Annotated in this window: 43 protein-coding genes, 1 tRNA gene and 2 pseudogenes (1 of these 46 running past the window's edge); 24 read left to right on the top strand and 22 right to left on the bottom strand. The window is 75.3% G+C overall.

What is annotated here, in order from left to right; genetic code table 11:
- The 5 genes and pseudogenes from ACIQCH_RS17085 to ACIQCH_RS17105 all read right to left on the bottom strand — a co-directional run.
- Window positions 1-246: pseudogene (locus tag ACIQCH_RS17085) on the bottom strand (hypothetical protein); the annotation flags it as partial.
- 416 nt (window positions 247-662) lie between these two features.
- Window positions 663-968 carry a hypothetical protein gene (locus ACIQCH_RS17090; protein WP_402581551.1) on the bottom strand — a complete coding sequence of 102 codons (306 nt, stop codon included), beginning with the start codon at window positions 966-968 and terminating at the stop codon, window positions 663-665.
- Window positions 969-1205: 237 nt separating this feature from the next.
- Window positions 1206-1550, bottom strand: a pseudogene (locus tag ACIQCH_RS17095) (ArsR/SmtB family transcription factor); the annotation flags it as partial.
- Entirely contained in the window at window positions 1547-1993 is a 447-nt protein-coding gene (locus tag ACIQCH_RS17100; RefSeq protein WP_402581553.1) for an SRPBCC domain-containing protein, read from the bottom strand. The gene ACIQCH_RS17100 and the pseudogene ACIQCH_RS17095, both read right to left, overlap by 4 nt.
- Window positions 1994-2130: 137 nt before the next feature.
- A complete protein-coding gene (locus ACIQCH_RS17105; RefSeq protein WP_402581555.1) occupies window positions 2131-3279 on the bottom strand; it encodes a hypothetical protein in 1149 nt (382 codons plus the stop codon).
- A 274-nt stretch (window positions 3280-3553) separates the two neighbouring features.
- Here ACIQCH_RS17105 and ACIQCH_RS17110 point away from each other — a divergent pair, with 274 nt between their 5' ends.
- The 3 genes from ACIQCH_RS17110 to ACIQCH_RS17120 all read left to right on the top strand — a co-directional run bounded on the left by ACIQCH_RS17110 (window position 3554) and on the right by ACIQCH_RS17120 (window position 5655).
- A complete protein-coding gene (locus ACIQCH_RS17110) occupies window positions 3554-4105 on the top strand; it encodes a hypothetical protein (protein WP_402581557.1) in 552 nt (183 codons plus the stop codon).
- 4 nt (window positions 4106-4109) lie between these two features.
- Complete coding sequence (locus ACIQCH_RS17115) at window positions 4110-4661, top strand: GNAT family N-acetyltransferase (RefSeq protein WP_402581559.1); 552 nt, start codon at window positions 4110-4112, stop codon at window positions 4659-4661.
- A 127-nt stretch (window positions 4662-4788) separates the two neighbouring features.
- On the top strand, window positions 4789-5655 hold the full coding sequence (locus ACIQCH_RS17120) for an oxidoreductase (RefSeq protein WP_402581561.1): 867 nt from the start codon (window positions 4789-4791) through the stop codon (window positions 5653-5655).
- Between the two features lie 381 nt (window positions 5656-6036).
- On the opposite strand, the gene ACIQCH_RS17125 is transcribed toward ACIQCH_RS17120, so the two are convergent.
- The 3 genes from ACIQCH_RS17125 to ACIQCH_RS17135 form a co-directional block, all read right to left on the bottom strand.
- Window positions 6037-8442 (bottom strand): hypothetical protein, encoded by a 2406-nt coding sequence (locus ACIQCH_RS17125; RefSeq protein WP_402581562.1) that lies wholly within the window; start codon window positions 8440-8442, stop codon window positions 6037-6039.
- A 3-nt stretch (window positions 8443-8445) separates the two neighbouring features.
- Window positions 8446-8518 (bottom strand) — tRNA-Trp (locus ACIQCH_RS17130).
- Between the two features lie 150 nt (window positions 8519-8668).
- Window positions 8669-15238: an RHS repeat domain-containing protein gene (locus ACIQCH_RS17135; RefSeq protein ID WP_402581564.1), complete on the bottom strand. Its 6570-nt coding sequence runs from the start codon at window positions 15236-15238 to the stop codon at window positions 8669-8671.
- A 367-nt stretch (window positions 15239-15605) separates the two neighbouring features.
- On the opposite strand from ACIQCH_RS17135, the gene ACIQCH_RS17140 reads away from it, so the two are divergent.
- Complete coding sequence (locus ACIQCH_RS17140; protein ID WP_402581566.1) at window positions 15606-20384, top strand: FG-GAP-like repeat-containing protein; 4779 nt, start codon at window positions 15606-15608, stop codon at window positions 20382-20384.
- 87 nt (window positions 20385-20471) lie between these two features.
- Here ACIQCH_RS17140 and ACIQCH_RS17145 read toward each other — a convergent pair whose 3' ends face one another.
- Window positions 20472-21059 (bottom strand): helix-turn-helix domain-containing protein, encoded by a 588-nt coding sequence (locus ACIQCH_RS17145; RefSeq protein ID WP_402581567.1) that lies wholly within the window; start codon window positions 21057-21059, stop codon window positions 20472-20474.
- 79 nt (window positions 21060-21138) lie between these two features.
- Here ACIQCH_RS17145 and ACIQCH_RS17150 point away from each other — a divergent pair, with 79 nt between their 5' ends.
- Window positions 21139-22974: an FAD-dependent oxidoreductase gene (locus tag ACIQCH_RS17150; RefSeq protein WP_402581569.1), complete on the top strand. Its 1836-nt coding sequence runs from the start codon at window positions 21139-21141 to the stop codon at window positions 22972-22974.
- Window positions 22975-23080: 106 nt separating this feature from the next.
- Here the strand turns inward: ACIQCH_RS17150 and ACIQCH_RS17155 are convergent, their stop codons facing one another.
- Entirely contained in the window at window positions 23081-23539 is a 459-nt protein-coding gene (locus tag ACIQCH_RS17155; protein ID WP_402581571.1) for a lamin tail domain-containing protein, read from the bottom strand.
- 158 nt (window positions 23540-23697) lie between these two features.
- On the opposite strand from ACIQCH_RS17155, the gene ACIQCH_RS17160 reads away from it, so the two are divergent.
- Window positions 23698-24276, top strand: a complete 579-nt coding sequence (locus ACIQCH_RS17160; RefSeq protein WP_402581573.1) for a DUF6434 domain-containing protein — start codon at window positions 23698-23700, stop codon at window positions 24274-24276.
- A gap of 118 nt (window positions 24277-24394) precedes the next feature.
- Window positions 24395-26866 carry an FUSC family protein gene (locus ACIQCH_RS17165; RefSeq protein ID WP_402581575.1) on the top strand — a complete coding sequence of 824 codons (2472 nt, stop codon included), beginning with the start codon at window positions 24395-24397 and terminating at the stop codon, window positions 26864-26866.
- Window positions 26867-26923: 57 nt separating this feature from the next.
- Here the strand turns inward: ACIQCH_RS17165 and ACIQCH_RS17170 are convergent, their stop codons facing one another.
- The gene (locus tag ACIQCH_RS17170) at window positions 26924-27427 is read right to left on the bottom strand and encodes a nuclear transport factor 2 family protein (RefSeq protein WP_402581577.1); all 504 of its coding nucleotides are present in this window, start codon (window positions 27425-27427) and stop codon (window positions 26924-26926) included.
- 127 nt (window positions 27428-27554) lie between these two features.
- On the opposite strand from ACIQCH_RS17170, the gene ACIQCH_RS17175 reads away from it, so the two are divergent.
- Window positions 27555-28463, top strand: a complete 909-nt coding sequence (locus ACIQCH_RS17175) for a LysR family transcriptional regulator (RefSeq protein WP_402581579.1) — start codon at window positions 27555-27557, stop codon at window positions 28461-28463.
- An 83-nt stretch (window positions 28464-28546) separates the two neighbouring features.
- Here ACIQCH_RS17175 and ACIQCH_RS17180 read toward each other — a convergent pair whose 3' ends face one another.
- Window positions 28547-29398 carry a class I SAM-dependent methyltransferase gene (locus ACIQCH_RS17180; RefSeq protein WP_402581581.1) on the bottom strand — a complete coding sequence of 284 codons (852 nt, stop codon included), beginning with the start codon at window positions 29396-29398 and terminating at the stop codon, window positions 28547-28549.
- Window positions 29399-29517: 119 nt separating this feature from the next.
- On the opposite strand from ACIQCH_RS17180, the gene ACIQCH_RS17185 reads away from it, so the two are divergent.
- From ACIQCH_RS17185 to ACIQCH_RS17195, 3 genes are all read left to right on the top strand, one after another.
- Window positions 29518-30111, top strand: a complete 594-nt coding sequence (locus ACIQCH_RS17185; RefSeq protein ID WP_402581583.1) for a TetR/AcrR family transcriptional regulator — start codon at window positions 29518-29520, stop codon at window positions 30109-30111.
- A gap of 195 nt (window positions 30112-30306) precedes the next feature.
- Window positions 30307-31074 (top strand): DUF4232 domain-containing protein, encoded by a 768-nt coding sequence (locus ACIQCH_RS17190; RefSeq protein ID WP_402581585.1) that lies wholly within the window; start codon window positions 30307-30309, stop codon window positions 31072-31074.
- 451 nt (window positions 31075-31525) lie between these two features.
- Window positions 31526-32041, top strand: coding sequence for a GNAT family N-acetyltransferase (locus ACIQCH_RS17195; protein ID WP_402581586.1), 516 nt, complete (start codon window positions 31526-31528; stop codon window positions 32039-32041).
- 55 nt (window positions 32042-32096) lie between these two features.
- Here ACIQCH_RS17195 and gdhA read toward each other — a convergent pair whose 3' ends face one another.
- Window positions 32097-33452, bottom strand: a complete 1356-nt coding sequence (gene gdhA, locus ACIQCH_RS17200; protein WP_402581588.1) for an NADP-specific glutamate dehydrogenase — start codon at window positions 33450-33452, stop codon at window positions 32097-32099.
- Window positions 33453-33772: 320 nt separating this feature from the next.
- The gene (locus ACIQCH_RS17205; RefSeq protein WP_402581590.1) at window positions 33773-35233 is read right to left on the bottom strand and encodes an amidase; all 1461 of its coding nucleotides are present in this window, start codon (window positions 35231-35233) and stop codon (window positions 33773-33775) included.
- A 248-nt stretch (window positions 35234-35481) separates the two neighbouring features.
- On the opposite strand from ACIQCH_RS17205, the gene ACIQCH_RS17210 reads away from it, so the two are divergent.
- Entirely contained in the window at window positions 35482-36072 is a 591-nt protein-coding gene (locus ACIQCH_RS17210) for a TetR/AcrR family transcriptional regulator (protein WP_402581695.1), read from the top strand.
- 178 nt (window positions 36073-36250) lie between these two features.
- Here the strand turns inward: ACIQCH_RS17210 and ACIQCH_RS17215 are convergent, their stop codons facing one another.
- On the bottom strand, window positions 36251-37036 hold the full coding sequence (locus ACIQCH_RS17215; protein WP_402581592.1) for a TioE family transcriptional regulator: 786 nt from the start codon (window positions 37034-37036) through the stop codon (window positions 36251-36253).
- Between the two features lie 89 nt (window positions 37037-37125).
- Here ACIQCH_RS17215 and ACIQCH_RS17220 point away from each other — a divergent pair, with 89 nt between their 5' ends.
- Window positions 37126-38325 carry an erythromycin esterase family protein gene (locus ACIQCH_RS17220; RefSeq protein ID WP_402581594.1) on the top strand — a complete coding sequence of 400 codons (1200 nt, stop codon included), beginning with the start codon at window positions 37126-37128 and terminating at the stop codon, window positions 38323-38325.
- A 104-nt stretch (window positions 38326-38429) separates the two neighbouring features.
- Here the strand turns inward: ACIQCH_RS17220 and ACIQCH_RS17225 are convergent, their stop codons facing one another.
- The gene (locus ACIQCH_RS17225; protein WP_402581596.1) at window positions 38430-39785 is read right to left on the bottom strand and encodes an MFS transporter; all 1356 of its coding nucleotides are present in this window, start codon (window positions 39783-39785) and stop codon (window positions 38430-38432) included.
- A 249-nt stretch (window positions 39786-40034) separates the two neighbouring features.
- On the opposite strand from ACIQCH_RS17225, the gene ACIQCH_RS17230 reads away from it, so the two are divergent.
- Complete coding sequence (locus tag ACIQCH_RS17230) at window positions 40035-40436, top strand: DUF4440 domain-containing protein (RefSeq protein ID WP_402581597.1); 402 nt, start codon at window positions 40035-40037, stop codon at window positions 40434-40436.
- 355 nt (window positions 40437-40791) lie between these two features.
- Complete coding sequence (gene polX / locus ACIQCH_RS17235; protein ID WP_402581599.1) at window positions 40792-42513, top strand: DNA polymerase/3'-5' exonuclease PolX; 1722 nt, start codon at window positions 40792-40794, stop codon at window positions 42511-42513.
- Between the two features lie 44 nt (window positions 42514-42557).
- On the opposite strand, the gene ACIQCH_RS17240 is transcribed toward polX, so the two are convergent.
- Window positions 42558-42761 (bottom strand): ferredoxin, encoded by a 204-nt coding sequence (locus tag ACIQCH_RS17240; RefSeq protein WP_402581601.1) that lies wholly within the window; start codon window positions 42759-42761, stop codon window positions 42558-42560.
- 158 nt (window positions 42762-42919) lie between these two features.
- Here ACIQCH_RS17240 and ACIQCH_RS17245 point away from each other — a divergent pair, with 158 nt between their 5' ends.
- A complete protein-coding gene (locus tag ACIQCH_RS17245) occupies window positions 42920-43843 on the top strand; it encodes an oxidoreductase (protein ID WP_402581603.1) in 924 nt (307 codons plus the stop codon).
- Window positions 43844-44295: 452 nt separating this feature from the next.
- On the opposite strand, the gene fusA is transcribed toward ACIQCH_RS17245, so the two are convergent.
- Window positions 44296-46389 carry an elongation factor G gene (gene fusA, locus ACIQCH_RS17250; protein WP_402581605.1) on the bottom strand — a complete coding sequence of 698 codons (2094 nt, stop codon included), beginning with the start codon at window positions 46387-46389 and terminating at the stop codon, window positions 44296-44298.
- Between the two features lie 517 nt (window positions 46390-46906).
- Here fusA and ACIQCH_RS17255 point away from each other — a divergent pair.
- Window positions 46907-47464 carry an HXXEE domain-containing protein gene (locus ACIQCH_RS17255; RefSeq protein ID WP_402581606.1) on the top strand — a complete coding sequence of 186 codons (558 nt, stop codon included), beginning with the start codon at window positions 46907-46909 and terminating at the stop codon, window positions 47462-47464.
- 281 nt (window positions 47465-47745) lie between these two features.
- Window positions 47746-49668, top strand: a complete 1923-nt coding sequence (locus tag ACIQCH_RS17260) for a glycoside hydrolase family 5 protein (RefSeq protein ID WP_402581696.1) — start codon at window positions 47746-47748, stop codon at window positions 49666-49668.
- A 111-nt stretch (window positions 49669-49779) separates the two neighbouring features.
- Here ACIQCH_RS17260 and ACIQCH_RS17265 read toward each other — a convergent pair whose 3' ends face one another.
- Window positions 49780-50265: an SgcJ/EcaC family oxidoreductase gene (locus ACIQCH_RS17265; protein WP_402581608.1), complete on the bottom strand. Its 486-nt coding sequence runs from the start codon at window positions 50263-50265 to the stop codon at window positions 49780-49782.
- A gap of 91 nt (window positions 50266-50356) precedes the next feature.
- Between ACIQCH_RS17265 and ACIQCH_RS17270 the strand changes: the two genes are divergently transcribed.
- Together ACIQCH_RS17270 and ACIQCH_RS17275 are read left to right on the top strand one after the other, a co-directional pair.
- Complete coding sequence (locus tag ACIQCH_RS17270) at window positions 50357-50815, top strand: MarR family winged helix-turn-helix transcriptional regulator (protein WP_402581610.1); 459 nt, start codon at window positions 50357-50359, stop codon at window positions 50813-50815.
- A gap of 94 nt (window positions 50816-50909) precedes the next feature.
- Window positions 50910-51677 carry a hypothetical protein gene (locus tag ACIQCH_RS17275; protein WP_402581612.1) on the top strand — a complete coding sequence of 256 codons (768 nt, stop codon included), beginning with the start codon at window positions 50910-50912 and terminating at the stop codon, window positions 51675-51677.
- Window positions 51678-51757: 80 nt separating this feature from the next.
- On the opposite strand, the gene ACIQCH_RS17280 is transcribed toward ACIQCH_RS17275, so the two are convergent.
- Window positions 51758-52555 (bottom strand): SGNH/GDSL hydrolase family protein, encoded by a 798-nt coding sequence (locus tag ACIQCH_RS17280; protein WP_402581614.1) that lies wholly within the window; start codon window positions 52553-52555, stop codon window positions 51758-51760.
- Window positions 52556-52750: 195 nt separating this feature from the next.
- Between ACIQCH_RS17280 and ACIQCH_RS17285 the strand changes: the two genes are divergently transcribed.
- The 3 genes from ACIQCH_RS17285 to ACIQCH_RS17295 all read left to right on the top strand — a co-directional run bounded on the left by ACIQCH_RS17285 (window position 52751) and on the right by ACIQCH_RS17295 (window position 54990).
- Complete coding sequence (locus tag ACIQCH_RS17285) at window positions 52751-53179, top strand: hypothetical protein (RefSeq protein WP_402581616.1); 429 nt, start codon at window positions 52751-52753, stop codon at window positions 53177-53179.
- Between the two features lie 180 nt (window positions 53180-53359).
- Window positions 53360-53950, top strand: a complete 591-nt coding sequence (sigK, locus tag ACIQCH_RS17290) for an ECF RNA polymerase sigma factor SigK (protein WP_402581618.1) — start codon at window positions 53360-53362, stop codon at window positions 53948-53950.
- Complete coding sequence (locus ACIQCH_RS17295; RefSeq protein ID WP_402581620.1) at window positions 53950-54990, top strand: anti-sigma factor domain-containing protein; 1041 nt, start codon at window positions 53950-53952, stop codon at window positions 54988-54990. The genes sigK and ACIQCH_RS17295 overlap by 1 nt, the downstream gene beginning before the upstream one ends.
- A gap of 112 nt (window positions 54991-55102) precedes the next feature.
- Here ACIQCH_RS17295 and ACIQCH_RS17300 read toward each other — a convergent pair whose 3' ends face one another.
- Both ACIQCH_RS17300 and ACIQCH_RS17305 read right to left on the bottom strand, forming a co-directional pair.
- Window positions 55103-56074 carry a DUF1648 domain-containing protein gene (locus ACIQCH_RS17300; protein WP_402581622.1) on the bottom strand — a complete coding sequence of 324 codons (972 nt, stop codon included), beginning with the start codon at window positions 56072-56074 and terminating at the stop codon, window positions 55103-55105.
- A 140-nt stretch (window positions 56075-56214) separates the two neighbouring features.
- Window positions 56215-56562 carry a GntR family transcriptional regulator gene (locus tag ACIQCH_RS17305; RefSeq protein WP_402581624.1) on the bottom strand — a complete coding sequence of 116 codons (348 nt, stop codon included), beginning with the start codon at window positions 56560-56562 and terminating at the stop codon, window positions 56215-56217.
- 319 nt (window positions 56563-56881) lie between these two features.
- Between ACIQCH_RS17305 and ACIQCH_RS17310 the strand changes: the two genes are divergently transcribed.
- A protein-coding gene (locus ACIQCH_RS17310; protein WP_402581625.1) for a choice-of-anchor A family protein crosses the window boundary here: on the top strand, window positions 56882-57449 show its beginning. It continues 1592 nt past the right edge of the window; only the first 568 of its 2160 coding nucleotides appear in the window; it begins with the start codon at window positions 56882-56884; its stop codon lies off the right edge, out of view.

Genomic DNA, 57449 nt, shown 5'->3' on the forward strand with positions numbered 1-57449 from the left:
GGTCTCCGCCCCCATCCGGTACCAACCGTGCCAGTGGGCGTTCTCCCCACCCCACGAATTGCCGTACAGACCGCCGTCCGGCCGGACGGCGAACACCTCCATGTGGCCCTCGTACCGGGACAGGGCTGCTATCGGCGCTTGGAGCGGGAAGGCGTCCGTACCCAGGTGACGCCACTCGTACCAGTTGCTCCCGTCCCACCAGGCGAGGTAGTGACCTCCGTCGGAGGCGACCGCCCAGACCTCCATGTGGTCCTCATGCCGCGACAAGGCGGCAACCGGTGCCCGAGCCGGAAAGACGAGCTTGTCCATGCGTTGCGCGGTGCGATGAGCCGGAGCAGGTGCCGGCACGCGGTGTTCGCGCCGCTCCCTCCCTCCCGAGAGCGTTCGCACGTCGTCCGCCCACCCCAGCGAATGGTCGAACCGGACGGATATCCGACATCCACGACGGCCGTTCTCGGCTGCTGTCGGGCGGAATCCCGCTTCCATGCTTTCGCCGCCCGACCGTGATCGCAATTCACCTGCACGACGGGCTCGAAGTCCTGGCAGGAGCCGCGCCGTTCGCCACGGTCCACTGCGAACTGTGCGCCCGTGCGGGTCGGTGAAGCTTCAAGGACGCCTCGGCCGGCCGCCGTGGCAGCACCTGGCGTCCGGCCCGCCTCGCGTCAGGCCCCGACCTGCCCGCCACGGCGTGCCGTGAGCTCGCCCTGCACGTACGCGTCGGCCTCTACCGAGTACGGGCCGCCGTGGTCGAAGAGCAGGTCGGTGATCCGCTGCCATTCCGCGACCTCGGCCGCGGTGCCGGCGTCCGCGTCCGCGAGGTCGCCCGCTGCGTGCCTCGCCTCGTCGAGGGCCCCGGCGGCCTGGTGGTGCGTCATGCCGGTGGCCCGGCGACGGACTCGGTCGCGGGCCTCGTGCTCGGCGGGGGTCGGCTCGTGCGGCTCGCCCACCGTTGCGGGGTCCTGGGTCATGGCTGGTGTCCCTCGTGTGAGTGTTTCGTCGTCCGCACTCGGGTACCCCGAACAGCCCGATGCATCCACGCGGCAACGTGATCCCGAGGAAAGGGATCAGGGGCGTTCCGGCGAGGCGGCCCCGCGAGGGGGCACACCGGGATCGGGCGCACCGGGGTCCGGCACCTCGGAGGCAGGCTCCTCAGGGGCGCGCGATCCGGAGACGCGTGGCTCGGAGGCGGGCGCCTCGGGTTCCCGCGCCGCCTCCGCGAGGAGCTTGATGCGGTTCAGGCGGCGGTCCCAGTCGGCGGCGAGGGCCGCCATCCAGCGGGCCGTCGCGCCGAGGGCCTCGGGGCGGACGGCGTAACGGACCTCGCGGCCGGCGCGGGTCCCGACGACCAGGCCCGCCGCGTCGAGGACGGCCAGGTGCTTGACGACCGCCTGCCGGGACACCGGCAGGCCTTCGGCCAGCACGGTGGCGGTGGCCTCGCCGCGGGCGGCGAGCAGGTCGAGCACCTGCCGCCGGGTGGGGTCGGCCAGGGCGGCCAGGACGCCGTCGGGCGCCCCGGCCGCCCCGCCCGGTCCGCGGGGCGGCTCCGTCACGGGGCCGCCCGCTCGACGCGGGTCCGGAAGGCGTCGAGCACCTCCGGCCAGCCGCCGGAGTTGTCCCGGAAGGCCTTGCCGCGCAGCTCCTCGGAGCCGGGCAGGGCCGCGAAGCCGCTCTCGACGACGCGGAGCCGGGTCTTGTCGCCCTCGGCGGTGAGCGTGAACTCGACGAGGGTGGTGTTGTCCCCGCGCAGTTCCTCGCCGGGGAAGGCACTGGCCCAGCGGTACGCCAGGTACGTGGGAGGGTCGACCTTCTCGACCCGGACCGGGAAGTCGCCGTACCGGGCGTTCCTGGCCACCGTCGACTCGCCCTCCCGGGCCACCGTGCCGGCCACGGCCTCGGGCTCGCCGACCCAGAAGCCGGGCTCGGCCACGAGGGCCCAGACCCGCTCCAGGGGTGCCGCGATCAGCGTCTCGCGTTCGATCCGATCCTCGCTCATGGGAAGGCTCCCTCACTCGCGCCGTGCGTCTGCGTCACTCGCTTCGTGCAATTCCAGAGTTGCACGTACGCCCCCGGAAGCGCAACCGGTGAGTTGCGCATCCGGGGGCGTGGCGCGGGGCGCTCGGTACGGGGCCCTCACATGGTCCAGCGGAGTACGGCGCCCAGGCCGCCGGCGGGACCCGCGACCCCCTCGGGGACCACGAGCACCTCGCAGCCGGCCGCCGCGGCCGAACGCAGGAGGGCGTCGTCCGCCCGCGCCCGTTCGGGCTTGGCGACACCCATGGCCTTGGCCTGGCCGCGTTGCACGGCGACCTCGTCGGCCCCCGGGCCGATCCACACCTCGCGTCCGGCGTCGGCGCCGCCCGGGGTGAGCAGCAGGGTGGCCGCCTGGTGGGTGCGCACGGCGTCCAGCACGGCCGGCATGCCCTCGGCCGCCTCCCCGGGGCCGGTGTCGACGGTGGACTCCCGGTGCTCACCGGGACGGCCGCGACCGGTGCGGAACCGGTCCAGAGCACTGTCGAGGCGGTCCCGGGCGAACTTCTCGCGGGCCTGTCGGATCTGCCGGTCCAGGACCTCCTCCGACGTGCCGCGGGCCCGGCTGCCACCGTCGATCTCCACCGTCACCGCCCGTACCCGCTCGGGAAGCCGGTGGTGCACGGCGTGGCGCTCGCGCGCGTCGCCGGCCAGGACGATCAGCCCGGCACCGGTCTCGGGCATCCGGCGGACGAGCTCGGCGGCGATGATGCCGGCGGTCTCCTCCCAGGCGTTCTCCACCTTGTGCCGGTAGTGCCACTCCTGGCGGTCCTCAGGTGTGCCGCGGTGGCCGCGGTCCTGCCAAGCCCGGCCCCTGGCCTCGCCGAGGCGCCGCCGCTGCCGGTCGTCGCACAGCTCCAGGTCGGCGCCCGTGCGGTCGACGAAGGCGATCAGACAGTCCGGTTGGTCGCCCTTCAGTACGGCCAAGGGCGCCACGTGCGGCAGGATCGACCAGCTCGCGTCGGTCGCGGCCGGCGGCCGGGCCAGCGGGACGTCCAGCACCACCTCGGCGCCGGCGGCGAACAGGGCACGGCCGGGCGGGGCGCCGGAGACCGGCTCCTGCAGGAGGTGGTTCATGATCGCCCGGACCGTGTAGCCGTCCACGTCCGCGTCGATCAGCTGGGAGGCGAGGGCACGCTCGCGCAACTGCTGGATCTTCTGCGCGTCCTCGGTCGCGCGGGTGGTCTCGATGTACACGGAGGCCCAGGGGCCCTGCCGGGTGAAGAGCGGTTTCAGGAAGCCGAGATCCATGGCGTCCCCCAAGGACTGAGGGGCGGGGGAAGGCCGGTACCGGCCGTTCCGGTGCCCCGCGCCGCCGGAGTGACGGGTGCGTCGGCTCGACGGGGCGTCGGGGCGACGGGGACGTCAGCGCGGCGGCCGTGGTCATTGCGTTCGTCCTTCGATTGTGCGCCCGGCGGTTACGGGCTGCCTCTCGCCCCGCACCCACCCGGCGGCCCCGTCGGCGGCGGCGGATAACGTGGCTCCGGTACGGGAGATCCCGATCTCGACATTGCGGAGGTGACCGGTGGGCCGCGACAAGGACCTGGCCATGGACCCGGAGGCGGTCCGGAACATCACCACGGGCCTGCGCGGCGCGGTGGCCGGGCTGCGCGAGAACGGCACGGCCGGCGGCGCGTCGATGGGCGCCGGCTTCTCGTCCCTGGCGATGACCGGCATGGAGGCCGGGCACGCGGACGTGGCCGGTGCGTTCGAGGACTTCTGCGAGCGCTGGGAGTGGGGCGTACGGGCCCTGGTCCAGGACGCCAGCGTGCTGGCCGCCGAACTCGGCATCGCGGCCGGCGCGCTGTGGGAGGAGGACCAGTACATCCAGGGGGCGCTCAAGGTCGGCGCCAATTCGCTGTACGGCAACCCGCACGCGAACGAGGACGACATCGAGCAGAAGTCCTGGGGCGACATCTTCTCGGCCGACGCGTACAAGCCCGACTACAGCACGGACTCCGCCGAGAAGGCGGCCAAGGACATCGGGCGGACCTGGTCGGACACGGGCGAGAAGCTCAAGACCACGGGGCGGATCGGGTCCCTGAACGACCTGGTCGAGCAGACCGGCCGCGACTGACCGGATGACGCACGCACGCACGGGCCCGCCCGCACTGGCCCGGGTGAGCGACCCGGACCTGGTCGGGGCGGAGCTGCGCAGGGAGCTCGTGGACTGCTGGGTGGCCGTCACCAACGCGGGCGGGGCCGCCGGCTTCCCCTTCCCGCCCGTCTCGGCCGACGAGGTGGGTCCGGTCGCGGACGGGATCATCGGCGGACTCGCCCCCGGCCGCGGGCACCTCGTCACCGCGACGGTCGGCGGGGAGCTCGCGGGCTGGGTGCTGCTGCGTCGCGATCCGTACCGGCTCGTCGGGCACTGGGGGACGGTGCACCACCTCCAGACCCGCCCCGCCCACCGCGGCCGCGGCATCGGCACGGCGCTCATGACCGAGCTGCGCACGCTGGCCAGGGACGAACTCGGCCTGGAGCAACTCCGGCTCGCGGCCCGCGGCGGCGAGGGGCTGGAGCCGTTCTACGAGCGTCTCGGCTGGCGCGAGGCCGGGCGCTGGCCCGCCGCGCTCCGGCTCGCCCCGGACGACACCCGGGACGAGGTCCTGATGCTCCTCGACCCGCTCTGAGCCGTGCCCGGCGGGCACGTGCGTACTCCGCGGGGCTCCTGACTGTGCACGGAGAAACCCGCCGGCGGCCCGGCGGTGGCCGACAATGCCCGCACAGGCGCGACCCGGCCGACCCAGGAGGACCCTCATGCCCGCGCAGGACATTCCGCCGACACCCGGCGACCGGATCTGGCTGATCACCGGCGCCTCGTCCGGCTTCGGCCGCACCCTCGCCGAGGCCGCCCTCGCCGCCGGCGACACCGTCGTCGCGGCGGTGCGCCGCCCCGCCGCGCTCGCGGACGAGGCCGCCGCGCACCCCGGGCGGCTGGTGCCGGTGGCCCTGGACGTGGCGGACACGGCCCGCGCCGCGGAGGTGGTCGCCGAGGTCGTCGACCGCTTCGGGCGGATCGACGTACTGGTCAACAACGCCGGCCGGGGCCTGGTCGGCGCGGTCGAGGAGACCTCGGACGCAGAACTGCGCGACCTGATGGACCTGCACTTCTTCGGCCCGGCCGCCTTGGTGCGGGCCGTGCTGCCGCACATGCGGGCGCAGAAGTCGGGTGCGGTGGTGCAGATGAGCAGCATGGGCGGGCGGCTGTCGTTCCCGGGCGTGGGCGCGTACTCGGCCACCAAGTTCGCCCTGGAAGGGCTGACCGAGGCACTGGCCGGCGAGGTCGCCGCGCACGGCATCACGTGCCTCATCGTCGAACCGGGCGCCTTCCGCACCGGCTTCGCCGGAGCCGGCGCGCTCCAGAGCACCGCCACGGTCCTGCCGGCGTACGAGGACACGGTCGGCGGCGTCCGCACGGGTCTGTCGGACTCCGACGGCACCCAGCCCGGCGACCCGGTACGGGCCGCCGAGGCCATCCTGACCGCGCTGGACGCCGACCACACCCCGCTGCGCCTGGCCCTGGGCGACGACGCCGTGGACGCGATCCGCGCCCACGCGGACGCGGAGCGCGCGGAGTTGAACGCCTGGGAGGACGTCAGCCGGTCCACGGCCTACGACGCGTGACGCATGGCGCCCGGCCCTGAGCCGACGGGCGGCCAGCGGCAATCGGCAGTCGGCAGTCGGCAGTCGGCAGTCCAAGACACGATCCACGAACTCGCGAGAGTGCCGTCCCGTGGTGTGTGGGGGAGGCGCTTGACAGGGGTGGCAGGCTGGACCGGAGGCAGGCCCGGGCCAGGGGTGGCCGAAGGCCAGGGCGAAGCCCCAAAGCCCCTGGGGTGGGCCTGCCGCAGGGCCTGCAGGCCGCCCCCGTCAACCGCCGAGGGGACCCACACACCACGGGACGGCCCGCCACCCGCCACCCACCCCACACCGGCCCACCCTCAGCAGGGCGGCCCGCCAGACACGGGCAGCAGCCCACCAGGCCGGGCAGCAGCCTGGTGCTCCTCAGCCGCGCACGGGCCCATCCCCTCCCAGGCCCCCCACCGACTCCGCGAACGGGTCGGCCCGGAACCAGTGGCGCCCCGTGGTCCAGCCCAGCAGCCGGCGCGCCCGCCCGCCGTCGGCCGTGCCGTCCGGTTCGAACCGGCCGCCCGCCGCGACCCACCGCAGGCCCGCGAGCGCCGGCGCGAGCCGGGCTGCGACGTGCGTCGGCTGGCGGGCCGTCTCCGCCTCCAGCCGCGCCAGCACGTCCGCGCGCTCCTCCGCGCCGCACAGCGACAGGTGGAACACCATGTGCCGCCACGCGTACGCGGCGTCCTTGATGGTCGTCAGCGGCCACGGGTTGCCGTGCACCCGGGCCGTCAGCCGGCACACGGCGGTGAAGCACCGGAACGCCAGGTCCGCCCAGCCCGGCTGCGGCGCGATGCCGGCGCGGGCGACGAGGACGGCCAGGTTGTGCGTGGTGAGGATCTGTGCCTGCTCGATGACCGTGCCGTTGGCCGCCACCGACCGAATCGCCGCGGACGCACCCGACGCGCGCGACGCAGCGGCCCGCTCGTGGCACAACCGCGCGAACCCCGGGGACGTACGGACCCCGTACCGACTCAGGGAGGCCTCGGCCGCCTCCGCCACCGCGAGGTTGCGGAGGGCCGCGTAGTCGATGCCGTAGTAGCGCTCGTAGACCGTGCCGCCGAGCAGCTCCGCGGCGATCCGGGCGGCGGCGAGGAACTTCGGGCCGAACGTGCCCTCGAAGATGTCCGCGGCCAGCTCCTCCACCAGCGGCGCGCCGAGCTCCGCCTGCCGGGCCAGCACGCCCAGTTCGCGCACCAGCGGGTTGGGCAGCAGCGTGGCGGGAAAACCCTGCACGGCCAGCTCGCCCAGCTGGCGCAGCACCGCCTCGGCGCGCGTCGGTGCGGCACCGGCGGCGGACGCGTCGCCGCCCGCCCCGGACCGGCTCACCCCCGCACGGTGCCCGGCCACCGCACGCACCCACGGCAGTTCCTCGATCCGCACCTGCCCCTGCAGGTTCAGCAGCAGCAGCGAACGGCGGTTGCGGAACGCCCGGTAGGTGGCGGCCATCAGCGCGCGCAGGGCCGGGTCGGGGTACGCCTCGGCCGTCGTCACGGCGACGAGCTGCGGCACCAGCTCCGCGAGCACCTCGGCCGACGGGACCACGCCCTGCTCGACGAGCGTGCCCACCGGCGCGCTGAGCGCGGCGGCGACCACCCGGCGGACCGCGTCGGGCACCTCGGTACCGGCGGGCAGCCCCGTCACCGCCGCCTCGGCCGGCGTCACCGGGGCGACCGCCGCGCCGGTGTCGGTGAGACCGGTGTCCTGGGGCAGCCCGGACAGGCGGCGCAGCACGAGCTGAGCCACGGCGTGGTGCGAGGGGAGCGCGGCCTGGGCCGCCTGGCGCGCGCGCAGCGCGGTGTGCGGGGCGGAGCCGGGCAGGCCCCGGCGGCGGACCATGCACTCCGCGGCGTGCCGCAGCATGCCGAGTCGGCGCGGCTCCAACGGCCGTCGGGCGACGACCTCTTCGAGGGCACCGCGCAGGATGCCGAGGTTCTCCTTGGGGTTGCGGTGCTTGCCGCAGTGCGGGTGGGCGGCGGCCAGTTCGCGGTAGCGGCGCAGCAGTGCGTCGCCGCGCTCGTACCAGGCGCGGTCCGGGGTGCGGTCGAGCACCCGGCCGCCGGCGGGCGCGGTGTCGAGCCAGTGGGCGAGCAGCGCGTCGCCGAAGGGCTGCCAGACGGTGAGCGCCTCCCGCTGGGCCTCGACGCCGGCGTGCGGGCGGCGCCGGGCGAGGGCGCCGCTGACCTGCGCGACGGTGCGGCGGTGCACCGCGCTCGGGTCGTGTACGGGGGCACCGGCGGGGCGGGGGGTGAAGCGCAGCCGGTCGGCGAACGGCGCGAGCACGCCGACGAGTTCGAGGGCAGCCTCACCGTCCCCGGCGCGCAGCAGCCAGGCGACGCTCAGGAGGGCGGCCTCCTCCGGCAGGGCCACCTCGTAGCGGCCGCTGTCCAGGAGGTCCCAGAGGCGGTCGAGGCCTGGCCGGGTGAGCGCGTGGCCGAACAGGTCCGCGCGGGTGGCGGGTACGCCGGCCTCGCGCGCGTACGCCTCCTCGTACGGCAGCAGCGGCCCGCCGGCGCCCGCCGCGCCGGTGGCGAAGCCGCCGCGGACGACCTCGGGCGTGACCCAGGCCGGAAGTCCGGCCACGGGGGTCCGTGAGCCGATCGCCAGCCGACCGTCGGCCGTGCCCGCGAGCACCTCGCGCCACTGCCCGACCCGTTCGGCGGCCCGCCTGCGGACAGTCTCGTCCGCGTGGGTGCGGGCCGTCGTGGCGGCCCGGGCCAACTCCGCCTGGGCGTAGGGGTGGGCGGGATGCGGGAGCTGCTGGTCAGCGTAGGTGTCCATAAGCCGGCGTGGCAGGTCCTGCCCCTGCGCCCTCCGGGTCTGGAGCCCGGTGCTCTGACTACTGAGCTACACGCCGATGCGGGAACGCTAGCCTGTGCGTCTCGGGCGGATCAACGCCTTTTCCCGGGCCGCGACAGCCGTGGCGACAGGTGGACGGCGGCGCCCCGCCCCCTCTCAGGAGCGGGGCACACGCCGACCGCTTGTGGTTCGGTCCGCCTCGCGGTGGCTACTCGAAGTCGGACGGTCTGGCGAAGGTGCCGCTCTTGACGTACTGCATTGCCAGCGAGGGCAGTTGGGACTTGACGTCGAAGCCCGCTGCCAAGCTGGGGTGGTGGTTCATGTACTCCGTCTCCTTCAACCACGCGGTGTAGTACAGCGCGCGGCCATACTGGTTGTTCACCAGATCAGCCTTGCTGTCGGTGATGCTCGTCGAGCTCTGGTAAGCCTCGTGGGCCTCACCCCAGACAGCGGCGCGGTTCTCACCCATCCGGGAAGTCAGCAGGCCCTGCCACAGCACGTGGCGGTAGGCGTTCTTCTCGTCCGACTCGCCCTTGCCGAACTGCTTGTCGGCATTGTCGATGGCCCACTTGCCGAGCGTCATGTAGTCGACGCACTCCAACTTGTGCTCGCGGCAGAGCTCCCTCTCGGCGAGGTTCATGTTGTAGCCGTCGGTGCCGCGGATCTCGCCCATCTCTCTGTCATCCACGTTCGGCCCGATCTGCCAGCGCGTGCGGTTGAAGAGGTCATCGCGCAGGCGGTCGCCGAGCAGGCGGCGCTGTTCCTTGGTCAGGCCCCCGTTGCGGTTGTTGAGTTCACCGTAGTAGGTCCCGCTCCCAGCAGGATTGGTGTCGTCGTTCTTGTCCCACTGCCGCTTGATCGTGCTCGACCTCCTGGGAATGCCCATCTCGTCCTCCTGCCGCCGTACGTTCGCGATGTCAGCGCGCGCGGCGTCGAGCGACTCCCCTCGGATGGTGGCCACGATGTTCGGGTCGTAGTGGTTGCACTCCGTGCTCGGGCAGTAGTCCAGGCCCGACGGGTCGCTGTTCGTGACGGGGTTGCCGCCCGCGTACAGGTAGCCGTGGATCTGCTGCGGCTTGGCCAGGTCCATGATCGGGTCGACGCTGATGAAACGGCCCAGGGACGGGTCGTACTCGCGGGCGCCGACGTGGGTCAGGCCCGTGCCGTCCTGGGGCTTGCCCAGGAAGCCCTTGTCGTCGGGCCAGGACGCCGGGGCCGGGCCGCGGGACTCGCCGTACGGCTTCTGGGCCCGGCGGGTGATCGCGAGGGTGCCGGCGTCGAGCAGGGTGGTGGCCGTGCCGTGGTGGTCGCCGGCCTCGTACGTCAGCGACGTCGGCGTCCGCACGATGCCGGGGCCGCCGCCGAAGCCGGGGTACCGGCGGGTGCCGGTGAGGGCGCCGGTGGACTTGGTCAGGGTCAGCTCGTCGGCGCCGAGGTACAGCGTGACCTTCGCCGGGTCACGCCGCAGCAGCCGCTCGCCCTGGGCGTCGTAGAGGTAGCCGCTGCCGGAGTTGGCCGCCAGCCGGCCCTCGGGGTCCCAGGTCAGGGTCTGTCCGCCGGGGCGGGTGAGGGTGTTGCCGGCCGCGTCGTACGTGTACGCGGCGTTCGACGTGCCCGCGGGGCCCGTGGTGCGCGCCGAGCTGACCGTGTGGGGGCGCGCGGAGCGCGGTGCGGGGGCGGTGTAGACGGTCGTGGCGTCCTTGGCGCCGGTCGGGTCGGCCGGGTCATGGTCGACCAGCCCGGTGCGGTTGCCGGTGGCGTCGAAGGCGTACGACTGCCAGTACGGGACCGGGCCGCCGATGTCCGAGGCCTTCGGGGTGGCCGCGCAGGCCACGCCCTTGTCGGTCCAGGCCTCGGTCATGCGCTGGAGGCCGTCGTACGTGAAGCACTGCCGGTCGGTGGTGAATCCGGCGGGGCCGTCGTCGCGGCGGGTGGTGATCGAGGTGATGGTGCCCGCCGGCTCGTAGCCGTAGGTGGTGGCGTCCACCGAGCCGGTGACCTGGGTGTCGGCGGGGCCGGTCTGCCGGTCCAGGTTCGTGGCCATCAGGCGGCCGGTGGCCTCGTCGAACTGCGGGGTGTAGGCGACCTGCTTGGGCACGTCTCCGTAGATCGCGCGGCGCACCCGCCCGAACGGGTCGTAGACCGTCCGGTTGACGTAGTCCGCCTCCTCGCTCCACAGCGTGGCGGGCAGGCCGTTGTCCGTCAGGCCCGTGGTGACGGTCTCGGCGGGCAGGCCGCCGATCCCGGGCAGCGTGGTGGCGACGGGCTTGCCCGTCACGGGGGTGTAGGAGGTCGCGGTGGTGTACGTGCCGGCCAGCTTGCCCTCCGCGGCCGGAATGGTGATCTTGGTGCCGAGCGGGTTGTAGGCGGTGTCGAGCGCCGTGACCTCGGAGGTGTAGGCGGCACCGGACTTGCCGCCGACGTATCGGGTGGACCCGTCGGCCTGACCGCGCGCGAGCCGGTCGTAGGACCAGGAGGCGAGCAGGTTGCCGTCCGTGACGGAGTCCTTGTACAGGCCGGTCTTGCGGGAGAGCCGGTCGTAGGTGGTGTGCAGGAGCTGGCCGCGCGCGTCCTTGGTCAGCACGGCCCGGCCGACGGCGTCGTACTGGGTCTCGGAGTGGCCCTTGTCCGGGTCGTCCGCGCTGGTCTGACGGCCCAGCAGGTCGTGCCCGTACGTCCAGTCGTTGCCGTCCGCGTCGGTGACCTTCTGCAACTGGCCGCGGGCGTCGTACCCGTACCGCGTGGCGGTGTAGGTGGCGGCATCGTCACTGCCGGCGTCCGCGCGGGTCTTGTACTGGCGCAGCTCGGCGGTCTTGCCTCGGCCGTCGGTGATGACGGTGGTGGCGGTGCCGCCGGCCGGCGGGACGGTGGTGGTGCGGTCCGCGCCGCCGTACGCGAAGGTGGTGCGCCAGCGCTCCACCGCGTGCGAGGACAGGGTCTCGGCGGTCTTGCGACCCTGGCCGTCGTAGAACACGCCCTGCTGGGAGGGGACTTCGGTGTCGGTGGCCAGGAAGCGGCTGCCGGAGGGCGGGGTGGTCTTGTCCCAGTAGACGCCGTTCGTCTTCACGACGCGGCCGAGGGAGTCGTAGAAGGTGTCGGTCAGGATGCGGCCGGGCGACTCGTCGACCGGGGCCTTCTGGACCTGCCGGACCTGCAGGAACGCGTCCAGGATGCGGTACTCGGTCTGGTACGCGCCGTCGTCGCGCAGCGTCTTGGTCGTCACCACGCTCGGCGCGGTGCGGCTGAGGCCGTACCCGAACTCGAGGTTCGGGCTCTGGGTGGCCCGGCTGCGGCCCGGCTGCCACACGCGGGTGAGGCGGCCGGCCGGGTCGTAGGCCAGCTCCGCGGTGCGGTTGTTGATGTCGGTCGTCTTCACCGGCAGGTTGCGGGCGGTGGTGTACTCGGTGGTGGTCGTCCAGCCGGCACCCATGGCGCCGGTGACGGCGACCTTGACCGGCAGGGCGCCGGCGGCCGGGGTGTAGGCGGTGGTGGTGGCGTTGCCGAGCGGGTCGGTCACCTTCACGGGGCGGCCGTACGCGTCGTAGTCCGTGACCGTGTCGAGCGTGTGGGCGGGCGCGGCGCCGTCGTAGCGGTCGACGACCTGGGCGGTGGTGGCCTGGCCGACGGTGCCGATCTGCCCGAAGGGCAGGCCGTCGTACAGGGTGCGGGTGTGGGTGGCGGTCGTCGAGGCCCCGGGGGCCGTCGCGCAGTCGCCGACGACCGTGTACGCCTCCACGGGGAAGGCCATGAGGTGCGCGGCCGGGTTGGACGCGTACGCCGTCCTGGTGCACCGGTCCGGCAGGCCGGTGGCGGTGTCGAGCTCGCTCACGGGCACGCCCGCGTCGGCGTCGTACGTGGTGGTCCTGGCGCTCGTGCGCCAACCGCCGTTCGACAGGGGCGACTTCGTCGTGGACTTCGCGGTGCGGACGGAGCGTCCTGTGAGGTCCGGCAGGCCGGTGCCGCGGGCGTGGCGGGCCACGACCGGCCCGGACCAGGGGTCGTTGACCGTCTCGGTCGCGAGCGCGCCGCCGTCGCCGTCGAAGGTGCGGGTGGCGCGGACGAAGCCGGCCAGCCACTCGTCGTCGGACGCCGGGCCGTCGGGGAAGGCCACGGTGCGGCGGGTGCCGTCGGCCTTGAGGTCGCCGTCCATGCCGCGCAGGTAGACGGTGCTGGTCCGGGTGGTCCTGTCCACCGGGTTGGCCTGGGTGTTGCCCTTGCGGACGACGACCTCGCCGTAGCCGCGGAACGCGTTCCAGGTACGGGACTTGGCATCGGTGAGCTCACCGTCGTCGCGGTGCCAGGCCGCACCGCCCAGGTACTCGTACCGGGTGATCCGGGTCGGGGACGGGTCCGCGCCGGCGGAGGTGGCGTCGACCTCGGAGATGCCGGAGACCACGTACTTGTGGAACCAGTCGAGGGTGGGGTCCATGGGGGTGCCGGCGTCGGGGTTCCAGAACACCGGGTAGCAGCGCTTCGTGTTGGCGTCGGGGGCCGGGAACTGGCCCGGTGCGCAGTCGGGGGCCGCGTAGTCGACGGCGATCCGCAGGCCGGACTCGGTGGTGACGGCCGTCATGCGGCGGCGGTTGAGCGGCGGCCGGTTGTCGCCCGCGGTGTCCACCCGGTTGGCCATGAACTGTCCGGCGAACTCGGTGGCCGGCAGGTCGAGCGTGGCGGCGCCGTCGTAGGCCTTGCGCGCGATGGAGGTCAGCCACAGGGCGGGCGTGGTGCCGTCCTGGGGGCTGGGGTACTGGTGGGCCAGCGTCCATTCGTCGACCGTGGCGGCGGTCCCGCCGGCCACCAGCTGCGCGGTGATCTTCGCGAGGCGTTTCGTGCTCCAGAACGTCGGCGCGTAGCTCTTGCAGTCCTTGACGGGCGCTGCGGGGTCGCAGTTCTGGTCGAACGGTACGTCCGGCCAGGCCGTCGCCGTGGCCTTCACCGGCGGCTTCGAGCAGTCCGCCTGGGCGTCGAGGGCGGGGTCGCACCGCTCGGCGGAGGTGAACACCACCCGAGCCGTGGGGCCGCCGGCGTCGGTCAGCCGGGAGCCGTAGCCGATCTCGGTGAGGACGCCGCCCCGGGTGTACGGGGTGAGTGTGCCGTCGGGGTGGGCGGTGTCCGGGTTGCGCGCGTAGTGGTTGGTCTCGGGCGCGTAGGCGTACGAGACGAGACCGCCGCGGGTGTCGACGACGTAGTCGAGGTTCCAGCGCCAGGCCTGCTGGCACCAGGCCTGGGCGAAGTCGGCCTGGTGGCAGGGCTCGCCGGTGTTGTTGGCGTAGACGGGCCTGGTCCAGACGGAGTTGGCGTACGGGCCGCCGGTGGTGCCGGGGCGGGCCTGGGCGCCGAAGTAGTACTGGACGCCGTCGGGCGTGGTGACCTTCCAGTACTCGCCGTCGTTGTCGCCGTTCGCCACGCCGGCGGGCAGCTTGGCGAGTTCGATCCGGTCCTGCGAACCGTTCTCGGGCCGCCACTCCTTGGTCGCGTCGTCCTGCACGAGGGTGGTCGCGGCGCCGTTGAGCTTCATGACGACGGGCTGCTTGCCGCTCCAGCAGGACTCGCCGGTGCCGTCCTTCCCGTCCTGCTTGCAGCTCTGGTAACTGCGCTCGATGTAACCGGGGTTGTAGTCCCAGCCGTCGCCGATCCAGGAGGACTGCGCGTTGCGGCTGACGGTCCGGCCGTCGACGCTCGCCGAGTCGTAGTCGAGGACGACGGCGGGGGCCGTCCCGCCGAGCGCCGGCGGCAGGGTGAGCGGGTAGGTCCAGTGGAAGGTGCCGGCGTTGCCGCCGGCGGACCAGGACCCGGTCGGGGACAGCGAGGTCGCCGTGTAGTCGCCGCCGGGGCCGGCGGGTGCGGCCGCGGCCGCGAGCACGGTGGCGGTCGCGGCGCCCTGCGCCGTCGCGCCGGTGGAGGCGGCGCGGGCGCTCCCGGGGCGGCCCGACCGGACCTCGGCCGCCGACCGATCCTCGGCCGTCAGCTGGACCTCGGCCGTCAGGAGGCCGTCCCGCAGGTGGTTGACGGCGCCGCGGACCGGGGTCCGCGTCCGGCAGCGGGCCAGCTGCGGGGTGGTCAGCGCGCACGCGGGCAGGGTCACGAGCCGGATGCGGGAGGCCCAGTCGCCGCCGTACGCGTACCGGATCGCCGCATAGTCGAGGCCGACCCGGACCCGGCCGGCCGCGGCCGCCTCGCGCGGCGCGACGGAGACGAGCAGACCGTCCACTCCGGCGCGGCGGGCGGCGGCCCGGCCCACGACGGACAGCCCGACACGGGCACCGCGGGCGGCCGCACCGGACGCACCACGAGCCTCCGCACCGGACCTCGCACGGGCCACCGCACCGGACTCCGTACGGGCCGCCGCACCAGGGCCCACCGTCGAGCCCGACCCCGTACCCGTACTCGTACCCGTCCCCGCACCCGGCTTCCCGTTCGGCAGCGGTCGCGCGCCCGGCACCGCGGCCACCCACACCGGCAGCGCCGACGGGGAACCGCCGCGGCGGGCCGGAACCGCGTCGAGGCGCTGCTCCGCAGCTGCCGCCGCGGGCCAGGCGGTGCGGCCCGGCCGCCAGCGCGGGGCGCGGTCGCCGAGCGGTCGGGCGGGCCGGGCCTTCGGGGCCGGACGCCCGCCGACCGGGGCGAGGTCGCCCAGGGCCCGGGGCGACCAGAGCCGGTCGTCGGCCGGCCCGAGGCCGCCGCCGGGCCCGGCGGCGGCCGCCACGGGCGCCATCAGCACGAGCGCGGTCACGGCCGCGGCGAGCGCCCGCGCGACCGGCGGGCGCGGCGGGCGCATGGAGCGGGACCCCATACCGAACGGGATCGTACGTATCGCAGGCAAGACGGAAACCCCCAGGTCAGGAAGGTCAACGGGTCACCCGGCGGGGACGCTCGCACGCGCCCCGGGGCCACCCGGGGCCACCCCGGTCAGGAGGCGGCAACCAGAAGTACCGGAAACGAAGCTGACGAACGGTCAAAGAGGTACGGCGGACAGCTCGACGTCGGCTCGACACCGCCTGGACCTCTGCTCACCGGACACCCGGGTCCGGCTCGGACGCCCGCCCCGGACCCTGCGCCTCCGTGTGACACTCCAGCCGTTTCGGCGCCGGGGACCGCTTGGAGCCCCGCCGCGCCCTCCTCCTCTCTCCGCTGGAGCGACGCGTATGAGACCCATCCACGGGCGCGCCCGCCGGCCCCGGGCGACCCGGTGGGCCGCGGCGGTGGCCCTGTCCCTGGCCCTCGCGCTGCCGGAGGCGCCCGCCGCCGCGACGGCGGGGCACGGCACGGAGCCGACCGCCGGGCACGCCGATTCCGGCGGCCCCGAGCACCCCGCCGGAGGCAGCTCGCGCGCCACCGGCCTCAAGGCACCGACCCGGCAGACGGGCGGCCCGGCCAAGCCCTCCCGCCGTGCGGCGGCGTCCCCCGAAACCTCGGCCCGGGCCGCCGCGTCCGCACGGGCCCGCCGCACGGGCAAGCCGGTGCCGATCCCTTCGCTCACGACCGAGACCGACACGGTCGTGGCGAAGCCGGACGGCTCGTACGCGCTCACCCGCGCCACGGGCCCGGTCAGGGTCAGGCGGAACGGCGCCTGGGTGCCGCTCGACGCCACGCTCGTACGGACCGCCGACGGCGGCTGGCGTCCCCGGGCCGCGCTGTCGCAGCTGCGGCTGTCCGGTGGCGGCCGCTCCCCCATGGCCCGCATGACGGACCGGCGCGGCCGCCGGCTCGACCTCGGCTGGCCGACGGCGCTGCCCTCTCCGGCGGTGAGCGGGGCGACCGCGACGTACCGGAACGTACTGCCGGACGTCGACCTCGCGGTGACCGCGACCGAGGACGGCGGGTTCACCCAGGTGCTCGTGGTCAAGACCGCCCGGGCCGCGAAGAACCCGGCGGTCGCCTCGTACCGGCTGACCGTGGGGACGCGGGGCGTCCGGGTGCGGCGGCACGCGGACGGCGCCCTGTCCGCCACCGACACCACGGGCAAGGAGGTCTTCACCGCGCCGGCGGCCACCATGTGGGACTCCTCCCGGCCGGCCGGCACCCGGGCCGCCGGCGCGGTCAAGGGCCCGCGCGACACCGCGGCCGCCCGTCGGGACGCCCCGCCGCCCGGCGCCGTCAAGACCGTCTCGGACACGCAGGGCCCCGGCGACGGCGCCCGCACCGCGCGCGTCACGGCCGCCCCGTCCGCCACGGACCTCCGGGTCACGGCCGACACCCGCCTCCTGACCGGCCCCGACACGGTGTACCCCGTGTACATCGACCCGGCGTGGAAGCCGGTGTGGAAGGGCACCCAGCACTGGACCTGGGTCCAGGAGGGCTGCCCCTCGGTCGCCAACTTCGACGACTACGCCGACAAGTACGACATGGGCGTCGGGAACCAGCGCTGGGCCACCACCTGCAAGGGCCGCGAGCACACCTTCGCCCAGGTCGAGTCCTTCAACCCGGCCGGGAAGGTGATCAACTACGCGACGTTCAACGCGGTCCAGTCGTACGCGGCGGACAACACGTGCGCCAACACGCACGCCGTGGACCTCTACTGGACCGGCGCGATCAACGGCGGCACCACCTGGAGCAACCAGCCCCCGAACCTGAGGTACATGGGCCGGGCCTCGTCCAACAGCGCGGGCGGCGCGGGCTGCACCGGCGGGACCAACCAGATCGGCTGGGACGTCACCCAGCTCGTGCGCGACGAGGGCTGGCGCTCCGACCTGACCTTCGGCCTGTACGGCGCCGACGAGACCAGCGCGACCAGCAACGGCTTCAAGCGGTACACGCGCAAGACCAGCCCGTACCCGCACTCCCTGCCGTTCCTGTACGTGGAGTACGACACCGCCCCGGACGCGCCGGGCAACCCGTACGTCTCCCCCGCCCCCGCGAACCCCACCCGGGGTGACTGCGGCTGGATCGGCCGGACCAACGAGGCCACCGGCGGGATCGGCCTGCACGCCACCGTGACGGATCCCGACGGCGACAGCCTGGACGCCGACTTCAACCTGTGGGACATGACCGCGGGCGGCACGAAGCGCGAATGGGGCTGGATCCCGGGCAGCAAGGTCCCCAACGGCGGTCAGATCGACGCCATGGCCGGCAGCCTCGTCGACGGCCACTCGTACGACTGGTACGTGCGCGGCGGCGACGGCCTCACCAGCGGCCCGTGGAGCCGCGGCTGCAGCTTCTCCGTCGACCTGACGCCCCCGGCCGCGCCGTCGGTGACCTCCACCGCCTTCCCGCCGACCGGCAGCCCGGCGACGCCGACCGGGACCGCGGGCCAGCAGGGTGCGTTCACCCTCTCCGCGACCGACGCCGACAACGGCTCGGGCCTGCTGCGGTTCGAGTGGGCGCTGAACAACGTCCTGCCCGCCACCGGGGCGCAGACCGTCGCCGCCGACGGCGCGGGGCGCGCCTCGCTGTCCCTGCCGGTGACGGCCTGGGGCACCAACGTGCTGCACGTGCGTGCCGTGGACCGGGCCGGCAACCGCTCGCCGGAGTTCTCGTACACCTTCTACGCGCCCGACGACCCGGCGGCCAAGACCGTGCTCGGCGACATCACCAAGGACGGCTACGTCGACCTGCTCGTCCCGGACGGCGCCGGCGACCTGCGCCTGTACTCGAAGAACCGGGACCCGGCGGCCGGCGGTGAGCTCGCCGCCACCGCGGCCGACGCCCCGGGCGGCAGCTGGACCGGCGTCGACACCTCGCACCGCGGCGGGAACGGCAGCTACGCCGACGACCTGTGGGTGCACAAGCCCGGCGACGGCAAGCTGTACTACTACCTCAACACCGCCAACGCGGCCGGTCCGGCGGCCAACGACAACCAGTACTTCACCGTCGCCGGTGCCCAGCGGCTGAGCACCACCCGCCCGACCACCGGCTGCGTGAACCCCTTCAACACCGTCGACCAGAGCTGCGGCAGCGAGTACGCCGCCGACTGGTCCCGGGTCCGGCAGGTGCTGGCGATCGGTGACGTGGACGGCACCCAGGCCCCCTCGACGCCCCGCTACGACCTGATCACCGTCGAGGACGACGGCACCGGCCAGGACGCGAACCTCTGGCTGTTCAAGGGCGCGAACGGAACCAACGCCCTGTCCGCGCCCCGGCTGATCGGCAAGGGCGGCTGGTCCGAACAGGACCTCGCGGCGCCCGGTGACACCGGCAGCTCCGCCGGCCCCAAGGACGGGCTGCCGGACCTGTGGGCCCGGGACCGCGGCGACGGCCGGCTCTACCAGTACCCGTCGGAGCGCGACGGCGACGGCAAGCCGGTGTTCACCGCGTACGGCGACCGCGCTCCGGGCGCCATCCAGACCGAGCTGACCGACGCCCGCCACCACCGGGTCTCCAGTGACGGCGACGGCGACGGCGACGGCTACGCCGACCTGTGGAGCCTGGGCTTCGACGGCCGCATCACGACGTGGGAGGGCAGGGCCGCCGGCGCCGACGGCGTCCGCTTCGGCAGCGCCCAGGTGCTGCGGGACAGCTCGACCGTCGACTGGAACACCTGCCGGACCTTCACGCACGCCGAGACCGGCAGCCACCAGGTCTGCGGGCCGATCCTGGCCAAGTACCTCACGATCGGCGGCACGGACTTCGGCTACCCGGTCGGCGACACCACCCCCACCCCCTCGCTGTACGGGCGCTACGTGCACTTCAAGGTCGCGGGGGCGGACAACTACCGCTCGATCTACTGGAGCCCGGACACCGGGGCGCACGCCGTCGTCGGCGCCATCCGCGGCAAGTGGGCCGACATGGGCTGGGAGAACGGCTACCTGGGCTTCCCCGTCTCCGACGAGTACGGGCAGACCAACGGCGCCCGCTCCGACTTCCAGGGCGGCTACATCCGCTGGAGCAGCACCGACTACGCGATCGCCGACCACGCGTACGGGACCGGGGACAGTACCGCGCGCGTCACCCTCGGGGGCGACTTCAACGGCGACGGTCGCGCCGACCTGGCCACCTTCGTCGACTACGGCAGCTGCGGCGCCGCCTGGTGGACCCATCTGGGCAGTTCGACGAGCGGTCTGGGCTCGCCCTTCGAGTCGGCGCGCCTGCAGCAGGGCTGGTGGTGCGTGACGCGGGCGAAGTACGCCGCGGGCGACTTCAACGGGGACGGCCGCACCGACGTCGCCGCCCTCTACGTCTACGGCGACCAGTCCGTGAAGGTGATGGAGTGGCTGGCCCGGCCCGACGGCGGTTTCACCGCCGGTCCGGACGGCTGGTCCCAGGCCGCCAACTGGGACTGGGGCCGCACCACCCTGATGGCGGGTGACACCGACGGCGACGGGCGCGCCGAGCTGATCGGGATCTACGGCTTCGGCGACGGCCGGATGGCGAACTACACCTGGAAGTACCGCGACGGCACGGGCTTCGACGCGCCGGTCAAGGGCTTCGAGGAGACCCACCCGGGCTGGTGGTGGTACGAGAACGCCAAGTACACCGCCGGCGACGTGAACGGCGACGGCCGGACCGACATCATCGCGCTGTACGTGTACGGCGACAACGCGGTCAGGGTGTTCACCGGCCTGGCCCGCCCGGACGGCACGCACCCCGGGTTCAACCAGTCCGGCTGGTCGGCCGGCGCGGGCAGCTGGCAGCTCGACCCGGTCAAGCTCACCTCGGGGGACACCGACGGCGACGGGCGTGCCGACCTCACGGCCCAGTACCGGTACGCGAACGGCCGGATGGGCGTGTTCCAGTTCCCCGCCGACGCGAACGGCAACCTCGGTACCCCGGAGATGACGGTCGACACCGGGTACGGCGCCTGGGACGTGAACGCGGCGACGCCGGTCAGCGGCGACGTGGACGGCGACGGCAAGGCCGACATGTCGACCGTGTACGACTACGGGAACGGCTCCTACGCCACGTTCACCTTCTACGCCGGCGCGACCGGCAAGTACAGCTGGACGAACGTCCTGAAGAGCTGGACGGCCCCGGCGGGCACCTGGTAGCCCGTCCCGCCGCCCGCTCCGACCGCCCTCGGTCCGCCGGTCCCGTACCGGCCGGGCCGGGGGCGGTCCTCGTGCCGGGGCCGGGTGTCACGGCCGGCGGGCGGCCTTGGGCTTGGCGCGGACGTGCATGCGTTCGCCCTGGGGGCCGAAGAGGCTGAGGATCTCGACCGGGGCGTCGCCGGTGCTGCCGAACCAGTGCGGCAGGCGGGTGTCGAACTCGGCGGCCTCGCCGGGCCTGAGCACGATGTCGTGCTCCGCGAGGACCAGGCGCAGGGTGCCGCTGAGCACGTACAGCCACTCGTAGCCCTCGTGGGTGCGCGGGTCGGGCTCGCGGCGGTCGGCGGGGATGACCATCTTGAAGGCCTGGGGGCCGCCGGCCTGCTGGGTCAGCGGCACGATGGTCGATTCGCCGTGCCGGATGGGCCGCAGCGGTACCCGCGGGTCGCCGACCGGCGGCGCGCCGACCAGCTCGTCGAGCGGCACCTCGTAGGCACGGGCCAGCGGCAGCAGGAGCTCCAGGTTGGGCTTGCGCTCGCCGGACTCCAGGCGGGAGAGGGTGCTGGCGGAGATGCCGGTGGTCTCGGCGAGCCGGCTCAGGGTGAGGTCACGCTTCTTCCGCAGGGCGCGCAGCCGGGGGCCGACCGCGGCGAGGACCGCGGCGTCGTCGTTTGCCATATCGGCAAGGCTACTTTGCCGGAGCAGGGTGTCGGGCGCACCGTGGGCAGCAGCACCGACGAGCGGAAGGAGGCCCGGCATGGAGCGGGCGGAGCAGGGGCACGAGGGCCACGGGCTGCACGGTCAGGGTCGGCACGGACACGAAGGACGCGGTCGCGGCCACGGCCACGAGGGGCCCAGGCACGACGGCCGGGGCCGGGCGGGCCACAAGCACGGTCAGCACGGGCACGGCGACCACGGCGACCTTGGCGGCCACGGCGACCGGGCCGGGGGCACCGGGCCCGGTGCGGGCGACGACGTCGACGGGGAGCCGCGCGGCGGCGTGTACGACGTGGTGGTCGTCGGCGGCGGCGCGGCCGGGCTGAGCGGCGCGCTGGCGCTCGCGCGGGCCCGCCGCTCGGTCCTGGTCATCGACGCCGGGGAGCCGCGCAACGCGCCCTCCGGGCACGTGCACAACTTCCTGACCCGGGACGGCACCGCGCCGGCCGAGCTGGCGGCGGCCGGTCGCACCGAGGTGACCCGGTACGGGGGCCGGATCGTCGACGGGCGGGTCGCGGCGGTCGCCAAGGACGGCGACGGCTTCCTGGTGACCCCGGCGGACGGGGATCCCGTACGGGCCCGGCGGCTGCTGCTGGCCACCGGTCTGGCCGACCGGCTGCCGGACCTGCCGGGGCTGGCCGACCACTGGGGCGGCGACGTCCTGCACTGCCCGTACTGCCACGGCTGGGAGGTCCGGGACCTGCGCGTCGGGATCCTGGCGACCGGGCCGCCGGCCTGGCACCAGGCGGAGCTGTGGCGGCAGTGGACCCCGCACGTGCTGGTGCTGCGGCACGGCGCTCCGGTGCCGGCCCCGGAGCAGGCCGAGCGCCTGGCGGCCCGCGGGATCTTCGTCGTGGACGGGCCGGTCGCCGCACTGGAGCGGGACGCCGAGGGCCGCCTGACCGGGGTGCGGACGGTTCCGGGCGAGACGGTGGCGCTCGACGCGCTGGTGGTGGCCCCGACCCTGGACGCCCACGTGGAGCTGGCCGAGTCCCTGGGGCTGGAGGTGGTCGACGTGGCGGTGGCCGGCACCGTGATCGGCAGCCAGGTGGCCGCCGACGCCTTCGGCGCGACGGACGTGCCCGGCGTGTGGGTGGCCGGCAACGTGGCCGACGTACAGGCCCAGGTGGTCGCCGCGGCCGCGATGGGCCTGAAGGCCGGGGCGGCCATCAACGCCGACCTGGTCGCCGAGGACACCCGGGAGGCCGTCGAGGTGTACCGGGAGCGGATCGGCGAGACGTTCAGCAAGGAGGGGTGGGAGGAGCGCTACCGGGCCAAGTCCGCGCTGTGGAGCGGCCGGCCCAACCCCCAGCTGGTCGCCGAGGTGACCGGCCTCGAGCCCGGCCGGGCGCTCGACGTGGGCTGCGGCGAGGGCGCGGACGCGCTCTGGCTGGCCGGGCGGGGCTGGCGGGTGACCGCGGTGGACATCTCCGCCACGGCGCTGGAGCGGGCCGGGGCGCACGTCGCGGAGGCGGGCGCGGAGGTCGCGGGGCGGATCGCGTTCACGCGGACCGACCTGCTGGAGGAGCCGCCGGCGCAGGGGGCGTACGAGCTGGTCTCCGCGCAGTTCATGCAGCTGCCCGGGGAGCTGCGCACGGAGATGTTCCGGCGGCTGGGCGCCGCGGTGGCGCCGGGCGGCACCCTGTTGGTGGTCGGCCACCACCCGTGGGACCTGCGGTCCGGCGCGGGGCCGCGGCTGTTCCCGGACATGCTGTACACGCCGGAGGCGGTCGTCGCCGACCTCGACCCGGCGGAGTGGGACGTGCGGGTCTGCGAGAGCCGGCCGCGGACGGTGCAGGACGCCGACGGCAACGACGCGACCCTGCACGACGCGGTGGTCGTCGCCCGGCGACGCGGGGCGGCGGACGACGCCTGACGCGTCGGCGGACGGCGTCCGACGCGCACCGGGCCCCCGCGGCCGATCGCGGCGCGGGGGCCCGGCGGGGCCGGCCGGTGGCGGCCGGAGCCGGCCGGGGGGCGGCTCAGTGGCAGCTGGTCCAGCCGCGGCCGTTGGCGCGCCAGGAGCAGCTGTCCTTCTTGGCGCCGCGCGGGGTGAGGAGGTTCACCGAGCCGCTGGAGTTGTTGAACCAGTAGTTGTTCTTCTTGCGGTAGACGTGGGCAGCGGTGTCGGTGCCCTGGCCGTTGTGCAGCCGGACCGTCTTGCCCGCGCCGAGCGTGAACGAGCGGAAGGTGTAGAGGAAACCGGAAGCGGTCTTCACCGTGTAGCCGGTGAGCCGGACCGCGGACCGGCTGTTGTTGTGCAGGTCCACGTACTCCGCGTTCAGCTTCGCGTTCGTGCGCGGCAGGTCCGCGCCCGGACCGTCGAACTGGAGCGCGCCGAAGTGCAGTCCGGCCTGGTGCGTCGCGGCGCCCGCCGACGGAACGGCGAGTGCGGTGACGGCGGCGACGGCGCCCGCGACGAAGACAGCGGCCTTTCTCAAGGCTTCCCCTCCCATGTGCGAATGACGAAGCCCCCGCCCGCGGTTCACCGCGGAAAAGCGGAGGCGGCGTCATCATCACACAGTCATACGAGCGATGGGGGCGTCTTCGGGCATTTCAATGAACGTTGAACGGGATCGGATGGCCCTACGATGGGAACATGCGTACGAACGACGAGTCCGGGGCGCGACCCGCCCTCAGCCGCGCCCTGACCGGGGACGAACTGGCACGCTGGTACTGGACCCTGGCCGAGCTGACCGCGTTCGCCCGGGAACTCGGCGTCCCGCGCGGCGGCGGCAAGGAGGCGCTCACCGAGCGGCTCCGCGCCGCCCTGGACGGCGCCCCGCCCGCCGGGGCCGCGCCCGGCGCCCGACGGGCGCGCGGCACGGGACGGCAGCTGGCCGCGCCGGTCGACGGCACGAGCGTGATCCCCGAGGGTCAGCGGTGCAGCCAGGTGCTGCGGGAGTTCTTCCGCCGCGAGATCGGGCCGACGTTCCACTTCGACGCCTTCATGCGGCAGTTCGTCGCCGAGGGCGCGGGCCTGACCCTGGCGGACGCCGTCGCGCACTGGCACGACACGCGCGCGGAGGCGGCCCGGCCCCAGGAGATCGGCGCGCAGTTCGAGTTCAACCGCTTCCTGCGCGAGTGGCACGCCGCGCACCCGGACGCCCCCCGCGCCGAGGCCGTGCGCGCCTGGCAGGACCACCGCTCCCGGCCCCGCGACCCCGGAACGGCCTGACCGTCCGGCCCGGCCACGTCCACGACTCCGCGCCGGACGGACGACCCGCAGGTGGGGGCGGTGTTCGCGGCGGTCGACCCGGGGTGCCGGAAGCGCCGGCGTACGTGATGCTGGTGAGGTGGGTGGTGTCGGCGGGGGCCGCATTCCGAGTGCCTACGCCGGTGCGGCGCGGCGGGCGGTGCGGATCGCGCTGGTCGCCTCGGCCGGGTTCTACGCGTTCCTGTACGGCCTGGACCGGCCGGTGGCGGCGACGTACGCGCTGTTCGGCTCGGTGTCCCTGGCGGGGCTGTCGCGCATCCCGGGCACGGGCCCGCAGCGGGCCGCCCAGCTGGTACGGCTGCTGCCGGTGTGCTGGCTGCTGGTCGTCATCGGCACGTACCTGTCCGTACGGACCTGGACCGCGGTCGTCGGGATGCTGGTCATCGGCTTCGTGCTGACCTTCGTCGCCGTCGGCGGGCCCCGGCTGGCGGGGGCCGGGCCCGGCCTGCAACTGCTGTACATCCTGCCCTCCTTCCCGCCCTACGACCCGGACTCCCTCGGCGACCGCCTGCTGGGCACGACCGTCGGGCTCGTGCTGCTGGTCCTGGCCGAGGCGCTGGTCTTCCCGGAGCCGCCGCCGCCCTCCTACCCGGAGCGCGCCGCCCGCGCCCTGGAGACCGCCGCGGACTGCGCGCGCCGGCTGTCCGGTCCGCCGTACGCGCTGCCGGTGGACTCCGTGCGGGCGGCCCAGGACGCCGGCACGTCGCTGCGCGCCCTGCGGGTGCCGGAGGCCGAGCGGCCGGCCGGTCCCGGCGTACGGGAGCGCGCCCGGGCGCACACCGGACTGGCCACCCGGACCCTGCTCGCCCGGTTGGCCCGACTGCCCGCGGTCCCGCCCGGCCGGGACCCCGCGCGCTCCGGTACCGAGGTCCTGGGCGCGGTGGCCGCCGCGGCGGCGGACGCGGCCGCCAGGCTGCGGTCCGGGGCGGCCCCGGGGGCGACGTACGAGGCCCTGCGGGCCGCGCGCGGGTCCCTGGCCGATCGGCCCTCGCCGCCCGGCTCGGTGCCGGCGGCGGCGCTGCGCCGGGAAGCGGCCGTGCTGGAGGTGGCCGACACCGCGCTGACGGCCGCGACGGCCGCCGACTTGGCGGTACGGGGTCGGGCCGCGGCGGTGGAGCGGCCCGTGGCGGACCGGCTGCCGGCGAGCCTGACGTCGCCGGACCGGTTCTGGTACGCGGGCATGCGCGCGCCGGAGCTGTGGTGGCACCGGCTCTCGGGGCACGCCGGGCGGCGGTCGGTGTTCTTCCAGAACGCCGTGCGGATCAGCCTCGCGTTGGCGGCGGCCCGCCTGGTCGCCGGCGTGGACACGCTGCCGCACGGCTTCTGGGCGATGCTGGCGGCCCTGACGCTGACCCGGACCACGGTCGGCGAGACCTGGCGCACGGTCCGGGTGGCGCTGGCGGGCACGCTGATCGGCGTGACGGCCACGGCGGCGCTCCTGACGGCGGCCGGCGGGGACTCCACCGTGTACGCGGCCGTGCTGCCGGTGCTGCTGCTGGTGACGTTCACCCTCGGGCCGGTGCGCGGGGTGGGCTGGGCGCAGGCGTTCTTCTCGATGACGGTGGCCACGGTGTTCGCGCAACTCGCGACCGCCAACTGGCACCTGGCCGAGTTCCGGCTGCTGGACGTGCTGATCGGCAGCACGATCGGATGCGTCTTCGGCCTGCTGGCCTGGCCGCGGGGCGCCCACGACGAGCTGCGGCGGGCGGGGGCGGGGCTCCTGCGGCGGGCGGCCGAGATCGTGGTCGCCACGACGGCCTCGCTGGCGGCGGAGGCGGGCGCGGTCGGGGCGGCGGACGGCACGGACGTCGGGACGGTGACGGCGGACGCGGTGGCGGGCACGCCGACCGCGGTCGGCGCGGCGCCCTCGGCGGGGACCGCGGTCGGGGTGGCGGCGGCACGGGCGGGCCCGGCGACGGCCGGCGCCGCGGCCGCCCGGACCGGCACCCCCTCCGGTGCCCGCGAGACGCCGGGCGGGGTCTTCGGGCGCCGGTCCCTGACCCGGGCCGTGGTCCTCGCGGAGTCGGCGTACGCGCAGTTCGCGAGCGAGACGCCGGCCTTCGGCGGAGCGACGCCCGGGACGGCGACGGGTGCGGGAACGGCTACGGGTACGGGTACGGGTACGGGTACGGCCATCGGGAGTACGGCCGGTACGGCGGCCGGGCCCCAGCCCCAGCCCCAGCCACAACCCCAGCCGCTGACCCTGCCCGGGACCGACTGGCAGGCCGCCCTGATGGCGGGACACCACACGCTGTGGGGAGCGGGCCGGTTGACGGCGGCGGTCGCCGTGCCGCCGCTGTCCGGTCCGGCGGCGGAGGCGCTGACCCGGCTGGGCGACCGCGTGGCCGGGCGGATGCTGCTGGTCTCCGCCGCCCTCGATCCCGGCGGCGACACCCCGTCCGCCCCGGTCCCCCTCCGGGACCCGGCCTTCGACGGCTTCGCGGCCGAGCCGGACGGGGCACCACGGCTGTACTACGCGGCCGTGTCCTGGCTCGACGCCCTCATGACCGACCTGGAGCGCGTCGTCGGCGGTCCCGACCGCGCCACGTGAACGCACCCCCGCCTTCCGCGGCCGCCCCCGCGCGTGCCGCGCACCCGCGGGGCCGGCTCACTCCCCCTCCGCGGGCCGGGTCTCGAAGTGGAAGACCTTGGCGATGACCTGCCAGCGCCCGTCCAGCAGGAGCAGCGTCAGGAAGTCGGTGTACCGACGCGGCCCCATCGAGCACTCCACGCGGGCGAGCGCGGTCACGGGCCCGGCGAACTCCACCGACACCACCAGGTCCCGCCGCGCCTCCCGGCGCGCGGCGGGCGGCTCCCGGGCGGCCACCACCGGGAAGTACTCCGGCATGGTCAGCCGCAGCAACGTGCCCTCGCTGGCGGTGGCGTAGACGGCTTCGGGGTGGAACACCCCGGCCAGGACGGCCGTGTCGCCGTGGTGGAGACCGTCGAAGTAGGCGGCCAGCACCCGTCGTACGGCGGCGTCCGCCGCGCCGGCCGCCGCCGCGCCGGCCGGGGAGGTGGTGACGGCGGTGGCGACCGGGGAGGCGACGACGCCGGTGGCGGCGGTCGCGACGGCGGCCCCGGGGGCGGGCGGGGGCGTGGTGGACGGCATGGGAACGCTCCTGGTCTCGTGGGCCGTTCGGCCGGCCCCGACTGGCGTCCGGGCCGCTGATCCGACGCTACGAGCGGGCGGCCCATCACACCACGACGGAAATCGGAGCCTGACATAATCCGGGCTTATGACGGCCGAGGTGGACCTGCGCGACCTGGAGCTGCTGTCCGCCACCGCGGACGCGGGCACCCTGACCGCCGCGGCCGAGCGCCTCTACGTGAGCCAGCCCGCGCTCAGCCAACGGCTCACCCGGCTCGAGGACCGGCTCGGCATGCCGCTGTTCGACCGCCGCGGCCGCCGGCTGGTCCCGAACGCGGCCGGCCGGCGGATGCTGGTCGCCGCCCGCCGGGTGCTGGCCGAGTTGGAGTCGGCCGTGCGGGACCTGCACGAGATGCGCGAGGGGCACGAGCGGTACGTGCGGTTCACGGCCCAGTGCAGCACCACGTACCAGTGGCTGCCGCCGGTGCTCCGCGCCTTCCGCGCGCGGCACCCGGACGCGGAGGTCCGCATCGAGCGGGTGGCCGACGACGCTCCCGTGCCGGCGCTGCTGGCGGACCGGGTGGACGTCGCGCTGGTCACCAAGCCGGACCGGGAGGCGGACCGGGTCAGCCTGACCCGGCTGTTCGAGGACGAGATGGTGGCCGTGGTGCCGGTCGGGCACCCGTGGGCGGGTAGGGACCACGTCGCGGCGGACGACCTCGCCGACGCCCGCCTCCTGCTCTACGACGTGTACGACCAGAGCCGGATCCCCTCGGTCCCGCTGCCCCTCCCCCACGGCGCCCGGCCCGCCCGCGTCACGACCGTGCCGGTACTCACCGACGTGCTGGTCGAGCTGGTGGCCGGCGGCCAGGGCCTCACCGTGCTGCCGAACTGGGTGGCCGCCCCGTACGCGGCTCCGCGGGGCCTGGCCCTGGTTCCCTTCGGCCCGGAACCGCTGACCCGCACCTGGTACGTCGCCACCCGGCGCGGTCCGCGGGCACCGCACCTGGTGGCGTTCGTGGCGGAGTTGACCGCCGCGCTGGGAACCCCGGCCTGACCGACCCGCCTGACCGACCCCGCCAGTCCGACCCGCCTGCCGTACCCCCCGCCGACCGGCCCGGCCGACCGGCCCGCCCGTGCTCAGCCTCCCGCGACGGTGCCCGTCAGGAGCCAGCCCGTGGCGCGCAGCCGCACGGCGCCGGCCGCCTCGTACGGCCGCAGCTCCTCGACGAGCCGGGCCCGGGCGCGGTCGTGCGTGGCGGAGTCCACCCGCGCCGTCAGGTGGCGGCCGGGCCCGCTGTCGAGCAGGAAGTCGGCGGCCTCGCGGGCGTCGCTCCCCCAGGTGCCGTACGCCGTGACGTGCTCGGCCCGTACGTCGCGCAGGCCCGCGGCGTCGAGCAGCGCGGCGCCCGCGCCCGCGGCGGCGAGCGAGAACATGCCCGGCCCGCCGGGCCGTCCGAAGCCGCCGAGCGGGAGCAGGTCGGCGAGGGCGGCGAAGGCGGCCAGCCATGCGTTGCCCTCCGGCTCGGCGGCGCAGAGCAGGGCGACGCGGCCGCCCGGCCGCAGGGCGCCCGCGATGTTGGCGAACGCGGCGGCGGGATCGGCGAAGAACATGACGCCGAAGCGGCTGACGGCCACATCGAAGGCGCCCGGCGGCAAGGGGTGGACCTGCGCGTCACCCTGCTCGAAGCGGACGGTGCCGAGGCCCTCCCGCGCCGCGGTCGCCCGGGCGCGCTCCAGCATCGGCGCCGACAGGTCGAGACCGAGGGCGCTGCCGTCGGGTCCGGCGGCGCGGGCGGCCAGCCGGGTGGTGGCCCCGGCGCCGCAGCCGACGTCGAGGACGCGGTCGCCGGGGGTGATGACCGCGGCGTCCAGCAGGGGCTGGTCGAACCCCGCGTTGACCGCGTCCCAGCGGTCCTGGTGGGCGGCCCAGTGGGCACCCTCGTAGCCGTTCCAGGCCTGCGCCTGGGCGGTGTTGGCGATCTCGGGCATGGACGTGCCTCCCGCGTGTGGGCGTACGGAACTGCGCACCACCCGATAGAATGGGCGCACGCCCAAACAGTATGGGCGCCCGCCCATGCTCGCAATCCCCGTTCCCCCGGAGGGACTTGATGTCACCACGCGGAGTAGCCATCCCCGACCTGCGCGAGCGGCTGTTCGACGCCGCGGAGCGCGTGCTGGCCCGGGACGGGGCCGCCGGCCTCACCAGTCGGGCGGTCACGGCCGAGGCCGACTGCGCCAAGGGGGTGCTGCACACGCACTTCGCGGGGCTCGACGAGTTCGTGGCCGAGCTGGTGCTGGACCGCTTCGGCCGCTCGGCGCGGGTGGCGGCGGCCCTGCCCGCGGAGGCCGGCCGGGGCACGGTGGCGGGCCACCTCCTCGCGCTGGCCTCGGCGGTGCTGTCCCTCGACCCGGGCGTCGTCGGTCTCGCCGTGACGCGCCCGGCGGCGGCGGCGCGGGTCCGCGAGGCGTGGGAGGCCGGCGCTCCCGGGTTCGACGCGATCCAGGCCTCCCTCGAGGCGTACCTCGTGGCCGAGCGGGACCTCGGGCGGACACCGGCGGACCTGGACGTCGGCGCGGTGGCACTGGCCCTGGTGGGAACGCTCCACCACCTGCTGATGACCGGACGCCCCGACGCGCCCCCGCCCGTCGAGCAGATCGAACGCCTGGTCGGAGCGCTGGTCGGACGGCCCGGAGCGAACTGACCGGAGCGAACTGGCCGGAGCGAACCGACCGGAGCCGGAATCGCCGCGGGCCGGCCGCGGGAACCCGGTCAGATCATGAACGCGTCACAGAATCGCCACAGCGCGCCGCCCCGGGAACTCCGCCCCCGTGCGGCACCGTGTCCCCGGACGCGAGTGCCGGCGCGAGACCGGTCGTACAACCTCGGGGAGCTCCCAATGCAGTACACAGCAGGCACCGGCCGGACCGCGGCGGCACTGGTCACGGCGGCCGCGGCCGCCGCCCTCATGACGGGCTGCACGCCGGCCGGTGACGACGGCGCGAGCGACGCGGCCTCGACCCCGCCGGCCGCCAGCGGACCGGCGAAGCCGACGGCCACCGGGGGCTCGACCGGGGGCAGCGGCGGCTCCACCGGAGGCTCCACGAGCGGGGGTTCGGCGGGCACGTCGGGAGGGTCCTCGAGCGGGTCGTCGAGCGGCGGCTCGACCACCGGCGGCAGCACGGGCGGGACCGGGGGCACCGGCGGGACCGGGGACGCGGCCAAGCCCTGCACGATGGACGACATCAAGGTCTCCGAGGCCCGCCAGGCCGAGAACCGTCCGGTCGGCACCGGTACCGGCGCCGCGATCGTGTCGGTGACGAACGCCTCCTCCCACACCTGCACCCTGCGCGGCTTCCCGACCGTCGCGGGCGCCGGCAACGGCTCCCCGGACAAGAACCGCCCGCTCGCCGTCACCCAGAGCGGTACGGCGGCCAAGGTCCCGCTGTCACCGGGCGGCAGCGCCTGGACGAAGCTCACCTTCGTCCAGGTCCAGGGCGAGGCCGACGGGTACTGCGTCTCCGGCGCGACGCCGTCCAGCTACCCGACGATCGTCCTGGGCGTGCCGGACGCCGGCAAGCACCAGATCGCCATGGTCGACGGGGTCTTCGCGGAGTGCGACGACACCGTGACCGTCACCGCGTTCTCCTCCGTGAAGCCCTCCTGACCCGGGACGTCCCCGGTCCGCCCGGCCCCGCCCGACGGAGCCGGGCGGCCGCTGGCGCGCAGGACCCTCCGCACCTCCGCGACCAGCGCATGGATCTCGGCGGTGGTGAGCGCCATGCACAGCAGCATGTGCGCGTGGACCCCGCGGGGGCTGACCGCAGATATGCGGAGCGATCCGGTCCCGGCGCGGCGGCCGCGTGACCCCCTGGTGGATCACCCGGCGTGCGCGGGGGTGCGCGGGCGGGCATGGTCGTTGCAGAGGCCCTGCCGCGGCTCTTCCCCTCGTACGCGGCGAGCCGGCCCGTGCCGTCGGCGCCGAACCCCGAGCGGGGCCGACGGCACATCTCATCGGTCGCCCGGAGCGCCCGAAAAGGCGAGGACACCGGTCGCGGTCCCTGCGTAGGCTCGGGACGAACCACACCGCCCGACCACGAAACGGACCCCCGCTCCGCATGACCGACGCCACCCCCTGGATCACCCGTGCCGAGACCCCGGCCGACGTCCGCGCCGTCCGCGAGGTCAACCTCGCGGCGTTCGAGACCGCCGCCGAGGCCGACCTCGTCGACGCCCTGCGCACCGACCCTGCCTGGATCGACGGCCTCTCCGTGGTCAGCACCGACGGCGACGGCCGCGTCATCGGCCACGCCCTGCTGACCCGGTGCCACATCGGCGACACCCCGGCCGTGTGCCTGGCCCCGGTCGCCGTACGGCCGGACCACCAGCGCACCGGCGCCGGCTCGGCCGCCGTACGCGCCGTGCTGCGGGCGGCCGGCGAGCGCGGCGAGCGGTTCGTCACCGTCCTCGGCCACCCGGACTACTACCCGCGGTTCGGGTTCACCCGCGCTTCGGCGCACGGCATCCGGCTGACCGTCGACGTCCCCGACGAGGCCCTGATGGCCCTCGCCCTGGACCCCACGGCCGCCCTGCCGGGCGGCACGGTGCGGTACGCGGCGCCGTTCGGCATCTGACGTCCGGCGGCGCCGGGTCCGGGGCCGCCGGACCCGGGCGCCGAAGGACGGTCGCTCAGACCAGCCCCTGGGCCAGCATCGCGTCGGCCACCCGCTCGAAGCCGGCGATGTTGGCGCCGGTGACGTAGTCGCCGGGGGCGCCGTACCGCTCGGCCGTCGCCCAGCAGGTGCGGTGGATGTCCTGCATGACCGTGGCGAGTTCGCTCTCCACGCGCTCCTTCGACCAGACGTCGCGGCCGCTGTTCTGGCGCATCTCCAGCGCGCTGACGGCCACGCCGCCCGCGTTGGCGGCCTTGCCCGGGCCGAAGGCCACACCCGCCTCCCGCAGGACCCGTACGGCCTCCGGCGTGACGGGCATGTTCGCGCCTTCGGACACGGCCTTGACGCCGTTGCGCACGAGGGACCGGGCGGCGTCGGCGCCGAGCTCGTTCTGGGTCGCGGAGGGCAGGGCGAGGTCGGCGGGGACGTCCCAGACCGAACCGCCGGGGACGAAGGCCGCCGACGCGCCGCGCCGCTTCGCGTAGTCCTCGACCCGGCCGCGCTCGACCTCCTTGATCTGCTTGAGCAATTCGAGGTCGATGCCCTTGTCGTCCACGACGTAGCCGCTGGAGTCGGAGACGGTCAGGGCGCGGGCGCCCAGCTGGTGGAGCTTCTCGACCGTGTAGATGGCCACGTTGCCGGAGCCGGAGACGACGGCCTGCTGGCCCTCCAGGTCCTCGCCGCGCTGGCGGAGCATCTCGGCCATGAAGAGCACGTTGCCGTAACCGGTGGCCTCGGTGCGCGCGTTGGACCCGCCCCAGCCGACGCCCTTGCCGGTCAGCACGCCGGCCTCCCAGCGGTTGGTGATGCGGCGGTACTGGCCGAAGAGGTAGCCGATCTCGCGCCCGCCGACGCCGATGTCGCCGGCCGGAACGTCGGTCCGGTCGCCGATGTGGCGGTAGAGCTCGGTCATGAACGACTGGCAGAAGCGCATGACTTCGGCGTCCGAGCGGCCGTGCGGGTCGAAGTCGCTGCCGCCCTTCCCGCCGCCGATGCCGAGGCCGGTGAGGGCGTTCTTGAAGATCTGCTCGAAGCCGAGGAACTTCACGATGCCGAGGTTGACGGTGGGGTGGAAGCGCAGGCCGCCCTTGTAGGGGCCCAGGGCGCTGTTGAACTCCACCCGGAAGCCGCGGTTGACGTGGGTCCGGCCGCGGTCGTCCTGCCACGGCACCCGGAAGAGCACCTGCCGCTCCGGTTCCACGATCCGCTCGACCAGCGCGGCCTCGGCCACCTCGGGGCGGGCGGCCAGGACCGGCGCCAGGGTCTCCAGCACCTCCCGCGCGGCCTGGTGGAACTCCGGCTCGGCCGGATTGCGGCGGACCACCTCCGCGTGCACGGCTGCGAGTCTGTCCTGCGCGGATGCTGAAGTCATGACAATCCCTTCTCGGACCTGCGTCTGTCGAGTGATCGTCCGTACAGCCTGCCCGATGGAGGGGGCGCGGCACGAGATCACTCCGCACAGAGAACACCCGCGACCGTCGAGAGGTTGCTGCAACACGTCCCGGTCCCGACCACCGCCCTAGTACGGCCCCACCAGCGCCCGCCCGGGCGACCCGGCCGCCGCGCGCACCCCGGGTCCAGGCCGAACCGAACTGGACCGAACCAGACCGAACCGCAGTCGACCGGACCGGCCAAAGCCGAACCCGCCCCGATCGCGGCTCTACCCGTCCCGTCCCGACGGTCGACCGCACCCTAAGGCCCGGCCGGCGCGCCCGGCACGACCGGCGTGACCGGAGTCAGCAGCCCCATCCGAGCCACCACCCGCGCCTCGACCTCGGCCGCCGCCGCCAGGCACAGGTCCTCGCGGAAGGGCCGCCCCACGAGCTGCACCCCCGTCGGGAGCCCGTCGGCCGTACCGGTGGGGACGGCGACGGCCGGCAGCCCCGCGAAGCTCGTCGCCGTGCACAGCCGCATCGCCGACGCGACCCGGTCGCGCCCGGCCCGGTCCCGGGACTCCAGGCCGGGTTCGACCGGCGGCTCGGTGAACACCGGCCCCAGCAGCAGCGGATACGCGTCCAGGAACTCGGCCCACGAGCGCCGGATGCCCAACCAGGCCCCCATCAGTCGCATCACCTCGGCGCCGGTCGCGGGCACGGCGTCCGCCATCACCATGCCGATGTACCGGTCGCCGCCCGGTCCGAGCAGGCCCCGGACGGCCGGCCAGCTCGGCGCGAACTCGGCGAGCGTGATGCCCGTGTACGCCGCCAGGGTCTCGTCGAGGCGCGGAACGTCCGCCACTTCGCGGACGTCGTAGCCGGCGTCGGCCAGTGCCCCGGCGGCGACGGCCACGGCGGTCGCGATCGACGGGTGGACCCCGTGCCCGCCCGGGTCCGCGACGACGGCCACCTTCAGGGGGCCGGCGAGCGGTTCGCCGTACACCGGCACGGGCACGGTCCACGGATCCCGCGGGTCGGGCCCGGCCAAGGCCTCGTACGCGAGCCTCAGGTCGGCCACCGTGCGGGCCAACGGGCCGTCGGTGACGAGCAGTTGCGACGCCGGGCCGGGGTCGTCCGGGCCGAACACGCGGCGGTCGGCGGGGAACCGGCCCGGGGTGGGCTTGAGGGCCGCCACCCCGCAGAACTGGGCGGGGACCCGGACGGATCCGCCGGAGTCGTTGCCGAGTCCCAGCGGCGCCATGCCGGTGGCGACGGCCACCGCGTCGCCACCGCTGCTGCCTCCCGGCGTGCGGCCGGCGTCCCAGGGATTGAGCGTGTCGCCGTACAGCTCGCTGCGGGTGTGCATGCCGGCCAGGACGAGGGTGGGCATGTTGGCGTGCCCGATCGGAACGGCGCCGGCCGCGCGCAGCCGGGCCACCGGCGGGGCGTCGGCCGCGGCCACGTGGTCGCGGAAGCGGGGCGAGCCGAAGGTGGTCGGCACGCCCTCGACGGGCGTGGTCTCCTTCACCGTGAACGGCACCCCGGCGAGCGGCCCCAGCGCCTCGCCGGCCGCCCGGGCGCGGTCGGTGGCGGCGGCGTCCTCGCGGGCGCGGTCCGCGAAGAGCTGCGTGACGGCGTTGACGCGCGGGTTGACCTCCGCGATGCGCTCCAGGTGGCTGTCGACGAGTTCGACGGCCGTGACCTCCCCCGCTCGGACCGCGGCCGCCTGGGCCGCGGCCGACAGCTGCCACAGGGTCTCCCGTCGGGTCGTTCGCATGATCATTTCCGTTCCCCTCCGCCGGCGCCGCCACGGCTTTTCCGATGCAAGCGCATCGGAACATTAGACTGAGATCCGATGCGAGTGCATCGAATAAATGCGTGACACCGGTCGAACGGGCGACGACACCCGAACGGATGACGGCGCTCGAACGGATGACGGCGCTCGAACGGACGACGACGACCGAACGGGCGACGACGCCCGCGGAGCGGACTCCGCGCCGCGTGCGCAGGGAGGGGACGGAGCAGGTGCCGAAGCAGGTGGACCACGAGGCGCGCCGACAGGTGATCGCCGAGGCCGTGTGCCGGCTGGCCGACGAGAGCGGACTGGAGGGCGTCACCCTCCGCGACGTCGCGGCGCGCGCACAGGTGTCGATGGGCGCGGTCCAGCGGTGCTTCCGCACCAAGGAGGAGATGCTCGTCTTCGCCCTCGCGTACGTGGGCGAACGCGTCGCCGACCGGGTGCGCACCCGACTGCTGCGCAGCCCCGCCCAGTCCGCCGGCACGGCGCTGGGGCACGCGGCGACCGAGGTCTCGCTGCTCCGGGCGGAGCACCGGGCGGAGGCCCGGGTGTGGCTCGCCTTCCTCGCGCAGGCGGCGGTCAGCGAACCGCTGGCCGTGATCCTGCGGGCCAACTACGCGGGCCTGGAGGACGTGTTCACGGGACTGGTCGTGGACGCGACCGCGCCGACGGCCGGGGAAGGTGCGGCCCGCCGGGCGGCCCGCACCCTGCTCGCCCTCGCGGACGGCCTCACCGGCCACGTCCTGGTCGGCCACCTGACCCCGGAGGAGGCCCACGAGGTCCTGGACTCCCACCTCACCGCCCTGCTGCGCACCTGACCCCGACCGGCGGCACGACCCGACCCCGGGCCCCGGCCGCACCGCACGGCCGCGCCGTTGGCCAGAAACGACGAGAAGCGCAAGAAGCGACAGAAGTAGCCCGCCCCGCAGCCCGCAGCCCGCAGCCCGCAGCCCGCAGCCCGCAGCCCGCAGCCCGCAGAACAACCCTCCCGGAGCGCTACGGCATCGCGGAATCCGACGCGGTCAGGTACACGTGCAGGGCGGCGGCCCCGGACAGCATCGCCACGCCGCGTGCCGTCAGGCGGGCCCGCCACTCGCCGAGCGTCGCGCGCAGCGGCTCCGGCCCGCCGGCCGCCCGTACCTGCTCGAGCACCCGCGCGACGTGCTCCAACCCGTGCCCGCCCCGGCGTAGTTGGTGGGCCAGCCGTACGTCGCGCACGTCGGCGGCCGTGTAGACGCGGTAGCCGGTGCCCGGGTCACGGCCGGGCACGACCAGCCCCGCCCGCTCCCACTTGCGCAAGGTCGCCGGCCGGAGGCCGAGCCCGTGCGCGAGCGGCCCGATGAACGTCGCCTCCGCCGGCGCCGATCCTCCCGTCGGCGGTGCCGCTCCCGGGCGGGCCGGTGACGCCCCCGCCCCGTCCGCTACCGGCCCCGGGCGGGCGGCCGCCGCGGCCGGCGGCACCAGGTCCTCGAGCGCCGCCGCCACCGCGTCCAACGTGGCGCGATCGGCGGCCAGTTGCGCATGGCTCTCGTCGAGCAGCCGCAGCGCCGCTTCGGGGTCGTCGTGGTGGACGGCCCGCAGGACGGCCCCCGCCGTCGCGTGCCCGTGCCCGGGGACGAGCGCCAGGAAGGCGCGCAGCGCCGCCGCGTGGCGCGGGGCGTAGACGCGGTAGCCGCTCGGCGAGCGATCGGCCGGCGGCAGGATCCCGTCCGCTTCGTAGTTGCGCACCGCCTGCGTCGACAGGCCGTGTTCGCGCGCGAGGTCGATGGGTCGCAACCTCATTTTGAGACTCAGCCCCCCGAGAACAGCCGTGGATCCAGCAGAAAGCGCGGAAAAGTTTACACCGCTGGTTCAACGATACGGTTGAGGCCATGACGGTCTCCATCCCGGCCGCCGCCCGCCCCTTCTCCGGCGGCGCCCTCACCGCGCTCCTGTCCCCGGCCACCCGCCTGCTCGCCCTCGGCGAGCCCACCCACGGCGTCGACGCCTTCCTCGACCTGCGCAACGAGCTCTTCCGCCACCTCGTGGAACACGAGGGCTACCGCTCCGTCGCCATCGAGAGCGACTGCCTGGCCGCCCTCGTCGCCGACGCGTACGTGGCCGAGGGCACCGGCTCCCTCGACGAGGCGATGGAACGCGGCTTCAGCCCCGGCTTCGGCGCCTCGGCCGCCAACCGCGCGCTCCTCTCCTGGATGCGCTCCTACAACAGGGACCGCCCCGCGTCCGAGCGGCTCCGCTTCTACGGCATCGACGGTCCGCTGGAGATGACCGGTGCCGCCTCGCCCCGCCAGTCCCTGACCGCGCTGCACGACCACCTCTCCGCCCACGTCGAGCTCCCCCTCCCCCTCTCCTCCGGCGCCCTCGACGAGCTGCTCGGACCCGACGCCCGCTGGACCGACCCGGCCGCCCTCATGGACGCCTCCCGGTCGGTCGGCCGCACCCCGGAAGCCAGGGAACTGCGCCTGGTCGCGGACGACCTGACCGCCCTACTGACCTCGCAGGCCCCCCGTCTGGCGGCCGTCGCCTCCCCGGACGCCCGCTGGCTCGCCGGGCTCCATGCCCGGACCGCCACCGGCCTCCTGCGCTACCACGACGCCCTGGCCGACACCTCGCCCACCCGCCTCGAGGGCGTCATGGCCCTGCGCGACGCGATCATGGCCGACCACCTCGACGCGATCGTGCGCCGCGAGTCCCCGCGCGGTCCGACCCTCGCCTTCGCCCACAACCGCCACCTCCAACGCGAGCGGAGCGAGATCCGGTTCGCGGGCCGGCCGCTCCGGTGGTGGAGCGCCGGGGCGATCATGGCGACCCGCCTCGAGGAGGGGTACGCCTTCGCCGCCGCCACCTTCGGCACCCGAGGCGCCGACGTGCCCCCGCCCGACACGCTGGAGGGACTCCTGTCGGCCCTCCCCCACGCCCGCGCCGTCGTCGATCCCGCACTCCTCGCCGCGGCCCTCGACGAGCGGCCGGCTCCCCGCACCCCGGCCGACCACACGTACTTCTCGCTCGACCCCGCCACCACCGACCGGACCGACGCCATCGTCTTCGTCAAGGACCTCCCCACTCCCTGACGACGGCCACGCACCCGGCCACCCGCACCACGGCCGCGGCGCCGCCAGCCGCCCTCAGCCGCACGCGTCCGCAGTCGTCCGCAGTCGTCCGCACGCGTCCGCCGTCACCCGCCCGCCGTACCACCCCCGCGCCGCTTCACCCCTGCGCCCGGGGGCGGTCCGGCCGGGCGGCGGGCGGCCAGGAGGACGACCGCCGCACACAGGACCAGGACCGCGCCGGTCAGCGGCGCGGCCCGGGTGGCGAGGTGGTCGACCGTCAGGCCGCCGGCCACCGCGCCGAGGGCGATGGCGAGGTTGAACACGGCGACCATCAGCGAGGACGCCGCCTCCGCGGCCTGCGGCGCGGCGCGGTTCATCCAGTTCTGCACGCTCACCGACACGCCGCCGTACACCAGTCCCCAGCCCACGAGCAGCACCCCGCCCGCGACCGGCGAGCGCAGTACGGCGATCAGGGCGAGCACCACCGGCAGGGCCAGGCCCACCGCCAGCAGGGCGGGGCGGGGTCCGCGCGCACCGGCGAGGAAGTTGCCGACGACGCCCGCGGCGCCGTAGCCGAGCAGCAGGGTGCCGACCAGCCCGGGCGCCACCCCGGACACGTCCTGGAGGACGGGCCGCACGAACGTGTAGGCGGCGAACTGCCCGGTCACCACCAGCAGGGTCACGACGAGGCCCGTCCGTACGGCCGCGTGCGCGCGGACCGCGGCCACCAGGGCCGCCGGGCGGACGGGCTCGCGGGGCGGCAACGGCGACAGGAGCAGGGCCAGCCCCGCGAAGGCGAGCAGGCCGAGCCCGGCCACCGAGGCGAAGGCGGCCCGCCAGCCCCACGCGGGGTCGACCTCGCCGACCAGGGTGCCCGCCGGCACGCCGAGGACGGAGGCCGTGGAGACACCGGCGACGATCACGGACGTGGCCCGGGTGGCCCGGTGGGCGGGCACCAGGCGGAGGGCCAGGCCGCCGGCTATGGCCCAGAAGCCGCCGATGCCGACGCCGACCAGCAGCCGGGCGCCCAGCAGCACCGGGAAGTTCGGGGCGAGGGCGGCGGTGGCGTTGGCCACGGTGACCAGGGCGATCAGCGCACACAGCACCCGTCGGCGGTCGAGCCGGCCGGTGCCGACCGTCACCAGCGGCGCACAGGCGGCGGCCACCAGGCCCGGCGCGGTGACCATCAGTCCGGCCGTGCCGTCGGAGACGCCGAGCCCGGCCGCGACGGGGGTCAGCAGGCCGACCGGGAGCAGCTCGGAGGTCATGAGGGAGAAGATGCCGAGCGAGACCGCGACGACCGCCGCCCAGGCCCGCACCGGAGCCACCCCCGCAGCCGCACCGGCGCCACCGCCACCTCCGACCGGGTCCGCGGACCGGCCCGGGTCCGTGGGCGTGGGCGACGGCGACGGCGACGCATCCTGGGCCGGCGAAGGGTCCTGAGCCGGGGACGGCTCCTGGGCCGGTGCGGTGTCGGTCATGCGGTGCTCCGTACGGCGGGAAGCGGATCGATCCGGACGCCATGTCCTGATCCCTATGGACGAACGGGCGTTCCCATGCCCTCCTTCCCGCCCCGTCATGCACGCCGGCCCCACCGTCTCCCCTGGTGGACACACCGGACGCGGTTCGGGTACGCCGGACGGGCCGACCGGGGCCCGGTCCGTCCCCCGTCGACCGCCCCGGACGTCCGGACGCCCGGCCCTTCGAGAGGCCCGTGTTACTGTCGCGCCATGTCGCCCAAGGCCGAAATAGACGCGCTGACCGCCGAGTTCTTCGGTGCCTTCGACAACCGCGGCGGCCGGGCCGCCGAGGTGGCGCGGATCCGCGAGCTGATGGTCCCGGGCGGCGTGATCGTCGTGACCGGCCCGTCGTACCGGGTGTACGGCGTGGAGGAGTTCATCGAGCCGCGCGAGCGGCTGCTGGGCGAGGGCCGACTGGTCGAGTTCTCGGAGTGGGAGACCTCCGAGCGGACCGAGATCGCGGGCGACATCGCCTCCCGCTTCGGCGAGTACCGCAAGTCCGGGCTGCTGGACGGCGAACCGTACGAGGGCTCGGGCTCGAAGACCTTCCAGTTCGTCCGCACCCCCGACGGCTGGCGCATCGCCGCCTTCTCCTGGTACGACCACGCCTGACACCCCGCGCACACCTACCAGGGGGTAGGGCTGCCCGGCCGGTCGTGCCGGGCCGGCGGCAGGCCGTGGTGCGCGGGCGCAGCGCCACGGCGCCTTCGGTCCGTCCCTGCCCCGGACCCGGGAACCGGGCCCTGGATCCCGGCTCCCGAGTCCCCGTACGGGCCAACGAGGGGGCGCCGCCCGGGGCACGCCGGGACCCCGACCGGCGGCGGCACCGGGGGCGCACCCCCCGGCCGCCCCGCGCCCCGGCCCGCGCCCCCCGCCCCGGCCTCGCCCCCGGCACGCGCCACGACCGCCACGGCCACCGCGACGCCCACGAAACGCACCCCGCTCCCCGCGGGCGCACCCTGGAGGTATGGCCCGGGCCAACGACGACGTGGCGGCCGTGCTCCAGGAGTACGCCGACCTCGTCGCGATCAGTGGCGGGGACGCCTTCCGGGTGCGCTCGTACGAGAAGGCCGCGCGCGCCATCGGCGGGTACCCGGCGGACGTCGCCCGGCTCGACGCCAAGGGCCTGCAGGAGATCCCGAACGTCGGGAAGTCGATCGCCGAGAAGGTCCTCGCCTACCTCGGCACCGGCCGACTGCCGGCCCTCGACGAGGCCCGCGCGGCGATCCCGGCCGGCGTGCGCGAGCTGACCAGGATCCCGGGGCTGGGGCCGCGCAAGGCGCTGGTCCTCCACGACGAGCTCGGCATCTCCTCCGTGCAGCAGCTCCGGGACGCGATCGACGCCGAGAAGCTGCGCGACCTCAAGGGCTTCGGGGAGCGGACGGAGGAGAACATCCTGCACGGCATCGCCCTCCTGGAGCAGTCCGGCGACCGCATCCTGCTCAGCACCGCCACGGACGTGGCCGAGCGGATCCTGGCGGAGCTCTCGCAGCTGCCCGGCTGCCGGGACTCGGCGTACGCCGGCTCGTTGCGCCGCATGCGGGACACCATCGGGGACGTGGACGTCCTGGTGGCCGCGGAGCGCCCGGCACGCTTCATGACGGCACTCACCCGGCTGCCCGGGACCGCCGAGGTCATCGCGCACGGCGACAAGAAGACGTCCGTCAGGACGGAGTCGGGCCTCCAGGTCGACCTGCGGGTGCTGCCGCCGGGCTCGTTCGGCGCGGGCCTGCAGTACTTCACCGGCTCCAAGGCGCACAACATCCGCACCCGGGAACTGGCGGTCCGCAACGGCCTCAAGCTCTCCGAGTACGGGATCTTCGACGCGGAGAGCGGCGACGTCCTCGCGTCGGAGACCGAGGAGGAGGTGTACGCCCGGCTCGGCCTGCCCTGGATCCCGCCGACGCTGCGCGAGGACCGGGGCGAGGTCGCGGCCGGGCTGCGCGGCGAGCTGCCGGAGCTCGTCACCGAGGAGGACGTCCGGGGCGACCTGCACACCCACACCGACCTGACCGACGGGCTCGCCCCGCTCGAGGACATGGTCGCGGCCGCGGCCGACCGCGGGTACGCGTACTACGCGGTCACCGACCACGCCCCGAACCTCGCCATGCAGCGCATGACCGACGAGAAGATGCTGGCCCAGCGCGAGCAGGTGCGGGCGCTGGACCGGAAGCACCACGGGATGCGGCTGTTGCACGGCACGGAGCTGAACATCGGCCCGGACGGCTCACTGGACTGGCCGGACGACTTCCTGGCCGGCTTCGACCTGTGCGTGGCGTCGGTGCACTCCCATTTCACGCAGAGCCGCACGGATCTGACCCACCGTCTAGTCCGGGCCTGTGAGAACCCGTACGTCAACGTCATCGGCCACCCCACGACGCGGCGCATCGGCAGCCGGCCGCCCGTCGACGCCGACCTCGACGCGGTGTTCGAGGCGGCCGCGCGGACCGGGACGGCACTCGAGGTCAACGCGCACCCGGAGCGGCTGGACCTGTGCGACGAGGACATCCTGCGGGCCCGCGAGTACGGGGTGAAGTTCGCGATCGACTCCGACGCGCACGCCACCACGCACCTCGCGTACCTGCGCTACGGCGTGGGGACGGCCCAGCGGGGCTGGCTGACGCCCGACGACGTCGTCAACACCTGGCCGTTGACGAAGCTGCGCCGCTTCCTGCGCAAGGGACGCTGAGGGTCGGGCCCCGCCGGATCCCCTCCCGGCGTCCCGGCGTCCCGTCAGCCCGCGTCGACCCGGATCGCCTGGACGGGGCAGGCGCGCACCGCTTCCTTGACCATCGGGTCCCCGGCGCCGCTCTGCCAGTCGGGGGCCAGCTCCCCGAAGCCGTCGTCGTCCGAGCCGAAGACCCGGGGCGCGGTCAGCGCACACATGCCGCTGCCGATGCAGAGGGTGTTGTCGATGCTGATCTTTGTCTCGGACACGTCGGGTCCGTCCCTTCCGAAGTCCCGCACGGGCTGGTGAGCGCACGCCATGCTCCCGGGTGCCGGTGCCCCGGGGACGCCACCCGCCCGGCGGTCCACCCCAACGAGTGGCGGAGCTGGCGGACCGGGACGTGCGCGGCCGATGAGATGATCACCGGATGACTTCTGACGACCTCTCCGCGGCGGCCGCGGGCAGCTGGACCCTCGGCGACCTGACGGTCAACCGGATCGGCTTCGGCGCCATGCGCCTGCCCCAACTCGGCAGGGCCTTCGAGCCGGGCGCGGTCCCGGGTGACCGGGACCGGGCGGTCGGCGTGCTGCGCCGGTCCGTCGAACTCGGGGTGAACCACATCGACACGGCGGCCTTCTACTTCTCGGCCCTGCGCTCGGCCAACGAGCTGATCAACCGGGCCCTGTCGCCGTACCGCGACGACATCGTGATCGCGACCAAGGTGGGTCCCGGCCGCGACCCCTCCGGCGAGTGGCTCGACCACGCAGGGCCGGGGCAACTGCGCGGCCAGGTCGAGGAGAACCTGCGCCAGCTCGGCCGCGACCACCTCGACCTGGTGAACCTGCGCGTGCTCGGCACCGCTCCGGTCGCCGAGCGGTTCGGCGTACTGGCGGAGTTGCGGGAGGCGGGGCTGATCCGGCACCTGGGCCTGTCCAACGTCACCCCCGAGCAGCTCGCCGAGGCGCGGGAGATCGCGCCGGTGGTGTGCGTGCAGAACATGTACGGCATCGGGGTCCGCCCCGACCAGGACGCCTTCGTACGCCACTGCGGCGAGCAGGGCATCGCCTTCGTGCCCTTCTTTTCGATCGCCGCGGCGGGCAAGGAGGGGGGCACGACCGGCGAGGAGAGCCCGGAGGTGCTGGCGGTGGCCGAGGCGCACGGGGCGAGCCCGGCACAGGTCCGGCTGGCCTGGACCCTGCACCGGGGGCCGCACGTGCTGGCCATCCCCGGCACCGGCAACCCCGCCCACCTCGAGGCCAACGTGGCAGCGGGCGCGCTGCGGTTGTCGGAGGAGGGACTGGCGCTGCTGGAGGGGGTTCACCGGGCGGGGGAGGCGTCGGGTGAGGAGTGAGGGGGTGCGGGAGTGAGGGGAGGCACTCCACGTGAGTGAGGGCTCCCACCCTGTGGTGTGTGGGTCCCCCGGCGCTTGACCCGGTACGGCCTGCAGGCCCTGCGGCAGGCCCACCCCTGGGCCTTCGGCCCTGGCCTTCGGCCACCCCAGGCCCGGGCCTGCCTCCGGACCAGCCTGCCCTACCGGCTCAAGCGCCTCCCCCACACACCACACGGGGTTGAGGGGCGGGACGGACGCACACCGGCCCTCCATCGGCACGGGCGGGGTTGAGGGGCGGGGCCGGACCCGAGGGACGGGTAAGCCCTGGCCGCCCCCGCCCCCGACCCCGGGGGCGGGGGCGGGGGCGGGGCCCGGACCCCGGGGCCAGCGAGTGGACCCCGGGGTCCGGGCCCGGGTCCGGACCCGGGCGGGCCGGGACGGGACCGTATGGGACAGGACCGGACCGGATGGGACTACCCGCCGAGCACCTGCGCGGCCACCGGGGCCGGAACGGGCTGGCGGCCGGCCGGGCGGGCCGTGAAGGTGGCCCGGCCCCGGGTGCGGCCGCGCAGGGCGGACGCGTACCCGAACAGCTCGGCCAGCGGCACGGTCGCCGTGACCTGTGCCGTGCCCCCGCCGCCGAGGCCGCCGTCGGCTCCGGCGGTGGAGCCGGTGACCCGGCCGCGCCTCGCCCCGAGGTCGCCGAGCACCCCGCCGACGCAGTCGTCCGGAGCGGTGACGGTGACCTCGGCCACCGGCTCCAGGAGCCGCAGCTCGCAGGCCCGCAACGCCTCGCGCAGCGCGAACCGGCCGGCGGCCCGGAAGGCGAGCTCCGAGGAGTCCTTCGAGTGCGTGGCACCGTCGGTGAGCACCACCCGCAGCCCGGTCACGGGATGACCACCCAGAGGCCCCTCGGCCAAGGCGTCGCGGCAGCCGGCCTCGACGGCCCGCGCGTACTCCTGCGGCACCCTGCCGCCCACGACCGTGGACGCGAACGCGAAACCTCCCTCCAGCGGTTCGACGTCGATCACGACATGCGCGAACTGGCCGGCGCCGCCGTCCTGTTTGACGTGCCGGTGGACGTGCCCGCGCACCCCGCGCGCCACGGCCTCCCGGTAGGAGACCTGCGGGCGGCCCACGGACACCTCCACCCCGTGCTCGCGGCGGATCTTCTCCACCGCCACCTCCAGGTGCAGTTCACCCAGGCCCGAGAGCACCGTCTGCCCCGTCTCGGGGTCGGTGCGCACGGCCAGCGACGGGTCCTCCTCCGCCAGCCTGGCCAGCGCCCCGGCCAGCCTGCCGGTGTCGGTGCTGCGCCGCGCCTCCACCGCGACCGAGACCATCGGCTCGGCCGTGACCGGAGCCTCCAGGACGACCGGTGCGCCGGGGGCGCACAGCGTGCTGCCCGGCCGGGCGGCCTTGGGGCCGATCACGGCGACGATGTCGCCGGCCACCGCCCGCTCCGCCTCGGAGTGCCGGTCCGCCTGGACGCGCAGGATGCGGGCGATCCGCTCGGTGCGCCCGGTGCCGGGGTCCAGCACCTGGTCGCCCTTGCGGACGGTCCCCGCGTACACCCGCAGGAACGTCAGCCGGCCGGTGCTCGTCGTGGTCACCTTGAACGCGAGCGCGGTGAACGGCGCCGCCGGATCGGCGGGCCGCTCCTCGCTCCCTGACGGCACCGCGGCGCCGACCGTCGTTCCACGAACCGGCGGGACGTCCGCGGGCGAGGGCAGGTAGGCGAGCACGGCGTCGAGCAGCGGCTCGACGCCGCGGTTCCGGTACGCCGAACCGCACAGCACCACCACGGCCTCCCGCGCGAGGGTCAGCTCGCGCAACGCCCGGACCAGCGTCCCCTCGGTCAGCGCCGAGGTGGCGCAGTACTCCTCCAGTGCACCCGGGTGCAGGCCCGCCACGGTCTCCTCCAGTTGCGCGCGGCGCCGGTGGGCCTCCGCGAGCAGTTCGTCGGGGACCGGTCCGGTGTCGTACGCGCCGCCCGTCGCGTCCCAGCGCAGGGCGCGCAGCCGCAGGAGGTCGACGACGCCGGTGAAGGCGTCCTCGCTGCCGATGGGCAGCTGGACGACCAGCGGTACGGCGCCCAGCCGGTCCCGGATGGAGGCCACGGCCGCGTCGAGGTCGGCGCCGGCCCGGTCCAGCTTGTTGACGAACGCCAGGCGCGGCACCCCGTACCGGTCCGCCTGCCGCCACACCGACTCGCTCTGCGGCTCGACCCCGGCGACGCCGTCGAAGACGGCGACGGCCCCGTCCAACACCCGCAGGGACCGCTCGACCTCGTCGGAGAAGTCGACGTGGCCGGGGGTGTCGATGAGGTTCACCCGGTGCCCGGCCCAGTCGCAGCTGACGGCCGCGGCGAAGATGGTGATGCCGCGGTCGCGCTCCTGCGCGTCGAAGTCGGTGACGGTGGTGCCCTCGTGGACCTCGCCGCGCTTGTGGACGGCGCCGGTGGCGAACAGGATCCGCTCGGTGAGGGTGGTCTTGCCCGCGTCGACGTGGGCGAGGATGCCGAGGTTGCGGACGGTGTGGAGGTCGGTGGTGCCGATGGCGCGCATGGCCCATGGCCTTTCGTACGAAGAGTGATCAGGGCAGCGCGATTCCCGGACGGGCCACGGCCCGGTGGTGAACACCCGCCACGAGCACCCGGCAGGGACACGGGTACGGCGGGTGGGCGGCCCCGCAGCAAGGCAGGACACGCAGGGACACGAAGGTGCGTCACGGGGACACGGTGACGGCCGCGCAGCCGTTACCGCGCGGCGGAGGACACCGGGATCACGTCGTACCGGGGCCGGGGAGCGAACGCGGCGGTGCGGCAACGGCACATGGCCCGGCTCCCCTCTCTTCACACGGCGTCAGACTGATCCACGGACACGCGACTTCGCCCTGCGGGCGGCGCGCACAGCGAATGTAGTGAGCCGACGGGGACGCGCGCACGTGCTTTTCCACGACCGGGCGCCCCTCGGTCCCGCAACACCGGAACCAGGTGCTCGCAGCTCCCACCCCGACACCGGTGAACTCCCCCACACCGAGGGGACCCCCGTACGCACACCGAACCGTGCGACGATCACCCCCATGAAGATCACAAAGCGCGCTGCCTTACCCGCCCCCACCACCCCCGACCCCATACCCCCAGCCGTCTACTGGGGCCTGTTCGCCGCCTGGGCGGCCAACGACATCGAGGAACTGCTCACCATGGCCCCGTGGTCGCGCGCCGCCGGCCCGCGCCTGCGCGCCCGGTTCCCGCGCGTTCCGGAGCGGGTCTGGGCGCGCATGGAGCTCACCCAGCCGCAGGTCAACGCCGCCGTGGGTGTCATGGCCGGGCTGATCGCGGCCGCCGCCGCGGACGGTGCCCGCACCGGCGGCCGCAGCCCGTTCTTCCGTACCGTGCTGACCGGCTTCGGGCTGCACGGCGCCGTCCACATGGCCCAGTCCGCCGCCTACCGCGGCTACACCCCCGGCGTGGCCACCTCCCCCACGGTGGTGATCCCGTACAGCGTCTGGGCGCTGAACCGCCTGCGCCGGGCCGGGCTGCCACCGGCGTCACCGGTCCTGAGCGCGGCCCTGCTCCCGATCGCCGCAGGTGCGGCACAGGCACTGGGCGGCCGACTGGCACGGCGCAGACGGGGCTGACCCCCCGCAACCCGCCACCACACCACCCACCACCACCGGACCACCCGCAGCCCGCCACCCGCCACCCGCCACCCGCCACCCGCCACCCGCCACCCGCCACGACCGGACCAGCCACCGGCCGGCCGCTGCACGTGCCGCACGACTCTGCGGCACGACTCCGGCGCGCGACTCTGGCGCCTAACCCAACTCACCAGTAATTTACGGCCGTCGGACAGGTGGACGAGCGAGAGGCGGGCGGATTCGTGAGGCAGTTCCTGCGGGCACTGGGGACGGGCGCGGCACTGTGGCTGGCGGCAGCCGGGACGGCGGCGGGGGCCGCACCGCCCGCCGGCTCGGCCCCCTCCGCAACCACAACGCCCGCCGGCGCGACCTCCCTCAGAAGCACGACGGTCGCCGCGGCCACGACCCCCGCCGCAACCCCCGCCTGGCGCCCACCCCTGTCGACCCGCGGCCGGTACGTCGTCGACGCCGACGGCAACCGCTTCCGCATGAAGGCCGCCAACTGGGACGGGGCGCAGGGCTCGTGGTCCGGATCCGGTGACGTCGCGGATCCCGCGAGCCACCACGCCGGTCAGGACTCGCACGGCATTCCGCTGGGCCTGGACCGCGTGTCGCTGCCCACCCTGATGGCGGACTTCCACCGGCTGGGCCTCAACAGCATCCGGCTGCCGTTCTCCAACGAGATGATCCGGGCGACCGCGCCCGTGCCGGACGCGGCCGTGGCCGCCAACCCGGCGCTGCGGGGCCGGACTCCGCTGCAGGTGTACGACGCCGTGGTGGCGGCCCTGGCCGCCGACGGCTTCGCGGTGATCCTCAACAACCACACCAACACGACCCGTTGGTGCTGCGGCGTCGACGGCAACGAGCGCTGGAACACCTCGCAGTCCACCCGGCAGTGGGCCGACGACTGGGTGTTCATGGCGCGGCGCTACCGGTCGGAGCCGCGGGTGGCCGGCGCCGACCTGTACAACGAGGTGCGCCGCAACGTGTGGGACGACCCCAACTGGGGCCTGGGCGACGACCACGACTGGCAGGCGGCGGCCCAGGAGGCCGGCGACCGGATCCTGACCGAGGCCAACCCCGAGCTGCTCGTCGTGATCGAGGGCATCAACTGGACCGGCATCCCCGTGGACGGCTTCGCCCACGGCCGGCCCACCCTCACCCCCGCCCGCACGCTCTCCCACGCCCTCGTCCGCTCCGGCAAGCTGGTCTACTCGGCGCACTTCTACGGGTACACCGGCCCGAACCACAGCGGCGCGACCGGCCTCGGCGAGACCCACGACCCGCGCTACCAGGACCTTTCCCGCGAGGAGCTGCACCAGGTCCTGTACGACCAGGCCTTCTTCGTCTCCGCGGAGAGCGGCAAGCACTTCACCGCGCCCGTGTGGGTGAGCGAGTTCGGCATCGGATCGGACGAGACGGGCGCGAAGCCGCGCGCCTGGTTCGGGAACATGACCGACGAACTCGTCGCCGCCGACGCGGACTTCGCCTACTGGCCACTGGTGGGCTGGGAGGGTCACGACAGCTGGGCCATGCTGCGGTACGGGCCGTCCGGCACCCGGTCGGGGATGCTCGACGCCGGCGACTGGCGCGGCGCGGCGTGGCAGCGGCTGCTGGCGGGGCCGGAGCGGACGGGCCAGGTGGCCCGCGTTCCGGTGTGGCAGCAGCTGAACACCGACCACTCCGACTTCGTCCAGTCGCTCCGGGCCCGGGCCGAGGGCGACTGGGACTCGGGCGCCCGCAAGGCGGCCTGCCCGGACGGACTGCGGCTGGCGGGCCTCGGGCACACGGGCGGCCGCGGGCTGTGCACCGACACCGGGGCCGGTGACTTGCGGGCGGCGGACGGCGGGCAGACCGTGGTGCGCGACGAGCGCTTCGTCCCCGGTGGCGGGGACTGGGCGTCGGGGTACACCAAGTTCCAGTGCCCGACGGGCCAGTTCCTGATCGGGTACAGCCGGCGCGGGGAGCGCGTCTCGGCGGCCCTGTGCGCGCCGTCCCGGACGGCCCTGGGCACGGCCGGACGGACGGTGTGGTTCGACCGCGGCGACAACCGGCCGGCCGGGGACCTCGGGGGCGACTGGGCGTACGGCAGCTACAAGGGCCAGTGCGGGGCGGACGAGTACGCGGCCGGGATCGCCTTCACCACCCGCGTCGGCAGCCGGGGTACCCCCGACGCACTCCTGTGCCGCCGCCTGACCCCCTGACACCTGGCCCGGGCCCTGATCTGGCTCTGGCTCTGGCTCTGACCCGACCCCAGCGCCCGGGCAGGGCATCGCGCGGGGAACCGGCCCGGCCGGCGGCGCGGGGGGAGCGGCTCAGCGGCCGGCCGGCCGGGTCGCGGGCTTGGCACGGAAGGAGAAGGCCTCCATGAGGCGGCGGTGGGCGGTCTTCTGCACGGCGGCGATCCGCCACTGTCCGTCCGCCTCGCGCACGACCGTGTACGTGGCCAGCTTGTCCAGACGCTTCGGCTCCGCGCCCTTGTGGACCGCGCCGCGGGTGACGACCACGGCTGCGTCGGCGCCGAGGAAGCGCAGGTCGGTGATCTCGACGGTGAGGCGGGTGCCCTTGAGGAACGAGTCGAACAGGACCTGGTGGGCGCGGCCGATCTCGGCTCCCCCGTGGTAGACGGTGCCGACGAAGGTCACGTCCGTGGCGTCCGCGGTGAACTGCTCGCCGTAGGCATCGCCGTCGCCGCGGCCCCAGGCTTCGGTGCTGCGCCGCAGCAGGGCGCGGACGGCCTCGTGGTCGGCGGCGGCGGAGGCAGAGGTGGCCGTACGGGTGGCGGTACGGGTGGTGGTCATGGCCAGTCCCTCCCATGGTAACTTCGCACATGAAGTTACTTCTTCGAAGATTTCTCTTCCTTGAGGAAGAGATTAGGGATGGGGTCGGCTGATGTCAACGGCAGGGATGCGCTCCGACGCGAGCGAGGTATACCGGCGCTACCTGAGCGCCGTGATGCTGCACGGGCACGCCGGGGCGCGGGCCTGCGACCTGGGCGCGACGGACCTGTACGCGCTGAACATCCTGGAGCTCTCGGGGGCTATGACGCCCGGCGAGCTCGGGGCGCGCACGGGCCTGACGACGGGACCCACCACCCGTCTGGTCGACCGCCTCGAGCAGGCGGGGTACGTGCGCCGGGCGCCCGCGCCCGGCGACCGGCGCAAGGTGCTCGTCGAGCCGGTGGGTGCGCCCGCGGAGCTCGACCGGGTGATGGCCCCGGCCCGGCAGCGGATCGCGCAGATCCTGGGCGACTACTCGCCCGAGCAACTCGGCGTGCTCTTCGACTACTTCGCCCGGGCGACGACGGCGTACCAGGAGGCGGCCGACCAGCTGCGCGCCGAGGAGGACTGAGCGGCCCGGGACCCCCTCCCGACCCCGGCGGCCCGTTGCCGACGCCACCGCCGTCAGCGCCACCGCTGTCAGCGCCACCCCCTACCGTCCGGGCATGGGGATCTATCTCGTGGGCGTCCACGAACGGGACTGGCGCGGCGACGACTGCGCCCCGCCGAACGAGGCCGGGCCCGAGGACCAGTACGACCAGGCCCCGTACCGCCAGGGCCAGTACGACGAGGACGAGGACGAGGACGACGAGGGCGAGGACGACGAGGGTCAGCGGTCGCTCGCGGCGGCGCTGGACGCGGAACTCGCGCGGCGCGGCCTGCCCCCGTACTCCTTCCCCTCCGAACCCGCGCAAGCATCGGGCCCGCCACCCGCCGGGCGGTGGCGCCGCCGCGCGTGGTGGCCGCGGCCGACGGGCCAGGGCCGCCGGCGGTCGCCGGCTCCGGAACCCGGCTTCGAGGAGAAGCTGGTCGCGGGCCCGGACGGGTTCACGGCCCTGTGTGCCGCGCACCTGACGCCGGCGGAGCACGATGCCGTGTGCGGCTGGACGGTGCTGGTCCCCCTGCCGCTGACCGAGGCGCTACGGCTGCCGGTCACGTCCTCGTTCTCCGACGAGGCGGTGGTGGCGGGAGCCGAGGCCGCACGCGCGGCCGCACGCCGACTGGCGCTGGCCGTGTCACTGCCCGCCGAGGTCCCCTCCGCCGGCACCCGACTCGCCCTGACCGCGTGGTTCCTGGACGGCGGGGCCGCGGAACTGGCCCGGGCGCGGCCGGGCCCCTGGAGCCGGGACCTCGACGCGGCCTTCCACATCGCGCTCTACCTGCGGGCCGCGGAGTACGCACTGCGGCACGGCTGCCCGATCAGGTACGCCTGAGTCGGCCGCGCGGCCCGCAGCCGCCCCACCACCGCCGCCGCCACCGCCACCGCCACCACCGTCGCCAACTCCTGCGGAACTCAGACCCCTTCGGCGCGCAAGGGCAGCAGCCGGGGTCGCTTGGCGGTGCGGCCGTCACCGGACGAGCGGCCGAGCAGGCGGCGCAGCAGCCACGGGCCGAGGAAGCCGGCCGCCCAGCGGAGCTCGCCCGGCGCGGCCCGCCAGCCGGTCGGGCGCGGGACGGCGGGGGCGGGCAGCGGACGGGTCCATGCGTCGTCACTGCCCGGCAGGCCCAGGGCGTGGGCGAGGGCGGCCGCGATGCGCTCGTGCCCGAGCGGACTGGCGTGCAGCCGGTCCACGCTCCACAGGCGGGGATCGGTGACCACCGCGTGCCGGCCGATCTCGACGAGCGTGACGCCGTGCCGCCCGGCCGCCGCGCGGATGCAGTCGTTGAGGGCGTCGACCCGGGTGCCGAGCGGCCGGGCGAGCGGGACCAGGCGGGTGACGTCGGGGAACGTCACGGTGACCACACGGGCGCCCTGGGCGGCGAAGGCGGCGTACATCGCCTCCAGGTGGCCGGCCACCGCGTCGGGATCGAAGCCGGGTCGCAGCAGGTCGTTGACCCCGGCGACGACCGTGACGAGGTCGGGGCGGAGGGCGAGGGCGGGGGCCAACTGCTCCTCGCGGACCTGGTGGGCCAGGCGGCCGCGCACGGCGAGGTTGGCGTACCGCAGGCCGGGCTCGTGGGCGGCGAGGAGCTCAGCGAAGCGATCGGCGCAGCCGCGCAGGCCGGTGCTGTCGTCGCCGTCCCCGAGGCCCTCGGTCTGACTGTCGCCCAGGGCGACGTAGCGCTGGTAGTGCGCGGGGGTGCCGGTCATGCGCCCGACGATACTCAACAATGCGACTATTCAGAAAGGTGAGTGAGGGGGCGGTCCGGGGAGATTCTCGTCGCCGGGGCCGTCCGCCGGCCCCCTCGGCTACGAATCACTGGTACACCCCGCGGGTCGCTCCCCCGGGGCGGACCGGAAGCAAGACGAAGGAAGAAGACCAAGGAAGACGAGGAGGTGCCGGCCATGACCGGGAAGCTCGGAGTCCGACGGCTGATGGTCAGCGTCGCCGCCGCGGGTCTGCTCGCCGGTGGCGCCACTGCGGCCGGGATCGGTGCGGCCACGGCCGCTCCGGCCACGGGGACCGCGGCGGTGCAGAAGGACCACGACAGGTCCGACCGGTGCGAGTGGAAGCACGGGCACTGGCAGAAGAAGTGGATCAAGGGCCACTGGGAGAAGAAGTGGGTCAGGGGCGACTGGTCCCAGGACCGTGACTGGAAGCAGGGCCACCGGGACGACGACGGCAGGTGGCACGACGGCCACTGGGAGTGGAAGCACCACGACAAGGGCCACTGGACCTGGGTGTACGTCCCCGGCCACTGGACCTGGGTCTGGGTCCAGGGGCACGTGGTCTGCAAGGACCGCTGGGGCCAGGGGGACGACTGGAACGGATGACCGGCCCTGGGGACGACCGGTCCGCCACGTGACCGGGAAGTCCACCCCCGAGGACCGCGGCTCCGGCCGCATCACCGTGGCCACACACGGCCCCGGTGATGCGGCCACCGGCGAATGGTGCTGGCATGGGAGGGGGCCGGTGTCGCCGGCAGTCCACGAGGGGAACGAGGTGCGCTGAGTGTGTCCGCCGGACGTCAACGGTCCTCCTCGGGGGACCGCAGAACAGCGGGGTCGGAGCTCGACGAACTCCTGGAGCGGACGGCGGACGGCGACCGTGAGGCCTTCACGCGACTGTACGAGGCGGTCAGCCGCCCTGTCATGGGGATGGCGTGCACCGTGGTCAGGGACGTGGCCCAGGCCGAGGAGGTGGCCCAGGACGTCCTGGTCGAGGTGTGGCGCACGGCCGGCCGGTTCCGGGCGGAACGGGGCAGCGCCATGGCCTGGGTCCTGACACTGGCGCACCGGCGCGCAGTCGACCGGGTGCGGTCGGCGCGGGCGGCCGGCGAGCGGGAGCGCCGCAGCGCCGTACGGGACTGGGAGCGGCCGTTCGACGAGGTCGTCGAGGAGGTCGAGCGGCACCTGGAGCACGAGCGGGTGGGGCGCTGCCTCGCGGAGCTGTCGCGGGCGCAGCGCGAGTGCATGGTGTTGGCGTACTACGCGGGGCTGACCCACCGCGAGGTGGCGGCGGCGCTGGCGCAGCCGGTGGGCACGGTGAAGGCGCGGCTGCGGTCCGGGCTGCGGCTGCTGGGCGACTGCCTGAGGAGGCCGTGATGGTCGCCGGCGGGCCGCACGACGCGGTCGGGGCGTACGTGCTCGACGCGCTGCCCGAGGACGAGCGGCGGGCGTTCGAGGACCATCTCGCGACCTGCCCGGAGTGCACCCTGGAAGCGGTCGAACTGGGCGCGGTGGCGGCCCGCTTGGGCGCGGGCCTGGAGGCGGAGCCGCCGCCGGCGCTGCGCGGGCGGGTGCTGCGCGCGATCGGCACCGTACCGCAGGAACGGTGGCCCGCCGTCGGTGCACCGGAGCCGCCGCCCGACGGCGCCGGGGCGGGTACGCCGCCCGCCGGGGCCCGTCCGGTCGGCGGGGCCCGTTCGGTCGGCGGGGCCCGCTCCACCGCCGGGGCGGCGGAGCATCCGACCGCCACCCCCGGGGCGCCTCCGTCCGGCAGTGCCGCGGAGCGACCGCACCGGGGCACGGGTCGTGCCGCCCCGCCGGCGCCGGGGCGGCCGGGCTCCCCCACCCGTCGCCGGACCCGCCGGCGCGTGGCGGTGGCCGTGGGCGCCGCCGTGGCGGCCGTACTGGCGCTGGCCGGGGTGGCGTTGTGGCAGCACGGCGAGGCGCGGGACGCGCACGCGGTGGTGCGCCGGGCCGAGCAGCAGGTGTCGGGGGTGGCGGACGTGCTCACGGCTCCGGACGTGCAGCTGAACACCAAGGAGCTGGTGGCCGCGGGCCGCTCCACGGTGGCGGTGTCGCGGCACCGGGACGCCGCGGCGTTCTTCGCGACCGGGCTTCCGAAGCTGCCCGCGGGCAAGGCGTACGAGCTGTGGTTCAGCGACTCCGGCGACTACCGGCCGGCGGGCGTGCTGGCCGGCTCGGGTGACCGGCAACTGCGCCTGGTCGGCCCGCTGGCCCGGGCCACCGCCGTGTGCATCACGGTCGAGCCGACCGGGGGCTCGCGTACGCCGACGAGCCCGGTGGTGGCCTGGATCGGCGTGCCCCACCTGCCGGAAACCCCCCTCGACCCGGCGAACCCGTCCCCGACCGACGTCGAGGACTACCCCGAGCCGGCCGCCGGACTGTCCTCGGACTGATCCGGCACCGGCTCCCCGCGCACGTGTGGTCCACGAAGGCGAAGGCCAAGGCACAGGCAAAGACGAGGGTGGGGCGAGGGCGGACCCGAGACGGCGCGGTCGGCCCTCCGGGTCAGCCGGGCGGCCGGGCCGTCAGGGCGTTGAGCAGGGCGGCGCCGCGGGCCGCGTCGTCGACGGAGACGGCGAACTCCGCGCCCGTGCGCGGGCTGACCACCAGGCACTCCCCCGCGCGCAGCATGACCGTGGTGCCGTGACCGCTGAGGCGGTATCCCCAGCCGCCGACCTGCACGGGCCGGCGGGTCTCGACCCGGGCCGCGGCGACGTCCTGGACGGCCCAGCGGCGTACCGGTCGGCCGAGCGGTCCGAAGGCCACCTCCAGCCCCCGCTCGGTCACGCGCGCGGTCACCGAGGAGCAGCCGGCCCCGGCCAGCGCAACCACGGCGAAGGGCGCGCCCACCGCCCAGGCGGCGTCCGTCGCCCCCGCCGCGGCGGCCGCCAGGGCGGCGAACGCGACCACGCCCGCGACCACGCCCAGCAGGGACAGCCAGCGGTTCGAGGTGCGCGAGAGCCAGACCAGGCGGGCCCCGTCGGGCAGTTCCACGGCCGGTCCGGCGGCGGGTACGTCCCCCGGTGCGGCTGCGTCCCCCGGTGCGGTCGCGACCGCCGGTGCGGGTCCGGGCCCCGCGCCGCGCCGGGCGGCCGCCCACCCGAGCACCCCGGCCAGCACCGCGGACGCGGCGCCGATCGCGACCCCGGCGGCCACGGATCCGGCCTGCCGCCAGTCCGCCCGGTCCAGGTTGGCGCGCACGACCGCGGCCTGGACGCCGGTCAGGAACACCGCCGCCGCGGGCAGGACGGCGCCGAGCCCGCCACGCGCCGGCAGGGCACCGCGCCGGACGGTGAGCCCGACGGACAGGACGAGGACGGCCCACGACAGCGCCGGGAGGAGCGCCGCCGCCCACAGCGGCATCGAGCCGTCCGGTCCTGCGGCGCCCCAGTGCGTGGCGAGCCGGTCGGGGAGCCGGCCCCCGACGGCGAGCGGCAGCCCGGCGAGCACCGCACCGACGCCGGCGGCCCAGGCCACCGCGGTCCATCGGGGGTCTCCGGCCGGGCGCGGGCTTCCGGTCCGACCGGGCCCGCCGGCCCGCGAGCCCCCCGCACCCCCGGCCGGCGAACGCCCTGCGCCGCCTCCCGCCGCGGCTGCGCCGCGCCCCCCGCGGTCCGTCACGACAGCCCCCTGATCATCTCGATGAGGTCGGTCCTGCTGTAGCCCAGCCGGGCCGCGTCGGCCACCAGCCCACGCACCTGGTCGAGGAGCGTCGAGCGCCGGTCGGCGCCGGCCGCGACGGTCACTCCGCGGCCGCGCCGGAACTCCAGGACGCCCTCGTCCCGCAGGGTGCGCAGCGCGCGCAGCACGGTGTTCGCGTTGACGCCGAGCGCGGCGGCGAGGTCCCGGGCCGGCGGCAGCCGGTCACCGGGGGCGCACTCGCCCTCGGCGACGGCGCGCCGGACGGCGCCCGCGACCTGCTCGTGCAGCGGGGCTCCGTCGGCGGCGTCCAGTCTCAGCAGCATGACGCCAATGAGATTAGCACCATTCACACCACTCACATGATCTACGCGGTGGTGGCGCTCGCCGTCGCGAGGCCGGTCGGACCCGGCCCGCCGGCCCGGGCCGGACGGACCCGGGCGGGTGACGCGGGAGCGGAAGACGGGCGTATGGGGAGTGTCGGCCGGCTCCGCCCCGGACACCGGGCCGCAGCCTGGCAGCCACCGCACCGCACCCCGTGCGCCCACCCCCACAGCGGGCCCGGCGGGCGGCCGGCCGGTCCGCGAGGGCGACCGGGACGACGTACGAGAAGACGCGAGGGCAGACCACCAGATGCACGGACACATGAGGGACGGACGGCGCGCACCGGTGCCGCGCTGGGCGCTCGGGCTCGCCGCGGGGGCCGTACTGGCCGCCACCACGCCCGCACTGGCGGCCGGCGCCGGCCCGGACGGGACCGCGGCGCGGCCGGCGGCGGGCGTCCCGGGGCGGGCGGCCGCCGCGGCGGCGTTGCCCGGCGGGCTCGGGCCCTGCATCCCGGGCCGGTGCCCCGACCCGTTCCCCGCGGTGTCCGTCGGCACCGAGGCCAAGGGCGAGGACCGCAACGTCAGCATCTTCGTCGGCGGGGACTTCAGGGTCCGCGGCCGGGCCGCCGAGGCCGAGGGCAAGGTCGTGGTGCTGGGCGACTTCGACCAGGACAAGGACCCGGCCGGCAGCAGTGTGTACAACGTCGGCATCGTGGGCGCGGGTTCACTGGTGCGGCCGCCGCTCGGCTCGGACTTCCTGACCACCGGGGGCGACGTCACCGTGGCGGCCGGCGAGCGGCTGCTCGCGGACGGCGGAGTGGTGCGGCACGCCGGCGCACTCACCGGGGTGGCGACCGGCACGCCGGTGCGGGACACCGGCGCGGCCC

The organism is Streptomyces sp. NPDC093225, assembly GCF_044753805.1.
In the GTDB taxonomy this organism is placed as follows: Bacteria; Actinomycetota; Actinomycetes; order Streptomycetales; family Streptomycetaceae; genus Streptomyces.

Excerpts from the sequence above, each read along its gene's own strand:
- ACIQCH_RS17280 (WP_402581614.1), bottom strand. The coding sequence starts at position 52,555 with ATGACCGGCACCCCCGCGCACTACCAGCGCTACGTCGCCCTGGGCGAC.
- ACIQCH_RS17295 (WP_402581620.1), top strand. The coding sequence starts at position 53,950 with ATGGTCGCCGGCGGGCCGCACGACGCGGTCGGGGCGTACGTGCTCGAC.
- ACIQCH_RS17285 (WP_402581616.1), top strand. The coding sequence starts at position 52,751 with ATGACCGGGAAGCTCGGAGTCCGACGGCTGATGGTCAGCGTCGCCGCC.
- fusA (WP_402581605.1), bottom strand. The coding sequence starts at position 46,389 with ATGCGCGCCATCGGCACCACCGACCTCCACACCGTCCGCAACCTCGGC.
- ACIQCH_RS17145 (WP_402581567.1), bottom strand. The coding sequence starts at position 21,059 with ATGGCAAACGACGACGCCGCGGTCCTCGCCGCGGTCGGCCCCCGGCTG.
- ACIQCH_RS17270 (WP_402581610.1), top strand. The coding sequence starts at position 50,357 with ATGTCAACGGCAGGGATGCGCTCCGACGCGAGCGAGGTATACCGGCGC.
- ACIQCH_RS17135 (WP_402581564.1), bottom strand. The coding sequence starts at position 15,238 with ATGCGCCCGCCGCGCCCGCCGGTCGCGCGGGCGCTCGCCGCGGCCGTG.
- ACIQCH_RS17100 (WP_402581553.1), bottom strand. The coding sequence starts at position 1,993 with ATGAGCGAGGATCGGATCGAACGCGAGACGCTGATCGCGGCACCCCTG.
- ACIQCH_RS17140 (WP_402581566.1), top strand. The coding sequence starts at position 15,606 with ATGAGACCCATCCACGGGCGCGCCCGCCGGCCCCGGGCGACCCGGTGG.
- ACIQCH_RS17255 (WP_402581606.1), top strand. The coding sequence starts at position 46,907 with ATGAAGATCACAAAGCGCGCTGCCTTACCCGCCCCCACCACCCCCGAC.
- ACIQCH_RS17185 (WP_402581583.1), top strand. The coding sequence starts at position 29,518 with ATGTCACCACGCGGAGTAGCCATCCCCGACCTGCGCGAGCGGCTGTTC.
- ACIQCH_RS17105 (WP_402581555.1), bottom strand. The coding sequence starts at position 3,279 with ATGGATCTCGGCTTCCTGAAACCGCTCTTCACCCGGCAGGGCCCCTGG.
- ACIQCH_RS17120 (WP_402581561.1), top strand. The coding sequence starts at position 4,789 with ATGCCCGCGCAGGACATTCCGCCGACACCCGGCGACCGGATCTGGCTG.
- ACIQCH_RS17160 (WP_402581573.1), top strand. The coding sequence starts at position 23,698 with ATGCGTACGAACGACGAGTCCGGGGCGCGACCCGCCCTCAGCCGCGCC.
- ACIQCH_RS17175 (WP_402581579.1), top strand. The coding sequence starts at position 27,555 with ATGACGGCCGAGGTGGACCTGCGCGACCTGGAGCTGCTGTCCGCCACC.
- ACIQCH_RS17195 (WP_402581586.1), top strand. The coding sequence starts at position 31,526 with ATGACCGACGCCACCCCCTGGATCACCCGTGCCGAGACCCCGGCCGAC.
- ACIQCH_RS17180 (WP_402581581.1), bottom strand. The coding sequence starts at position 29,398 with ATGCCCGAGATCGCCAACACCGCCCAGGCGCAGGCCTGGAACGGCTAC.
- ACIQCH_RS17305 (WP_402581624.1), bottom strand. The coding sequence starts at position 56,562 with ATGCTGCTGAGACTGGACGCCGCCGACGGAGCCCCGCTGCACGAGCAG.
- ACIQCH_RS17205 (WP_402581590.1), bottom strand. The coding sequence starts at position 35,233 with ATGCGAACGACCCGACGGGAGACCCTGTGGCAGCTGTCGGCCGCGGCC.
- ACIQCH_RS17275 (WP_402581612.1), top strand. The coding sequence starts at position 50,910 with ATGGGGATCTATCTCGTGGGCGTCCACGAACGGGACTGGCGCGGCGAC.
- gdhA (WP_402581588.1), bottom strand. The coding sequence starts at position 33,452 with ATGACTTCAGCATCCGCGCAGGACAGACTCGCAGCCGTGCACGCGGAG.
- ACIQCH_RS17170 (WP_402581577.1), bottom strand. The coding sequence starts at position 27,427 with ATGCCGTCCACCACGCCCCCGCCCGCCCCCGGGGCCGCCGTCGCGACC.
- ACIQCH_RS17190 (WP_402581585.1), top strand. The coding sequence starts at position 30,307 with ATGCAGTACACAGCAGGCACCGGCCGGACCGCGGCGGCACTGGTCACG.
- ACIQCH_RS17265 (WP_402581608.1), bottom strand. The coding sequence starts at position 50,265 with ATGACCACCACCCGTACCGCCACCCGTACGGCCACCTCTGCCTCCGCC.
- ACIQCH_RS17225 (WP_402581596.1), bottom strand. The coding sequence starts at position 39,785 with ATGACCGACACCGCACCGGCCCAGGAGCCGTCCCCGGCTCAGGACCCT.
- ACIQCH_RS17215 (WP_402581592.1), bottom strand. The coding sequence starts at position 37,036 with ATGAGGTTGCGACCCATCGACCTCGCGCGCGAACACGGCCTGTCGACG.
- ACIQCH_RS17150 (WP_402581569.1), top strand. The coding sequence starts at position 21,139 with ATGGAGCGGGCGGAGCAGGGGCACGAGGGCCACGGGCTGCACGGTCAG.
- ACIQCH_RS17245 (WP_402581603.1), top strand. The coding sequence starts at position 42,920 with ATGACTTCTGACGACCTCTCCGCGGCGGCCGCGGGCAGCTGGACCCTC.
- ACIQCH_RS17090 (WP_402581551.1), bottom strand. The coding sequence starts at position 968 with ATGACCCAGGACCCCGCAACGGTGGGCGAGCCGCACGAGCCGACCCCC.
- ACIQCH_RS17115 (WP_402581559.1), top strand. The coding sequence starts at position 4,110 with ATGACGCACGCACGCACGGGCCCGCCCGCACTGGCCCGGGTGAGCGAC.
- ACIQCH_RS17220 (WP_402581594.1), top strand. The coding sequence starts at position 37,126 with ATGACGGTCTCCATCCCGGCCGCCGCCCGCCCCTTCTCCGGCGGCGCC.
- ACIQCH_RS17125 (WP_402581562.1), bottom strand. The coding sequence starts at position 8,442 with ATGGACACCTACGCTGACCAGCAGCTCCCGCATCCCGCCCACCCCTAC.
- polX (WP_402581599.1), top strand. The coding sequence starts at position 40,792 with ATGGCCCGGGCCAACGACGACGTGGCGGCCGTGCTCCAGGAGTACGCC.
- ACIQCH_RS17230 (WP_402581597.1), top strand. The coding sequence starts at position 40,035 with ATGTCGCCCAAGGCCGAAATAGACGCGCTGACCGCCGAGTTCTTCGGT.